Annotated in this window: 54 protein-coding genes (1 of these 54 running past the window's edge); 27 read left to right on the forward strand and 27 right to left on the reverse strand. The window is 34.7% G+C overall.

The window, feature by feature from the left end:
* From H0W64_10905 to H0W64_10915, 3 genes are all read right to left on the reverse strand, one after another.
* The coding region (locus H0W64_10905; protein ID MBA3662231.1) for an IS6 family transposase at positions 1 to 269 on the reverse strand (269 nt) is incomplete at its 3' end.
* Positions 270 to 300: 31 nt separating this feature from the next.
* Positions 301 to 1,878 carry a hypothetical protein gene (locus H0W64_10910; GenBank protein MBA3662232.1) on the reverse strand — a complete coding sequence of 526 codons (1,578 nt, stop codon included), beginning with the start codon at positions 1,876 to 1,878 and terminating at the stop codon, positions 301 to 303.
* Positions 1,875 to 4,289, reverse strand: coding sequence for a hypothetical protein (locus H0W64_10915; GenBank protein MBA3662233.1), 2,415 nt, complete (start codon positions 4,287 to 4,289; stop codon positions 1,875 to 1,877). The genes H0W64_10910 and H0W64_10915 overlap by 4 nt, the downstream gene beginning before the upstream one ends.
* Before the next feature lie 587 nt (positions 4,290 to 4,876).
* On the opposite strand from H0W64_10915, the gene H0W64_10920 reads away from it, so the two are divergent.
* The gene (locus tag H0W64_10920; GenBank protein ID MBA3662234.1) at positions 4,877 to 5,062 is read left to right on the forward strand and encodes a hypothetical protein; all 186 of its coding nucleotides are present in this window, start codon (positions 4,877 to 4,879) and stop codon (positions 5,060 to 5,062) included.
* Positions 5,063 to 5,185: 123 nt separating this feature from the next.
* A complete protein-coding gene (locus tag H0W64_10925) occupies positions 5,186 to 5,491 on the forward strand; it encodes a hypothetical protein (GenBank protein MBA3662235.1) in 306 nt (101 codons plus the stop codon).
* 208 nt (positions 5,492 to 5,699) lie between these two features.
* Here H0W64_10925 and H0W64_10930 read toward each other — a convergent pair whose 3' ends face one another.
* The 6 genes from H0W64_10930 to H0W64_10955 all read right to left on the reverse strand — a co-directional run bounded on the left by H0W64_10930 (position 5,700) and on the right by H0W64_10955 (position 10,389).
* Positions 5,700 to 5,963 carry a transposase gene (locus H0W64_10930; GenBank protein MBA3662236.1) on the reverse strand — a complete coding sequence of 88 codons (264 nt, stop codon included), beginning with the start codon at positions 5,961 to 5,963 and terminating at the stop codon, positions 5,700 to 5,702.
* 42 nt (positions 5,964 to 6,005) lie between these two features.
* Complete coding sequence (locus tag H0W64_10935; protein ID MBA3662237.1) at positions 6,006 to 6,308, reverse strand: hypothetical protein; 303 nt, start codon at positions 6,306 to 6,308, stop codon at positions 6,006 to 6,008.
* 1,086 nt (positions 6,309 to 7,394) lie between these two features.
* Positions 7,395 to 8,270 carry a hypothetical protein gene (locus tag H0W64_10940; protein ID MBA3662238.1) on the reverse strand — a complete coding sequence of 292 codons (876 nt, stop codon included), beginning with the start codon at positions 8,268 to 8,270 and terminating at the stop codon, positions 7,395 to 7,397.
* A 554-nt stretch (positions 8,271 to 8,824) separates the two neighbouring features.
* Positions 8,825 to 9,118, reverse strand: a complete 294-nt coding sequence (locus H0W64_10945) for a hypothetical protein (protein MBA3662239.1) — start codon at positions 9,116 to 9,118, stop codon at positions 8,825 to 8,827.
* Positions 9,119 to 9,333: 215 nt separating this feature from the next.
* Positions 9,334 to 9,492, reverse strand: coding sequence for a hypothetical protein (locus H0W64_10950; protein MBA3662240.1), 159 nt, complete (start codon positions 9,490 to 9,492; stop codon positions 9,334 to 9,336).
* Between the two features lie 81 nt (positions 9,493 to 9,573).
* Positions 9,574 to 10,389, reverse strand: coding sequence for a hypothetical protein (locus H0W64_10955; protein ID MBA3662241.1), 816 nt, complete (start codon positions 10,387 to 10,389; stop codon positions 9,574 to 9,576).
* A gap of 650 nt (positions 10,390 to 11,039) precedes the next feature.
* On the opposite strand from H0W64_10955, the gene H0W64_10960 reads away from it, so the two are divergent.
* From H0W64_10960 to H0W64_10970, 3 genes are all read left to right on the forward strand, one after another.
* Positions 11,040 to 11,429, forward strand: a complete 390-nt coding sequence (locus H0W64_10960) for a hypothetical protein (GenBank protein MBA3662242.1) — start codon at positions 11,040 to 11,042, stop codon at positions 11,427 to 11,429.
* Between the two features lie 2 nt (positions 11,430 to 11,431).
* The gene (locus tag H0W64_10965; GenBank protein ID MBA3662243.1) at positions 11,432 to 11,698 is read left to right on the forward strand and encodes a hypothetical protein; all 267 of its coding nucleotides are present in this window, start codon (positions 11,432 to 11,434) and stop codon (positions 11,696 to 11,698) included.
* A gap of 266 nt (positions 11,699 to 11,964) precedes the next feature.
* Positions 11,965 to 12,459 carry a hypothetical protein gene (locus tag H0W64_10970; GenBank protein MBA3662244.1) on the forward strand — a complete coding sequence of 165 codons (495 nt, stop codon included), beginning with the start codon at positions 11,965 to 11,967 and terminating at the stop codon, positions 12,457 to 12,459.
* A 76-nt stretch (positions 12,460 to 12,535) separates the two neighbouring features.
* On the opposite strand, the gene H0W64_10975 is transcribed toward H0W64_10970, so the two are convergent.
* The 4 genes from H0W64_10975 to H0W64_10990 all read right to left on the reverse strand — a co-directional run bounded on the left by H0W64_10975 (position 12,536) and on the right by H0W64_10990 (position 17,716).
* Positions 12,536 to 13,084, reverse strand: a complete 549-nt coding sequence (locus H0W64_10975) for a hypothetical protein (protein MBA3662245.1) — start codon at positions 13,082 to 13,084, stop codon at positions 12,536 to 12,538.
* Between the two features lie 350 nt (positions 13,085 to 13,434).
* The gene (locus tag H0W64_10980; GenBank protein ID MBA3662246.1) at positions 13,435 to 15,606 is read right to left on the reverse strand and encodes a Tn3 family transposase; all 2,172 of its coding nucleotides are present in this window, start codon (positions 15,604 to 15,606) and stop codon (positions 13,435 to 13,437) included.
* Complete coding sequence (locus tag H0W64_10985; GenBank protein MBA3662247.1) at positions 15,591 to 16,349, reverse strand: DUF4158 domain-containing protein; 759 nt, start codon at positions 16,347 to 16,349, stop codon at positions 15,591 to 15,593. Before H0W64_10985 ends, H0W64_10980 begins: the two co-directional genes overlap by 16 nt.
* Before the next feature lie 161 nt (positions 16,350 to 16,510).
* Complete coding sequence (locus tag H0W64_10990) at positions 16,511 to 17,716, reverse strand: tyrosine-type recombinase/integrase (GenBank protein ID MBA3662248.1); 1,206 nt, start codon at positions 17,714 to 17,716, stop codon at positions 16,511 to 16,513.
* A gap of 169 nt (positions 17,717 to 17,885) precedes the next feature.
* On the opposite strand from H0W64_10990, the gene H0W64_10995 reads away from it, so the two are divergent.
* Together H0W64_10995 and H0W64_11000 are read left to right on the forward strand one after the other, a co-directional pair.
* Positions 17,886 to 18,464, forward strand: a complete 579-nt coding sequence (locus H0W64_10995; protein ID MBA3662249.1) for a hypothetical protein — start codon at positions 17,886 to 17,888, stop codon at positions 18,462 to 18,464.
* A gap of 58 nt (positions 18,465 to 18,522) precedes the next feature.
* Positions 18,523 to 19,437, forward strand: a complete 915-nt coding sequence (locus tag H0W64_11000; protein ID MBA3662250.1) for a hypothetical protein — start codon at positions 18,523 to 18,525, stop codon at positions 19,435 to 19,437.
* A gap of 566 nt (positions 19,438 to 20,003) precedes the next feature.
* Here H0W64_11000 and H0W64_11005 read toward each other — a convergent pair.
* The 3 genes from H0W64_11005 to H0W64_11015 all read right to left on the reverse strand — a co-directional run bounded on the left by H0W64_11005 (position 20,004) and on the right by H0W64_11015 (position 21,453).
* The gene (locus tag H0W64_11005) at positions 20,004 to 20,351 is read right to left on the reverse strand and encodes a helix-turn-helix transcriptional regulator (GenBank protein MBA3662251.1); all 348 of its coding nucleotides are present in this window, start codon (positions 20,349 to 20,351) and stop codon (positions 20,004 to 20,006) included.
* The gene (locus tag H0W64_11010; protein ID MBA3662252.1) at positions 20,341 to 20,649 is read right to left on the reverse strand and encodes a type II toxin-antitoxin system RelE/ParE family toxin; all 309 of its coding nucleotides are present in this window, start codon (positions 20,647 to 20,649) and stop codon (positions 20,341 to 20,343) included. Before H0W64_11010 ends, H0W64_11005 begins: the two co-directional genes overlap by 11 nt.
* A gap of 468 nt (positions 20,650 to 21,117) precedes the next feature.
* Positions 21,118 to 21,453: a helix-turn-helix transcriptional regulator gene (locus H0W64_11015; GenBank protein ID MBA3662253.1), complete on the reverse strand. Its 336-nt coding sequence runs from the start codon at positions 21,451 to 21,453 to the stop codon at positions 21,118 to 21,120.
* Positions 21,454 to 21,502: 49 nt separating this feature from the next.
* Between H0W64_11015 and H0W64_11020 the strand changes: the two genes are divergently transcribed.
* Together H0W64_11020 and H0W64_11025 are read left to right on the forward strand one after the other, a co-directional pair.
* On the forward strand, positions 21,503 to 21,742 hold the full coding sequence (locus H0W64_11020; GenBank protein ID MBA3662254.1) for a hypothetical protein: 240 nt from the start codon (positions 21,503 to 21,505) through the stop codon (positions 21,740 to 21,742).
* A 123-nt stretch (positions 21,743 to 21,865) separates the two neighbouring features.
* Entirely contained in the window at positions 21,866 to 22,441 is a 576-nt protein-coding gene (locus H0W64_11025) for a nucleotidyl transferase AbiEii/AbiGii toxin family protein (protein ID MBA3662255.1), read from the forward strand.
* 239 nt (positions 22,442 to 22,680) lie between these two features.
* Here H0W64_11025 and H0W64_11030 read toward each other — a convergent pair whose 3' ends face one another.
* Complete coding sequence (locus H0W64_11030; GenBank protein MBA3662256.1) at positions 22,681 to 23,538, reverse strand: hypothetical protein; 858 nt, start codon at positions 23,536 to 23,538, stop codon at positions 22,681 to 22,683.
* A gap of 138 nt (positions 23,539 to 23,676) precedes the next feature.
* Between H0W64_11030 and H0W64_11035 the strand changes: the two genes are divergently transcribed.
* The 3 genes from H0W64_11035 to H0W64_11045 all read left to right on the forward strand — a co-directional run bounded on the left by H0W64_11035 (position 23,677) and on the right by H0W64_11045 (position 26,805).
* The gene (locus tag H0W64_11035) at positions 23,677 to 23,961 is read left to right on the forward strand and encodes a hypothetical protein (GenBank protein ID MBA3662257.1); all 285 of its coding nucleotides are present in this window, start codon (positions 23,677 to 23,679) and stop codon (positions 23,959 to 23,961) included.
* Between the two features lie 757 nt (positions 23,962 to 24,718).
* Positions 24,719 to 25,384, forward strand: a complete 666-nt coding sequence (locus H0W64_11040) for a hypothetical protein (GenBank protein ID MBA3662258.1) — start codon at positions 24,719 to 24,721, stop codon at positions 25,382 to 25,384.
* A gap of 185 nt (positions 25,385 to 25,569) precedes the next feature.
* Entirely contained in the window at positions 25,570 to 26,805 is a 1,236-nt protein-coding gene (locus tag H0W64_11045) for a hypothetical protein (protein MBA3662259.1), read from the forward strand.
* Between the two features lie 81 nt (positions 26,806 to 26,886).
* Here H0W64_11045 and H0W64_11050 read toward each other — a convergent pair whose 3' ends face one another.
* On the reverse strand, positions 26,887 to 27,528 hold the full coding sequence (locus H0W64_11050; GenBank protein MBA3662260.1) for a hypothetical protein: 642 nt from the start codon (positions 27,526 to 27,528) through the stop codon (positions 26,887 to 26,889).
* Between the two features lie 388 nt (positions 27,529 to 27,916).
* Here H0W64_11050 and H0W64_11055 point away from each other — a divergent pair, with 388 nt between their 5' ends.
* Complete coding sequence (locus H0W64_11055; GenBank protein MBA3662261.1) at positions 27,917 to 28,726, forward strand: hypothetical protein; 810 nt, start codon at positions 27,917 to 27,919, stop codon at positions 28,724 to 28,726.
* Positions 28,727 to 29,223: 497 nt separating this feature from the next.
* On the opposite strand, the gene H0W64_11060 is transcribed toward H0W64_11055, so the two are convergent.
* Positions 29,224 to 29,883, reverse strand: a complete 660-nt coding sequence (locus H0W64_11060; protein ID MBA3662262.1) for a hypothetical protein — start codon at positions 29,881 to 29,883, stop codon at positions 29,224 to 29,226.
* A gap of 368 nt (positions 29,884 to 30,251) precedes the next feature.
* Here H0W64_11060 and H0W64_11065 point away from each other — a divergent pair, with 368 nt between their 5' ends.
* The gene (locus H0W64_11065) at positions 30,252 to 31,247 is read left to right on the forward strand and encodes a hypothetical protein (GenBank protein MBA3662263.1); all 996 of its coding nucleotides are present in this window, start codon (positions 30,252 to 30,254) and stop codon (positions 31,245 to 31,247) included.
* Between the two features lie 27 nt (positions 31,248 to 31,274).
* Here H0W64_11065 and H0W64_11070 read toward each other — a convergent pair whose 3' ends face one another.
* Positions 31,275 to 31,850: a hypothetical protein gene (locus H0W64_11070; GenBank protein MBA3662264.1), complete on the reverse strand. Its 576-nt coding sequence runs from the start codon at positions 31,848 to 31,850 to the stop codon at positions 31,275 to 31,277.
* A gap of 404 nt (positions 31,851 to 32,254) precedes the next feature.
* Positions 32,255 to 34,660 (reverse strand): hypothetical protein, encoded by a 2,406-nt coding sequence (locus H0W64_11075; GenBank protein ID MBA3662265.1) that lies wholly within the window; start codon positions 34,658 to 34,660, stop codon positions 32,255 to 32,257.
* Positions 34,661 to 34,988: 328 nt separating this feature from the next.
* On the opposite strand from H0W64_11075, the gene H0W64_11080 reads away from it, so the two are divergent.
* Complete coding sequence (locus H0W64_11080; protein ID MBA3662266.1) at positions 34,989 to 36,434, forward strand: sel1 repeat family protein; 1,446 nt, start codon at positions 34,989 to 34,991, stop codon at positions 36,432 to 36,434.
* A gap of 215 nt (positions 36,435 to 36,649) precedes the next feature.
* On the opposite strand, the gene H0W64_11085 is transcribed toward H0W64_11080, so the two are convergent.
* A complete protein-coding gene (locus tag H0W64_11085) occupies positions 36,650 to 36,886 on the reverse strand; it encodes a hypothetical protein (protein MBA3662267.1) in 237 nt (78 codons plus the stop codon).
* A gap of 602 nt (positions 36,887 to 37,488) precedes the next feature.
* Here H0W64_11085 and H0W64_11090 point away from each other — a divergent pair.
* The gene (locus H0W64_11090) at positions 37,489 to 38,304 is read left to right on the forward strand and encodes a DnaJ domain-containing protein (GenBank protein MBA3662268.1); all 816 of its coding nucleotides are present in this window, start codon (positions 37,489 to 37,491) and stop codon (positions 38,302 to 38,304) included.
* A gap of 342 nt (positions 38,305 to 38,646) precedes the next feature.
* Here H0W64_11090 and H0W64_11095 read toward each other — a convergent pair whose 3' ends face one another.
* On the reverse strand, positions 38,647 to 39,570 hold the full coding sequence (locus tag H0W64_11095; protein ID MBA3662269.1) for a gamma-glutamyl-gamma-aminobutyrate hydrolase family protein: 924 nt from the start codon (positions 39,568 to 39,570) through the stop codon (positions 38,647 to 38,649).
* A 977-nt stretch (positions 39,571 to 40,547) separates the two neighbouring features.
* On the opposite strand from H0W64_11095, the gene H0W64_11100 reads away from it, so the two are divergent.
* The 4 genes from H0W64_11100 to H0W64_11115 all read left to right on the forward strand — a co-directional run bounded on the left by H0W64_11100 (position 40,548) and on the right by H0W64_11115 (position 42,800).
* A complete protein-coding gene (locus tag H0W64_11100; protein ID MBA3662270.1) occupies positions 40,548 to 41,072 on the forward strand; it encodes a hypothetical protein in 525 nt (174 codons plus the stop codon).
* A gap of 125 nt (positions 41,073 to 41,197) precedes the next feature.
* The gene (locus H0W64_11105) at positions 41,198 to 41,437 is read left to right on the forward strand and encodes a type II toxin-antitoxin system Phd/YefM family antitoxin (protein ID MBA3662271.1); all 240 of its coding nucleotides are present in this window, start codon (positions 41,198 to 41,200) and stop codon (positions 41,435 to 41,437) included.
* Positions 41,434 to 41,811, forward strand: a complete 378-nt coding sequence (locus H0W64_11110; protein MBA3662272.1) for a type II toxin-antitoxin system VapC family toxin — start codon at positions 41,434 to 41,436, stop codon at positions 41,809 to 41,811. The genes H0W64_11105 and H0W64_11110 overlap by 4 nt, the downstream gene beginning before the upstream one ends.
* 476 nt (positions 41,812 to 42,287) lie before the next feature.
* Positions 42,288 to 42,800, forward strand: a complete 513-nt coding sequence (locus H0W64_11115) for a hypothetical protein (GenBank protein MBA3662273.1) — start codon at positions 42,288 to 42,290, stop codon at positions 42,798 to 42,800.
* A gap of 126 nt (positions 42,801 to 42,926) precedes the next feature.
* Here the strand turns inward: H0W64_11115 and H0W64_11120 are convergent, their stop codons facing one another.
* Entirely contained in the window at positions 42,927 to 44,957 is a 2,031-nt protein-coding gene (locus tag H0W64_11120; GenBank protein MBA3662274.1) for a hypothetical protein, read from the reverse strand.
* Positions 44,958 to 45,448: 491 nt separating this feature from the next.
* Between H0W64_11120 and H0W64_11125 the strand changes: the two genes are divergently transcribed.
* A complete protein-coding gene (locus tag H0W64_11125) occupies positions 45,449 to 45,910 on the forward strand; it encodes a cupin domain-containing protein (protein ID MBA3662275.1) in 462 nt (153 codons plus the stop codon).
* A gap of 232 nt (positions 45,911 to 46,142) precedes the next feature.
* Here H0W64_11125 and H0W64_11130 read toward each other — a convergent pair whose 3' ends face one another.
* Positions 46,143 to 46,739 carry a DJ-1/PfpI family protein gene (locus H0W64_11130; GenBank protein ID MBA3662276.1) on the reverse strand — a complete coding sequence of 199 codons (597 nt, stop codon included), beginning with the start codon at positions 46,737 to 46,739 and terminating at the stop codon, positions 46,143 to 46,145.
* 510 nt (positions 46,740 to 47,249) lie between these two features.
* Between H0W64_11130 and H0W64_11135 the strand changes: the two genes are divergently transcribed.
* The 3 genes from H0W64_11135 to H0W64_11145 all read left to right on the forward strand — a co-directional run bounded on the left by H0W64_11135 (position 47,250) and on the right by H0W64_11145 (position 51,661).
* Positions 47,250 to 48,284, forward strand: coding sequence for an NAD-dependent epimerase/dehydratase family protein (locus H0W64_11135; protein MBA3662277.1), 1,035 nt, complete (start codon positions 47,250 to 47,252; stop codon positions 48,282 to 48,284).
* 431 nt (positions 48,285 to 48,715) lie between these two features.
* On the forward strand, positions 48,716 to 49,939 hold the full coding sequence (locus H0W64_11140) for a hypothetical protein (protein ID MBA3662278.1): 1,224 nt from the start codon (positions 48,716 to 48,718) through the stop codon (positions 49,937 to 49,939).
* Between the two features lie 573 nt (positions 49,940 to 50,512).
* Entirely contained in the window at positions 50,513 to 51,661 is a 1,149-nt protein-coding gene (locus H0W64_11145) for a hypothetical protein (protein ID MBA3662279.1), read from the forward strand.
* 317 nt (positions 51,662 to 51,978) lie between these two features.
* On the opposite strand, the gene H0W64_11150 is transcribed toward H0W64_11145, so the two are convergent.
* Both H0W64_11150 and H0W64_11155 read right to left on the reverse strand, forming a co-directional pair.
* Positions 51,979 to 52,998 carry a class I SAM-dependent methyltransferase gene (locus tag H0W64_11150; GenBank protein ID MBA3662280.1) on the reverse strand — a complete coding sequence of 340 codons (1,020 nt, stop codon included), beginning with the start codon at positions 52,996 to 52,998 and terminating at the stop codon, positions 51,979 to 51,981.
* A 212-nt stretch (positions 52,999 to 53,210) separates the two neighbouring features.
* Positions 53,211 to 54,125, reverse strand: a complete 915-nt coding sequence (locus tag H0W64_11155) for a diiron oxygenase (GenBank protein ID MBA3662281.1) — start codon at positions 54,123 to 54,125, stop codon at positions 53,211 to 53,213.
* A 554-nt stretch (positions 54,126 to 54,679) separates the two neighbouring features.
* Here H0W64_11155 and H0W64_11160 point away from each other — a divergent pair.
* From H0W64_11160 to H0W64_11170, 3 genes are all read left to right on the forward strand, one after another.
* Entirely contained in the window at positions 54,680 to 55,921 is a 1,242-nt protein-coding gene (locus tag H0W64_11160; GenBank protein ID MBA3662282.1) for an ATP-grasp domain-containing protein, read from the forward strand.
* A gap of 74 nt (positions 55,922 to 55,995) precedes the next feature.
* Positions 55,996 to 56,478 carry a DUF4385 domain-containing protein gene (locus tag H0W64_11165; protein ID MBA3662283.1) on the forward strand — a complete coding sequence of 161 codons (483 nt, stop codon included), beginning with the start codon at positions 55,996 to 55,998 and terminating at the stop codon, positions 56,476 to 56,478.
* Between the two features lie 393 nt (positions 56,479 to 56,871).
* Positions 56,872 to 57,671, forward strand: partial view of a hypothetical protein gene (locus tag H0W64_11170; protein MBA3662284.1) — the 5' portion only. The gene runs 5,788 nt beyond the window's last position; 800 of the gene's 6,588 nt are visible here — the first part of the coding sequence; the start codon lies at positions 56,872 to 56,874; its stop codon lies beyond the right edge, outside the window.

Consider the following 57,671-nt stretch of genomic DNA (forward strand, 5'->3'; position numbering starts at 1 on the left):
TCATCTATAGCGCGATACAAATATTTCCATTCACCTTTAACTCGAATGTATGTTTCATCAATATGCCAACGACTTGAATAACGCTTTTGATACCATTCAAGTTTATTTTTTAGTAAAGGAGCATAGTGTTGAACCCAGCGATATAAAGTAGTGTGATCAATTGACAACCTACGCTCACTCATCATTTCCTCTAAATCACGATAACTGATCCCATATTTGCAGTACCAACGTACACATTGCAGGATAATTTCGCTTTGAAATGACGCCATTTAAACTCTGCTGGTTGCTTTGATCTCATCGTTATGCCTTACTTATAAATTTTCCGCAGGATACACTTATCGTTTTTGCAACAGAACCAGGATGTTCGGGATGGCTCAACTGTAAATTTTTCTGGCCAAATAAGTGGCACCAGTTATTACGACTGATGATCATTTTTTCTGTTGGGATTCTTTGGGCTTGCGGTGGTTTTTCATTGGTCTGACTGTAACCATTGCGCGTCAGCATCCATATAGGATTTTGTTGATTACTTTTTGGTCGGACATCTAAGTGTTCATCTTTGACTTTATCATTAAAGAGCTTGAATGCTTCTGGGTTTGTGATGACACTGCCAAAAGGATGGAGATAGACATCGTGTTTCGTCATTGTTAGCCACCACCGCGCCATCATGCGTCCTGCATTTAGCCAATCATCAACGTTATTAAATGGACCCGAAAGCCATGCAACTGTCGCTGTGCCCGCCATACTATTCAAGTAGGACTTGTGCGCTAAATATGTAATGCCTGGAACGCGAAACATCCAATTCACATTTGCAAAAAGCCATAACGCTAAGGCTGATGAGTTCATTGCATAAGCTGCAAGCCCGTCAGCTTGTTTTTTGGCATCCGATTTGCTAAAGCGGAACCACCGTCTTAATTCATTACGAGTTTTGCCATGACTCATATCCGAATGCATGGCTTGTGCATTCAATTCGATAACCCAGTCCACCATACGGTAATCACTAGTATGTCCCATGGTATGACCGTACTGCTTGGCGACATGCGATAATTCATTGATCACTGTAGCTGCGACGGGTTTACCATTGTAAGGTAATCTTGACGTTCTGCGATCGATGATCAGTTGGGGATCCAATGTTTCAGCTTCGCTACTGTTACGGTTAACCATTTTTAGTGTGGCTAGTTTCTGCAAGCCATTCTTTTTTGGATCCAGCGCAATGTTTTCAACGAGTTCTACTTCGACATCTTTACCTAATTTGGAAGCCGCAATACTCATCGTTTCAAAGAGAATACCAAAGCCCACGAATACATAGCTACCGTTGGGATTCGTGTTGGGTAACAACCGTTGCGGGTCATACATTAGGGTTGCTTGTTTTTCTGATTGGAGGTCAAACACCCATGGTTGCATGTTGTGTGGCGAAGGAGCCCAGCGCGCAAATTCAATAATTTTATACCAATCTTGCTGATACAGTTTGGGATTGATCTGTAAATTATTCTGCTGCTTGAATGACGTATCATTGACTTCTGTTTTATTTTTTATAAAAGATAATCCACTATGTAAACCGTGATATATCCCACCAAACAACTGATCGGTTAAAAAAAAAGGAAGTTTTAGTAGGTCTATCGTCAATGACAAGCCAATTGCAACAGTTGTCGCAATGGTTGTGATGCCAGCTGTGCCACCCACTGAAATGAGTGCCAACAAGTTGTCTAAAAGATTAAAAGTAAAGTGCCGATTAAAACCATTGATAGCAAGATTTTTCCAAGCGCTTTCCAGGTTGCTAACTGCGGAAGTAAACTGATCTGCAAACCAATTTTGTGCATCCCAGATGATATCGTGGACTGCACAGCTCGCCTGATGTAATTGATTGAAGAAATAGCTCATGACGCATACCCTATTCTACGAGAGTAAGTTGGTTCATGTTGCGCTAAACTTACAGGTATTGTTTGGGGCAATTGAAATAATTGAGATGAATTTCTACGCGGTTGCTGTTGGTCTGTTTTATCGGCTGTCTTATGGTCGACATTGCCGTTTAACATTGCATTCAATAGGCTGCGAAACTCTTGCGTCATCTTAATGACAAATCGACAAGTTGCTTCTTGGTTTTTAGGAATTTGGGTCTCGTCAATGTTTTTTCCTTTCTTAAATACCAAGGCTTGTTTACGAAGACCATCGGCATCTTGGATAGGACTCATTTTTCTGGAAAAATATCTTAGACCAGGCAATTCAGTATCAGCAGGCATATTCCTAAGTTGATAAGCAAAATCTTGATTCGCCTTTGCCATTTGAATTAATATTTTTGCTAAAAATTCTTTTTGGGACTTTTTGTCGGGAATAGCAAGACCCTCTTTCAATTCAACCCAAATATCAAATTGCTCTTTTCCTTCGCCATCTTCGTAGCTATAAAATGCGTATTTCAAACACGCTTCATTTTTATCCTCAGCTGCAATAGCACGTTCTAAGTCAGTAAAGCCTACTTTTGCACCAGCATAATTCACTTCAGCATCTCGACCCCAAACAAACAATAAAGGTAGATTAGATTTGGGTTTGAGATGATGAATGCCATATTTAAGCAAGAGCGCTTCAATGTCACTCACTGCATAGACACGACCTTTATCACCCAAGTCATAGCGCACACGTGGGGATGAACGATCATTGCGGTTGCACGTCAGCGTAAGTTCATCGTTCTCAAGTACTTCGATATGGTAATTAAAAGGATCGTAATGAAAGACCATAGGTAAGCCTTTATTTCTTCCATACAATTCTCGAGCAAGTCCTGGGTTTTTTTCAATTGATTTTCGTAGACCCAATTCAAAGTCAGTTTCTACACCCAAGTTAATATCTAAGTCAGATGCACCATAGGAAGAATTCACGCACGCAAAGCCTCCTTGAAGGAGCTTGTCTCGCAACGCTTCTGAAATTGCCTGGCCACCCACAACTGCGCGAGCACAATATTTTTTAAAGTCGATTCCTTTATTTGCCGCGTAACTGATGAGGTCTTTTAAAAAAGGAGGATAACCCGCTACGAGGATTTGGGATCTTCGTGTACTGACTTCCAGAGCGAGCTTCTTTAGCGGAGAAAAGTATTTTTTAAAATCAGGAAAACGATCAAATGTGAAATTTCCAAAATTTCCAAATGAAAATGAATGATCGACCATAGTTGCAAGAAGTGTCTTTACTCCTTCACGCTTACTTTCCAACTCTTTATGGCCAGCTATAAATAATGTTGCAGCCCTCTCCACTTGAGCATTTTGGTAAGCGTAAATCAGCTCTAATTTATCGAGGATCTTTTCCATGTCCGGACCTGATGCAAAAACATTGCCATTGGATCGCATTAATTCATAAGTTGTCATACCCGTCGCCCACGGGCCGAATGCAAAAGCATTAATATATTCTAAAGGACGCGTTCCAACTTCAAATTCAGAGCTTCGTATTAAAGATTTTTTAACGACTTCAATCTCTTTATTACTGCGCACCCATGGCGTTGGTTTCCCGGTCGTTCCGGTTGAAGTGTCTGTTTTGTTTCGCTGCGGATAGCATCCGTTTTTATGGAGATCCCAATCATGAGTGGCATTTTTCTTAATGTAATTATCTTTTGAGGTAAGAGGGATATTCGCAAAAGTTGCATCTTTTTTAAGTGCTTGATGGGTTGCAAGATGCTGTTGATAGGCAGGGACTGTTGCTGCTGCTTGTTTAAAATGTCTTCGAGCCAAGAGCTCACTCGTTTCAAGTTGATCGGACTCTTTGCTTGCAAAGAAATAATAAAACACTTTTAAACGCGTTAGGCTGCTTATTGCATTTTGATAACACCAGCCAAGAAATTTACCAGTCAAAGAATCAGAGAGTGTACTTTTCCAGTTGAATAAAAAACTTTTATTGTGCGTTCCGACATGCCGCAAAGATTGCTGACCTGAAATACCTTGTAAGGTGGCATAAGCTTCACCAGGATTATTTGGATCATTCATTTTCCATAAGCTATTTGTTAAACCCTCAACCAATTGTTCATCGGTTTTGTCTTTAGTATCAAGCGCCGTGTTAAAAGCTTTTAGATATTTGATTAAGCTATTTCTATTAACATAAAATACATGTGGTGATTTTTTATTTTCGTCATTGATGACATCAAGATGTAATGCAATGGTTGTGCGAAAGAAACTTGAAAAACGGTTATGAAAATTAATACCAATTTTCCCCAATGCATCACGAGGGTTGATTGGTCCATTCATAAAAATGAAGCGCTTGCCATATTCAGCATTCGAATAAATTTTTACTGAAGTATTTATTTTATAAATAATCATTATTCAACCTCACGATCGGTAAGAATAGACATTGGAGGTCTGCAGCATTTTTTGATAGTCGGTCAATGGACACTTGTTCCAATGATCTATTGCAGTTGCAATCAGAGCGCTCAGCGTGGTTATTGAACTTTTAAAAGGGTTTTTGATCGCACAAAGTATGACATGATTTCGATAAATGTCCAGTATATATATTGATCATGTTTGAGGATATGTATCTTTAGTGGGCAAATATTAACGATTTGATGGTCACGTCATAAGAATCTTAGGGTCAAATCGCGTATTGGTCCAACGTGTTAAAACAGGCTGAGGTGGATGTAAAATTAAAGAATGAGTGAACTATTGATGACTATAGATGAATTCTATCAGGTTAGAGTTGGACCAAGGCGCGATCATATCATTACCCACAAGTAGGTTATCTTGATTGACGTAAGAAAGCTTTTAGTCAACTAAGATCTACTCATATTCGAAATTTAGATTAAAATCCCGTCCTTTAGGCTTTTAAAGGACGGGATTTTAATGGACTGGGTCATTCAAGAATTTGCTACACTATCGCTTGGAGATAAACGGTTAAAGGGGCGAGCTCAAAAGTGTTAATGCAATTAAGTAGAAACGCAACAGATAGCATTCCCGCTGCTTGTGGTGGAGCAGCTGAAACAAAAGCAGCATATAGATTCTTCGATAATGATCAAGTTACCCCAGAAAAAATACAAAAGACACATTTTCAGGCGACATTAGCTCGAATGTCGGAACACCCAGTCATATTAATACCTTAAGATACAACTGTACTTAATTTTAGCAACCAATATGAACGAAAAGATACAGGGCCTACAACAAGAGATTCTACCAAAGGAATGCATTTACATTGTGCAGTAGCCGTAACGCCTGCGAAGGTTTGTTTGGGTGCTACATCAATCAAACAATGGCATCGTGAAGAATTACAAAAGTTAACTAAAAATGAACGAAAGATAAAAAATTATTTAACTCCTATAGAAAATAAAGAAAGTTATCGTTGGTTAGAAAATTATAAATATGCCAATACGTATGCGGCTCAACTAACCAACACACTAATAGTTAGCATTGCCGATCGCGAAGGAGATATCTACGAAATTTATCAGGAAGCAAATAAAATATTTTCTGATGAAGGAGCAAAAGCGCATTATTTAATTAGAGCTAAAACAAATAGAAGAATTTGCAACCAATGAAAATTTTTTAAATCAATTTATCAACTGCGTTATACGATTATCTGCCACAGAATAAATGATTCGGAAAGCGCAGAAACGATTTCGAAATGGATAGGAACACATGATGCTGACCTGCCCCGGGATTTTCAAACCCTGACCTTATTTTATTTTTTGCAACGGAGCCCTTAAATTCATGTTTGAGCCAAGCATGAAAATCTTTAAGGATGGGCTAGGCACTTTTTTGCCTTAAATGTTTACGAGTATCAAAATTATAATTTGCTTCACGCATTCTCGCTTCCAATTCATAAAGCGGCTTTAATCTCTCAATTGCTTCGAACGCTACGCCTTCTTTATTTTTTGAGATTTTAAAAACATCACAGAATTTGCGGCGAGCATGAGTCAAACAACCTAATCCAACAATATCTTTGCGATCATGTAATTGTTTATACCCTTTATCAAAGCTTATAAGGGATATAAGTCGTAATAGCGGCACGGGGTGTAATTGCTTTGAATATTCTGCTGTCTATTGAATGCGCTAGTAATGGCATTTAGGACATGAAGTATGTCGCATTTGGTCATTATGCACAAAATATTTATGAAAAAAACCATGTCCATGTGATCTCTGAATAGGAAAACCAAAACCTGAATGACGTGCTAATCGATCCTTTTCATCTTCTTGATCTTTTAGATAAGAATGAGTAGCTGCACAAATTGCTAAAACGGGTATCGATACCGGTGCAGTTAAAATGGTAGCAGTCCACATTGCTACTACTCTAGGCTCAACTTCTTTCTCGTCTCGAGAGAGTTCCACTTCTGGCCACCATCCAGCAACGCTCATAATCAATTCTCCTTTATAAATAGTTATATTTATTTTACTTACACTTTAAAAAGTGATTTAAAGAGCTAAATTTCAGAAATCAGTTTAATTGATACTGATTCTTCCGAATTCAAACTAAAATTTAAACAGGATATTTTTTGAATAATTTGTCATAAATATTTATATGATCTTCGCCAAAGATAAAAATGGTGTCACTCTTATTGCTTTATGAAAAGAATTATAGCATAAGACATTATGCGTTACACGCGTATTACGTAAAATTACATTATCTTATGTAGATTAATTGATCAATTTACGGAAGAAAATTTATATCCATAAGCGGTATTATCGATAGTTACAACTCTTAGGGTGTTTATATTCGAACAAAAATTTTATAAGCACTTAACATCGAATTGTCTATTTAGGAGGCTTATTGGCTTTATAATAAGCCCGTATTAAGAGCGTGATTACAAGCAAGAGGTATTAAAAGGTCAAACGAAACAAGGCAAAATAGGTTTTATTTAAAAAAACAATCAGACATCAACAGCAGAAATGACGTTAAGAGAAGCACCCAATAAGGGAACCGCAATAATGAAAAGAAATTCTAAAAATTTACTTAACTAACTATCCTGCCATGGCACTCCTCAAATTTTCTAAGGGGGCCATAGTTAATATGAGGTGGGGCCAATTTAACAATGCCGGTAACATAGTTTTACTTCCCAAGATATCCATTGGGTGTTCCTAACCCAGCAACGAAATCATAGCCTTGTAAAGTTGAAACCCATTGTTGCCCTCTAAAATATCATGCCAATATGTATGAAAATTTTTTGCGCATTATTATAAATAAGAGCTAATTCTGCTTGGATTGGGCACGTCAATTTGCAGCATTAATGATACCCGCCATGAGGGGTGAAGCAAAACTTGTACCCGCATCTGCCAAGCATTGTAATTAGAATTAGTAGGGTAATCGGAGCAATATAGATAATAGGTATCGATATTTTTTTCGATTGTTGCAACGCCTGGTGAACCACGTTTCGCACCCACAATTTTATAGTATGTATCTCTTAAAAGATTTTAAAAGTGTTTTATGTGAACGAAATTTAAATATTACAAATGTAATTTCCTTATTTGTTGTTCAATTACTTCAACATATTTTTTATCTTTTTTATTTGTTGAATCAAAGAATTTATGCCATTCCTTTGCTAAAGTATTGTAAACCTCTTTTGGTGTCTCATCCTTCAAGCATAGGTTACCTAAGTCTTTAGCTCTTTTATCTTTATTAGTCTCATGCTTTTGGTAACGCATGTGGAGAAATCCGTTATCATAAGCCTTTTCTCTAATTAAAGTTTTATGATTCGAAAAGTCTTTTAAATTCGCAACAATCTCGCCATGCGTTTTAACTTGTTCATATGATTTTGGCTCTTCATAAACTTTTGGTATTGTATGATGGGAAAAAATATATTGCATTGCCTTTGCTTGGAGCAAAAGCTTAGACATATCTGGATAAATAAAGTTTACTCTCGGATGATATCTTCTTAACTCTGAATTCGCCTGATTTACAATAAAATTACGCAGGTTGTTGTCGCGGATATTTGCTAAAGTATGTAAGGATTTTTGCTCAGTTGCTAAATGACCACCGGCTATGAGACCCTCTAAAAATCCCGCTTTAGTTGCATTTTTATTAAAATATAGATGTGAAGAATTAATAAAATCTTCGCCTGCATGAATCATGTTGAGATAGCCAAATCCTTTTGCTTTTTCCAGTTTTATCATCATTGGAGTTGTAAATTTCCAAAATCCCTTCTTCTGTTGATAACCTATTTCCATTGTTGCACTGTCTACGATTTCATATAAATCAATAATGCTTTTTGCATTTTTTATTTTTTCATCGATTGTATTATAGAAAAATTTATCCCAAGACGCGCTGCCATCATAATTTGGCTTTTCTTCTTTTAAAGTTGAATTTATTTTCCTGGTGTCCATAATTATTCTCATTATTTTTATAGATTAAGTAAAAGTGGATTTTAGCTGAATATTTTTCATTTTACAAAACCAAACTGCAAGGTCATAGTCGGTGCTCCGAAGATGGATTTGGGCGTGATCAATCATCTAGCTCGAATGTTAATTGAAAAATATGGACGTATAGATCTGGAGTTTGCCAATTATACTAACCAAGAATCTTATCAAGATATGACTGTAACTATCCTTTAGTCAGTAAGTTAACTTTGCCGTTTTTGTCTGTTTTCGGTAAAGTTTTCTACGATTCGGTATCGATGCCAAACCCCATTTTCGGCAAAGTTTCACTATGAGGTGTAGCTACCGAAGTTTCGTCCTCCTGAAGATATTCCAGTTTTCCATCATATTAATTGTTACTTCTGACCAACCTCCTTGTTCAGTACTGTTTATCTTGGCGTTGTAACGACTTGTTTTATGACTCTTTTTACGGATCGTAATGTCGCTATCAGACTAGATATTTCTACGTGATCTGCACAGTAAGGTACGTTTCTAGGTGTAAAAGAATTTATTGGTTTATCTAATTAACGCTTAATGTCTTCCGTTCTAAGAAAACATTGGGTACGCGTTTGGCTTTCAATTTTATTTCGTTCTTTTCGTAATGTAACTTTATGTGTTTTTTCTTCTTGTTCAATACGTTCTAGTTCCTTTTGTTGAGCGTCAGTTAAAAAGAAACTCCGAACTTCCCCATTTTCAATACCCTGCTTTTGAGTGGCTCCTGCATGAAGGACAATTTGTACGTGCATGCCAACGAATTTTGAGTCAGGGCGTCTTTTTGGACTGGTAACAGCATGGACAACAATATTGTGAAAATTCAATTTGTCCAGTTCATCAGTAATTTTTTTCGCTAAACATTTGTCACCCTCTGTAAGAAGACCTGTTTCACAGCTAACAATGTACAGATGTTTAACTGCTAGTTTATCTTCCTTTGTAAATTTTTTAAGAAACTCATCTGAAAATTTGCTTGCAAATTCTTCAGGTTTATATTGACTTAAAGTTGCGGCATTAGAGTGGCCTACGCAAACGATCGTTTCTAACTCGCGCGCATTATTATCTCTTTAAAACAATTTTCACTTTCTTGAGCAAATACGATGGATGTATCTTCTTCACTAAGACCAAATTTTGTTTTGATGGCATTAGCGCAACCTTGCACTTGGTCAGTAGCTTCTAAGACTAATAATCGGAGTTTCATAGGAATATTTTCTCTTATATTTTTGTTCATTTTAAACGAGTTAGATTAAGCTAATCTGAAAAGAGGTTTATGCAAGCTACTCTAATAAGTATGATCAAGGCGGGATTTGACACCATGGTATTCTGGTTGTGTTGTGTTAAATGTTTTTTCGTTAGCAGGGGGAAAGAGCGTATGATTAAACGTCTTTTGGCTAGAAGAAAAGGGCACGGTAACGCCTGGTCCTTTTACAGTTGATTTTGGGTGGGCTAGAGCAAAAAATCGAGTAAGCAACGATGGTTGCGGCGTAGAATTATTTGGTACTTCAGTTTTCTTTGTATTTTTACTTTGACATTTGGTTTTGTATTCATAAATACGTGTTGCTATATGATCTATGCCATCATACAGCGTTGCCAAAGTATAAAGAACAGAAAATTTAACGCCAAAAGAAAATGCCTTCGCTGCTGCTACTGCTGCCATAAGAATTAAAGGACCAAAGATTGTGCCACCAATTAATCCGGCGAGAGCACCTACTATTGCCCCAAAAATAATACCAGCAGGCCCTGCGGCTATGCCGAGTATTGCGCCAACAACTATCCCACTGCCTACACCAACGATGAGACCTCCATATAATCCCACCATACGAGCCTTATATAAGGTCTCATTCGAGATAGAGAAGGATAGCTCGTTGACGCGGTCACGATTGGATTGGGATGAAGAGGGCCCATGTGCTTTTTTTAAGTTAGTAACAGCTTCTGCATCTAAATAGGGAGTAACCAAAGCTTCAAGGGTTTTGGGTTTGCCACCGTCCCCTGACCCTATAGGCATGTTTAATATACTTGGCCGTTGATCGGTGTCGTGGGGATGTAAATAAGCATATTTTCTTTTGGCTTTTTCCAGCCTAGGGAAAGAAAACCGCATAGGTTAAATTCTTTAAGATTAAATGGAATAAACTCAGTATATATAAAGTGCCTTAAGAAACTATTAGTTCTGCGCCCCTAAAATCGTGCCAAAAGATTATCTTAAGGTGGGTAAAAAGCTATCGTAGCTCAAAATGATCCTACCGCAAGGATTCATCAACTGCGGTTTTCAGCCATAGGTTCCAGCTGCGCCGCCCAGAAAAATAATTTTATCCCAGGATAGATCTGCAAAAATGCTTATGCCGCTTGAGCCACCCACTACATATGAATGGATTCTTTTATAAACCTATAGAATTCCACCGTGGCGAATACTGCCAGTGCATTAATTCAGATTTTAGGTTTATTAAAATGGCGTGATTATTCCTTTATAGAGGGAGCTTTTTAACGAAGGAAGCTTACTTTTTTCTTTACGCTCATGGAGGACTTGTTCAGCAAAGGTTTTAATAATTTCTTCCAAAGGTTTAACCTTGAATGCTGAATGGTGATTGACGAATCACATTTTTCCCATGTTTTTTTAATAATTTCCCTTAAATCATTTATTTTTTCTTTTTCTTCTGGATTTAATCATTTGTGTCCTTTCGGGTGAGCTGCGTGACACTCTCTACCAGTAACTAATATCCTAGGCCTTAATATTTCAATTGAGCCCAAATCATGGAGCAAAACGTATTATCCTTAGATGAAGTTAAATTACACTTTGAACACTGGCGAGCGACTCGTACAAAAAAGCGCGAAAGAATTCCAAAACATTTATGGGACGAGGTCAAGACACTGATTGATCGTTATTCGCTAGCTGATATTACTAAAGCGTTAAGCATCAATACCGGTCAAATGAAGGATAATCTTAAATCGACATTAGTTTCTACCCAGATTAATTTTGTCGAAGCGCAAACCGAATCCCCATCATCGTTAGCCAAGAAATCTTTTATACCGTTTCCCGATAGCAAACAAATGTGTTCTATTGAGTTACATCTAGAAACCAAGCAACGATTTGATTCCTGCTTAACACTTTACATGATTATTGCTTGGGTATTCTTTACTTAAGCATGCTAGCACGAGAATGTCCTGACGCATCATGCCATATTGTTTTTACCGAAGAAGAATGGAAAGTAGCGTATATGATGGCTCATCATAAAAAACCACCAAATAAACCTATTCCTCTATCAAAAATGCTAAATTTAATTGCACAATTTGGTGGATATCTTAATAGAAAAAATGATGGGGAACCTGGTCCTACTGCAATATGGATTGGACTACAAAGGTTGAGGAATTTTATTAAGGCTAAAAATGTTTATGACGGCATCAGTATCTAAACTCATGGGTAATGATGTGCTGAGATGGGGTAAGATCAAAAGCTTATACACTGGAAAAATAATATCTTTTTTTCCGAAAGAAAACATTGCCAATATTGGTTGATGTGTCCGTTTTATGAAATACATAATAATTCTCTTATTTTCAATCATTTGTTATCAGCCACCCAAACCCTGCATTTTCTCCTTCAAAAATGCAATGAACCAATTAATAAAGTCTTTGAACAAATGTTATAATTGTTTTATATAAAGAAACGAGGGAAATGACAATGGACTCACGAGACCCAAAGCGAGGAATTTTTAAATCCACGAATCTGGAAAACGTTCAAAAGATAATGAGTGAAGCTAATGCGCTAGAGAAACCCACAAAAGCAGCATGGTTGCTTAGAGATAGTACTACGCTACTAGGATCTTATACAGCAACTTTTTATAATAGCAAGGATAAAATTTTGAATCATATTCGTCTTGCAATAATAACTGAGGATGCTCCTTCTGAAGTAAATAATAATACTAGCAATAGACGATGGGTGAATTTCAATAATAATCCACAGACCTATAAAAACTCTCTTTATAAGGGAAAACTTTCACCAAAAGATTGGGAAACTTTGTTGAATTTTCTATATACAGCTTATCATCTAGACCCAGCAAATATGCTTACTCCTAATGATAGTGAAAAGTCTCTTATTCAAGATTATTATCCTATCAATGATTCAGATTTTTATGCTCAAAATAATAGGTCACCAGAAAATAATCCACGAGGATGATCTGACTTTCTATTCCAAGGGGTGCAGGTTGATTCACAGAACGCCATTTAGGCGTTCTGCAGAGCAACCCTAAAGATCAAAAGTCATCCGTTAATCCGTAACCACGCGGATTAATAATTTCAGTTGGTTCTGTAGGATTAGGAATGTTAATAGGTAGTTTGGCCTTTGCCCGGCTTATGCCAAAGATAATCCGAGTTAATGCTTGCATGCTTGGACCACGATAATATCCGTGATTACCATCGGTGAGATAACCATAAAAATTATAACCAGCTAACATCACATCTGAAACGTCTTTATAATTAGGTAAATCGTAAGGAGCTAATAAACTAATGAAGATAGTTTTTTTCCCCTGTTTTTTAGCATACTGTAACGCTTGATAAGCAAAATATGCATCGCTATAGTTACTTTTCTCGCGTACTAAGAAAGAATTACTGCTATCTTTGCTATCTCCGATTAGCATGCTAGAAGAAGCTGAAATGTTTTGTGGCTTGTAGGGGATTTTGTTAAAACCTAATCTTTTGAAATTTGTTAATGGCGATAGCGACTTTGTAGTACTATTCCCAACAATAACAATATCTGCATTATCTATGGCATGCTTTTCAGCATCTAAATCCGTATCAGCCATTTTAACAAAGCTTATTTGAAGATTTTGCGGTACTTTATGTTCTTCTTGCAATCTCGTAATTTCAACCGCAATACCTGCACCTTGTTCTAGCCCATCATTTACTCTAAAAAATTTTGGATCAATAGGTGCAACATCACCGCTTCGTCAATATGAAGAATCATTTCAAGAAGCTGGGGTTCCCTTCTTTGTACATGGTGTTCAAGGCGGCAGAATCGGAGGAAATCTTTTAGACCAAGTTATCTCCGATATAAATGATCCATTATTTCTTAAACGCTTTCAAGATGGCTTCGAAACCTCAGCAACATTGGGTTTCGTGACATATAGGGACGAATTGTTACGTTTGAGTTTGATTAAACCGCATCATGTTCAATTTTGAGTGACAAAATCTTGGCTATGTCGAACTTTGAACTGTTGGCTGCTTTTGTAAAATCATATTCTCCGCGCATATTAACATGCTGCCATGTCATAAGGGAGCCGTTTTTGATGGTGCCAAGTAGGTCAGATTGATCTTGAGCTTTTTTTGTATTAATCAATCGCTGCGATAAGTAGAGGTAATTCCAAAGAATAATGGCATTTTGTATGAGAGTTTTGCAGGCAGTTACTATTTCCTGCTCTTCACGGGTAGGAACCGGGAATTCGCCATTCTTATCAAAAAATACGGCCTTAGAAAACTTGTTAGACAACTCAACTCGGTTTAATTGCTTTTCAATGTGTTGGCGCAGTTCAACATCATCAATATAAGTTACAATAAATTGTGTTTTAATAATGCGACCAAACTCTTTTGTTGCTTTATATAATGGGTGATCTTTGGCGTACGAGCTTAATCGCTTAAATAAACGTGATGCGCTAGTTTCTTTTAATTTAATCGTGGTCATAAATCTAAGTACATCATCCCAATGTTCACGAAGTAAATTGGAATTGATGGTTCGACTCGGTAAAATCTTGTAACCCTTTTTAGCGTATGTTTGACGTGCTGAAAATGCGTAAATATATTGGTTGTTAAGGTTCTTAAAGCGAGGTGCAAAACTGGTGCCAATAAAGTGAGATGTTGCGAAAATAGATTCTGTAAAACCATGCATATCAGTTGAATGAATATTACTTTTAATTACATCATTATGGAGTAAACCATCAATAACATATGCAGCCTCTCTTTCCGATGCACTGATTACAGTTGAGTAGAAAAGGGAGTTTTTTTCATCAACAAATGTATACACACTAACACCTTTGTCTTTACCAAAATATTTGAAAGAATAATTAGCAAGCAGTGAATCTACCGACACTTGATATTTTTGTCCATCACTCGCCGTATGGGTAATCTCGGCATGATATTTAAATACATTTGATAAAGAAAGTTTATTAATGAAATCTATAATGGTGTTATTTGCAGAGTGAATATTTCCCAATGTAAAAAACCAATTCACTGTTTGACGTAAAGTATTTCCATTAATCCCGATCGAAATGTGACTAATTTTATCAATACCGATGTTGTGTCCTTTCGCCATCAAGCCAGCAATAATTGTTTCTGACGTAGGCTTAAGTTTCTGGTTCTTGACACTGTAGTGCTTAAAGTCATCGGCGAATTGAGTGACCTTGTTTATATCACTGAGTATCTGAATGATAGGTATAAAGCCAGATTCTAACAATAAATCAGCTATAGTCTCGGTGTTCTTTTTCTCTAAGCGTGGTGTACTCAAGGTGTAACTATTATTATCGTCAAAATAAATTTGTAAATTTTTATTTTTCTCAATACGTTGATTAATGCGATGATAGCGATCATCTAATATATCTTTAAATTGTGAAAGAACCTGTTCGATATCGGCAAAGTGCATTAATCCTGCGGATTCAAGAAGCGAATCCTTATTAGTTTTCCATAGCACTTCAGAAATTAAATAGTCCTGAATAGCTTTATATTGGTAGGAATATTTAAGATTTAGGCTGCCTGCCTTAATGCAGCTTGCCATATGAATAAATAACAAAACTTTGTATAAGGATTGACGTATTTTATTATCAGCATCATAAACAATTCTTTTTTGGTTATTATCCAAAAATTCTGTTGGAGCATGCTGATCAATATTGCCATCTTTTTGCTTAAAATATTGGATAGCTGAGATGATTTTTGGATCAGATGTATCGGAATTAAAATCAACTGACTTGACAATCCTTGAAACACGACGTTGCAATCGCATTGATAGCTTCTCTAACATATTATAATAAGTATCATCATTAAGAAATTGTCTTAATTGCTGGCTTTTAGTTATAGGCGCCTGTTGGTTAATTTTTTCCTGAATAACTTGGTTTTGTTGGATAAGATTTTTAATTTCACTAATTTTATTATGATCTGAAAGATGATCTTGATTAATAATTTCTGTTATCTCAATAATTAACTTTTCCAGGTACTCTTGTTCATCAATCAATTGCTTCATCAAAATAAGTCGATCACCACGTTGTGCATGTTCATTAGCAATTCGATTATTTTTGGCTTGATTTCGAATAGATTGAACTGATTTTAAAAAAATATCAATCGATGAATCTTGTCGTAGATAAAACTGATGCTGAACATAGCACTCAGATGTAAATACAACCTCGCCTTATCTGGCATTTGTTTAAGTTGGCTAAGTTTTGCTTTTTTTACCCATGTTGCATAGTAGTAACTACTATTAGCCGAAAGCTTTAGCTCTTGTAGAAGAGGAAGAACAATATAGAAAGTCATTTTGATTTGATTGAATACGTCCATTTCAGCATCAATTTGTTTCACTTGTGTTGATTGATTATGAGTCTTCCATTGTGTAATTAATGGAGATACAGATTCATGGTTTTCATCTAAGATTAAGAGTAATTTATTTATCTGTTCTGACACGATTTTTTGTTTAATAATGGTTACCAAATCATTTTCAATCGAATTATAAATTTTAGTTATGTTATCAGAAAAATAATGATAGCTGGGTATCTCAATTTGTCGTTGATGACATTGCGATGCTAAATAATAAATAATTTCCCTAGGTTGCATGTGTTTTGAAATTAGATTTTCTAACTGCGATTTCATCCATTCTTTTTCATCTGTATCGAAATAACGAAAATTCATTGCCTTTAAAATAGCTATTTGATGCTCTCCGCAAATTTTTCGTTTTTCCTGGTAATCATTTAAATCAATACTAGAGTAGGGGATATCTAATTGCTGAGAAATATAACGAATATCAGGTAAACAAAAATCAGTGACAAGGAAAAATCGACCGCTTGCGCGAAAATAACCCCATTGCAATACCATGCAGACTTTATTGGTAGGTGTTCTCAAATTCTTTAATAAAGAAGTAGTTTGTCATTAAGATGGAAGTATTTTTGTCGTTGCTCTACTGAAAAACGAGGTGGCTTATCAAATAGCATTATTTCCTCCGGTGAAAGAATGCTTAGGCGTGGCATTATGCTTCCTTAATTTTTTGAAGAAGACTTTATCTTTCGAAGTGATAAATGTCGAGTTGCCTCAAAACGATCTGTCTGTGCCACATGTCGGTAAAGCATGGTTGTACCAATGTCGCTATGCCCAGCGTTTTCTTGCGCGACCTTAAGAGGTGCACCAGAGTCTAAGAGATAGGTGACGTAACTATGTCGTAACCAATGGGCTGAAGCTTGGCGTAGTTTTGATGCTTTTTGTGGATGATCAGGTTCAAACTGATTAGCACCCAGATTAAATGCCCATTTTAATATTTGGTCAATTCTCCGTGGTCGAATGGATTGTTTTAAGTTCTGCATGGGGATAAGTGGTGTATTTTTTCGAAATTTCGGTTGCGGAGTAGGTAAGCTTACTTTTTCCCTGAAATTAGCTAATGCTTCTCTTAATTCATCTGGCACAGGAATTTCGCGTAATTTTTTCCCTTTACCAATTACCCGTAAAAACCAATTTCCTTCTCGCTGCATAAAATTGCCCATACTATGATTAGCAGCTTCCGCAATGCGAAGCCCGGAATAAAATAGCAATAATATAATGTAGCGCGCACGTATAGCTTGAAATGCTTTCGTATCATCGTCAGTTGGGTACTCAGACAATGCATTCAGCGTCGCATGAATTTCATCCAATTCTAAATAACGATCAATAATACGTGGTTTAGCTTGATTCCGCCGCTTACGACGTCTATTAACTGCAAGTGGATTTCCGACGAGGTAATTTGTTTGTACTAAATAGTTAAAAAATGAATCTAAAATTTTAATCGACTTTTTAATTGAATTAGCGCCTAAACCCCTTACAAAAGGGCGCCAATCTGAATTTAGCGTACCATCTTTTTTTAACCGCCCAATACTAGGACCACACCATAGCTTTTTTGGAGAGGGATTTTTCAAAAAATCTTGATAATTGGTTAAGTGATCACGGCGCAGGCTGGATATATTTACTTTAGCCACATGAATACACCACAACAATAATCTTTCAACTTCCTTAGCATATGAACGCAGGGTTTCTACTGAATCCTTGTACTCACTAAGAAATATTGAAATAGCATCGGCATCATTCTTGGCATCAATGAGTGCTGCCCCAAGTTCTTTGTTATAATCATCATGCGCAAATTTAACAATATTTTTGCCTATATTGTCAGTGCCTTCAGCCATGATAAATAATGGTGTAATTGTGTTTAGATTTACCATAAAAATGCCCTATTCCATATATGCAGATAATAAGGGTACTCGGTAATCATTGTTGTGTCCAGAACATCTACACTGTATAATTCGCCACATTATTTACGTATTATGATTCAATTTAGATCTGGATTGATCTAGGCCAAATAACTTCTACTTTCGTACAGGTAAAAATATTATGAAAATGTTCGTTAATCTAAAGTTCTTTCTTTATGTCGGATCAATCATTTTATGTATGTTAGCATTCAACATTGTATTCGCTGCTTCAAATGATTTTCATCGCGTTTCGTTGTATGGTGGAAACCTAACAATTAATATACCGAGTAGTTTTAATTCACCTCCAGAAGATGATTCTATATCTAGATTTGCAGAACTAGATACTAAACAAAAATTTTCTGGCTGGAATAAACCTAAGTATGTATTTGTTGACAAAAATCATAATAACATTATCGTCGATTTAATTAAGAGCCGATCAACACTTGATGATTATCTAAATAATTTAGAACAATTTGTGAAACAACAAAATCCCTATGCTACTGTTTATGAGAAAAGGAAATTGATTATTAATGGGCACAATTTTGTAATGGTTAAAGTTAAATCCCCCATGCCCGATTCTTCCACACTTTATAATTGCACCATCGCAACTATTGTACATAACAAGCGATTGGAGTTCCTAATATTTTTAAATGACAGTAACTATAAAAATTGGAATGATATTATTCAGAAAATTGTTGCGTCTATAAAAATTAATGAATAAAAAAAATAACATATAAATTTATAGCATAATGCATTCTACATCAGGTGGCTTGTCAGTAATGAAACGATTTATTAGCAAAAATAGTATGCCAGAAACATTGGATATCAATACAGCTAAATCTTTAGTTTACATTGGCCTAATTATTCTCACAGCTTATCTAATTTATTTTTATGTTCCTGCTGCATCTTTTGTTTTGATTTTAGTTTTATTTCTTCAGAAAAAAAGGAAGATTGAAAACCATTTAATTAAATTGGCAGTAATTGCAACATTACTTCCATTATTTATGAATTTATTTTTCGGATCTTTACAACAGTTACTTATTATCATTTTTAGCGGCTTTGCATCATTAAGATCTGGTATTCATGTCGATTTTTCAAATCCAGCCTATAATTTTTTATTTAAATCTTTATCTTTCTTCAATGTTTTTTTATCATGCATTGCTATTGCAACGCTATTTGCAACTTTATTGTTACTTAATATTTTATTTCCCATCTGGAAAAAAAATATTAGAATTCTTTCTTGTTTTTTAATTTCAATTCCTTTAATCATTTCCGTTTTTTTTGTTCTCATGCTAGGTATTGCAAATATTTTTAATTACTTTGAATTTACGAGTTATCTGGATTCGGGAGTTAACCAGGAGACTCGTAAATTAATAACAAATAAAAAAATTGATGATTTTTATATTCGTGCTTATCGTACTGATTATCAAGGTGCATTAGGTGCTTTTGGAGTAGAAGTTGAACAAGAAAAGGATTTACCATTTTATTTAAAGTTTGTGAGAGATATCAGTAGTTATTATCATTGTGATACAGCGCAAATTGATGTTTTAAATAACCATACTATTCGTATCAAACCAAATTTTGATGGACATGAAACGAACGACGATTTGAAATCGCCAAAGATATTTTATCTAAAACAATTTTACACAACTAAGTTTTTAAAATTTCTAAATTCAAAATTTAAGATTAATTAGATATTGAGAATTACTCATGCTTAAGAATATACTGATCACAGTCGCAATCACATTTGGATTATGCTTTTTAGCTTTTCACATCGTGTATGTTTATCATCTCTTTCGATCTGATAACCTAGTTACTCTAAATGTATCTTTTTGGCGGATATTTTTAGCTTTCTTTGTATTAACTGTCTTATATTCATTTTATTATTTAATGGCAATTTTATTCAATCGGGTTGTTCCTAGCTTAACAGGTTTCTACCCTTTTTTAATAAATTTAACAGTATTCATTTTAATCTGTATGATTTCTTTATTACAAGGTTAGCAATTATTAAACAGCGTAACAATTCGTCCCTATATGTCATAGAACCCTATTATTAATCCTAAGTTCATTATTTAAAATCAGCATATCCTGAGTGAGTCATTACCATTTTAATTTCTTATGAAAAGAGGCGACATCTTATCAACAGTTCTTAATTTTTCAACTACTTGTCATAATAACTGGCCATCATACACGCATGTGCCTGCCACTGTTTCTTAGGATAATTTAAAACTAAAAAGTATGGGGGTAACGCCAGGAAATTTTATTTTTCTCGGTGGTTTTCTAATTTAAATTTTTTAAGATTCTTAATAGGAGTTAAGCCAAATTTCAATTCATACCCAATTGCAGATGCAAATTTAATAAGCGTAAGCAATGATGGAAAATGATGTACATTATCATTGATTGCTTCTAAGCGTGATATCGCTGGTTTTTTAGTATGCATAATTTCAGCAACATCATCTTGTGTCAGATTCCGTTTCAGACGCGCTTTCTTTAATTTCATGGCAAGGTCAATTTGCAATTTTGTCGCTTCGTATATTGCGCGAGTTTCTGGATTAGCTAATATTTCTTTCCGTGATTTATTATCACGATGTACTGGTTTATAGGTCATGACTTTTCACCTCTTTCATTCGTTTTATAGCCAGTTCCAATGCTTTTTTAGGGGTACTTTCCGTCTTCTTAACAAAGACGTGAAGTATTACCAGAGTATTATTAGAAAGGGTACAGAAAAATCCCCTGGAAATTCCTGCATGACCTTTGGCGCGAATTTCAAAAAGTCCTTTTCCCATCGCTCTTGTAAATGGAAGACCAAGATCAGGGCCATGCTCCAATATTTTATCCAGAATAGCTTCATATTTTGCTTTGATAGATTTATGAAGTGCGCGAGCATCTTCTTTAACAGGATTTATTGTAATAAGTAATTTTCCACTTCATAAATATAACTTATCCCATCCAGCCATAATGTTAACAAATTTGTTAACAAAATTCAAGGGTTATATTAAGTATTTTGCACGATCTAATTCAGGACAATTCAATATAACAAAATATTTTTTGAAATTAATGAAGAAGTTATTAGCGGTATGCTTAATAACCAATCATATTTTCTGATATGAAATCGAAAAATTCCTATTTAGTTAAATTCAATATTTTTAGTAATCTACTTTCGTCTTACTTTTCGATAAATTCCAATTATCGATAGTTACAACATCTTAGATTTCACATGCAAGGCCCTTTTAACCAGTAATAAAGGGACACCGCACTAATCTGGCACATTCAAGATTTGATTTATAACTAAAATTGATTTGGTACGCGAATAGTAGACCTTTGATAATAATCTCATAACTAAGAAGTATGAGAAGTTCATTTGAATTCTCATTCTACTCAAGAAAGTAACGATAATTCGTACCAAAAACTTTCTCAATTCTCTTTGCAATAATCTTTCCTATCGATCTTTGGCCATTTTCCATATTAGATAAGTTAGCCTGAGTTACCTTAATTCTCTTAGCAAATGCAACTTGCGACAAACCTTCACGCAATCTTAAACCCTTTAATAAGGCTCCTGCCCTAGTGTATTGCTTATCAAGCTTCTCAAATATGGTTTGAATAGATAACGATTTTTTTGGCTTTCTTGATTTATCATCTTCCACAACATATTTATTAGCAATTTTTGTAGGGATAACGTAAGTGGTATGGTGATGCGTTATATACAACATCGAACCATGGCTATGAAAATTAGATGTTGATAAGCTAATTAACTACGCGTTGCTATTAAAAAATGCCACTACCATTGCCAAGACAGGATTTTTTTTAGAACAACGTCCTAGCCATTTTGCAGTTGACGAAAACCAATTAAAAAAGCTGGTACCTTACATTCCTAAACAACCTCACTATATGAATCGAGATCAACAAGGGAAGGGCAAGCTCTTTGAAAAATGGCAACTCATTGTACCGCTAGCAATTGTTAACCGAACATGGGAAGAACCTGATGTTCCGAATATCTGAACAAGAATTAAGACAACAAGCAAGAAGTAGGGGCTATCGGCCAAAAATGATAGAAAAAGTTTACCATTTATTGGAACTTTTAGAAGAATTTATAGCAATGAGTTATTTATCCGATAGGTTGGTATTAAAAGGTGGTACAGCATAAATTTATTTTGTACTGATCAGTTTCCCAGACTATCAGTTGATTTAGATTTTAATTACATTGGCGCAGTTGATAAAAACATAATGCAACAGGAAAAACCGGAACTTGAAACTATTTTGTTAGATATTTGTAAGAGGCTTCAATATGAATTGCATCGTAACCCTAGAGGCCATGCGGGAGGTAAAACCGTTATCGTATATAAGAGTGGGATGGGTACAAAAGGTGGGCTTGAAATCGATCTAAATTATATATATCGCATACCTCTTTGGAAAGTATCATGGCGCTCATCACCAGCTTGGCCAAAAGCAACAAAGGCAAAGATACTAGATATCCACGAACTTGCAGCTGGCAAACTAAATGCTTTACTGGAAAGAGAAGTAAGTCGCGATTTATTTGATAGCCACCAATTATTGACAAAGTGGTCTTTTAATACTGAAAAGTTACGGCTTGCTTTTACAGTATATGCTGCAATGAGGAAGCAAAATTGGCAAAATATTTCTGTAGATAATCAAGCTTCCGCAATTCTTACAGAGAAGCACAGATGTACCCTGCATTAGCTTTATAGACTGGAGTAAGTTCGGCTGGTGTTAAAAAAGATTTTCTATTATGATCCTTGGCTTCCTAATACTGGCGGTTAGATGTTAAGTTAAAAACTTGTTGAGTTTTGTGACGGGCAGATAAAAATTAATTTTACGCCAGGAATGAGTTCAATCCAAATAAGAGGTGCAGGGCCGACTGATTAATTGCTTATATTTCCCTGCTTAATAAGAAGAAGAAATCAAATTACTGTTTTTATTTATTTTAAACAGCCAGGCAGGACATCCACCGTTACACGGCCATTGCTGTTCCCTTTCTGTAATTCAGATAAATAAAGTTGAGAATTTTTTTTGACATCATAAACCATCATGCCTGCTAGTTGATTTTGAGCAGTGAATTTTCCTATCTCAAAGGCATCGGGATAACGTTTTCCAGTTTGTGCACCGATCATGAGCTTGGATGTTGACATACCCGACTGAATATAAGTTTTTAATCTACCCATCAAATCCGAGTTGGAATAGGTCATCTCCCACCCAAAGTCTAGATATTCACTTAACTTATGGCCTTGATAATTTGATTTGAAATGGCTGTAATCAGCAAATAAAGCTTTTGTTAATAATTTGCCTTTAAATCCAGGATGGGTTTTGATGGCTTGTGCCATCATGATCATAGAATAATTGTTGGTCGCGCATTTAGAATATTCATCATCGATATCAATACCATCAAGTTTATACTGATTCACAAAATTTACGACATCACTCGCAAATTTTTTCGCAGCGGATGCATTTGTCATGCAGGCCCATCCGGCGTTTTGATGATTTCCTAATAATGTGACGAGCACTTTAATGCCTTTCTCATGTAGACGTTGCACTTGGGATGAAGACAAAGTAGCTGTTACTTGAGGGTTCAAATAAATAACAGGTTTGTTTGGATCGTTGCCATTAATATTTGCCGCAAAAATCGAAGCGATTTGAAAAAACGGCTGCTTTTTGTCTGAGTCAACATAGCATCCAACATTTTCAAAACGATTGGAATTGACTTCAATATAAGCCATATTCGCCGCATGAGCGCTTGCCGTAAAAAATCCTAACAATATGGCTACCATTGTTATTTTCATATTTCAGCAACTCCAACTTGTTGGTAATTGATCTATCTAATAATAAAAGTAATAAGAGATCAAGTTATTCATTGTTATTTACATATCTTATCGGTAATATGCACCTCATTCTTCATTCATCTAACATGGAGTTTAAAAATGAAAGTTAAAACAATGGTCGCGATAGCAGTATTGAGTATGACGAGCGGTATCACCAATGCTGCTTCTACTCCTTCTTGTGCAAATGATGTTGATCAAATGCGTTTTCAAATTGAAAGATATCAATCTATTACTTCATACGATGGACATCGCTTCAACGATCTTCAGGATACATCTGATCAGTCGCGAAATGCATGCTCTGCGCAAGGTTATTATTTTGGTAAATATATATGTACCCTCAAATGGCAGTTAGACAATTGGGGCGATACATTTCATTGTGGATAAGCTTTAAAGTTAGGCTGTGCGTTTAGGCATAACATTTTCTGAAGCAATGGGGTCAAGTATTGCACTTGTCCCCATTTATTCTAAGGCTTTTAAAATTTTATTGTTGATAGGTGCGAGCTCGCAGCGCTTCCTGTTTTCAACGATACTTGGATATTTACCTCAGCGCATAATTACCAATTCTAAACAGATATTCTCGAGCTTATTACTGCACTTTATTACCTTTCCAACCCATGAACAGCATTCGTATCCATCGGCACGTCCCTACCAGTAACGGGGTGTGACCTATTTTAGCAGTCTGAACTTGATCAAAAGCCCCTGCTTAAATTTAATCAGTAAGTTAGCTGAGCCCGTTCCGTCTAGGCGGCTTTGATTTACGTCAACTATTATGAATTTATCGTGTAATTATGTGTTAATTATGAACATATCATGCTAAAATCACACGCAATAAGATCAACAATAATAGTTTATATTTAGATTTAAAGAAAAAGCTGAAGAAAAAATACGAAAACAAAGTCTTAAATTTTTTAAAGCTGCCAGCACTGATAATCTCGATGGTATTAAAAAATATTCTTGAAGAGAAACTTCGAAAAGAGTAAGCGTTTCCGCACGTACATGCTAAAACGCGCTTACGTCCGATTAAATCGCGGAGGTCGAGACTTACAAGTTTGTAACTGTTTGCGTTTAAATTATTTTTAATTAAATACATTATTTTTTATCTCATTATTAATAATATAGATTATTCGAGGTATCTATTACGATGTCAAAATCGCGAATTAACATCGCAGATATAGGAAGCGTTGAAATTGTTTGTCTTGATAATATGCAAAAAGATTTAGTTTGGTTATTACAAAAAATTATCACAAATCCATCTTCTAAATCTTTATTAAAACAGCTGATAACACAGCATCCTAATTTACTTCTGGATTTCTCAAAAAACAATTTATTTTCATTGGGATGTTGGTTACCTGAAAAAAATACGATCTTTATAAGGAATAATTTAAGTCAAGTTGAACTTTTACAAACTTTTATATTCGAATCATGTAATGCTGTAAATGAATCTTTTAAGGATAAAAAACTAAACTTAAAAAACTTCGAAACGGCGGAGCAATATGCTGAGTACGTAGAAGGAAATGAATATAACTCTTTTATAATGGCCTTTTCTATATATTATATGGGAATAAAAAATGCTAACTGGCCAGAACCTGAAAATATGGATAAATACATCCAATCCTTAGATAAAAATACTTGGATAAAAAAATCAAAGGAAAAAATAGGTGTTTATCAAGGGGGTTTTTCTCATTTTGAGGGTTACATAAATAATTTTAAAAAGGAACAAGCTAAGGGTACACAGGCGGAGAAATTCTATGAAGAGGAAAAAGAAGTAAGGGCGACAGAGAAACTAAAAACGCGACAGAGACGCTAAAAGCGATCGCACACCACTTTACTAGAAACAATTAAAATACTTTGTAGGTTTTAAAAATATTTTGTAAATAAAGAGTTAACAGACATTCTACATATACGTTCAATATTGCAAACTTCGTTTAATGGGAAATTTTTAGTGTATAATCCGTAGCTTTAAAATAGTTACATACTCGTAAAAGGATATTTATGTTAAAAAATACTGTTGCTTTACTTTTAACATTTGCTACAACCATAGTATATGGTCACCCAAATCTGCAGCCGTCTTGTCTTGATCACTTAGAAGCGCATTATGATCGATGTGGTTCGAGGGGAAGTTGTTTTAAATTATCAAATTGCAATCTTACAGATGCTGATATGCCAATTTTAATCAAAAAAATGCAAACGTTTCCCCCTCACATCGGTGCAATTGATTTATCGCATAACCAATTAACTTCACGTGGTATTGAAATATTATTTGCAAAAAGTACTGCTTACCTTAAAGAATTGGATATTAGCTACAACTTTGTTAATAATAAGGGGGCAATAGTATTAGCAAAAGCGACCTATTCATTAGAAAATCTGATTGCAAATCATAATAAAATTGGTAATGAGGGCGCTGCGGTATTATTCAATACAAATAATCTTAAAAGTTTAGATCTTGCTTACAATGCATTTGATGGCACTGGTATACCAGATTTCTCTGGGTATCACCTTAATCGTATTGATGTATCAGGAAACAATTTGACTGCGGATGACCTTTTAAAGGTAGCAAATGACCTACAAGGGGCTAATTATAAAGATGCGATCACCCTCATTGCACGTGATATGAATTTGGGAGATGGAGCGGCAAGCGCACTAGGTGATTATTATGCTACAAAGAATATCGATATACTAACGATCGATCTCTCTAATAACAATATAATGGATTATGGTGCAGCAAAACTTTCTCAAGTCAATGCAGAATATATATATTTAGTATTAAATAATAATAATATTTCTAATAAGGGTGTATATAATTTATTAAAAAATAAATATATTGTTGGACTTAATTTAGCAAATAATAAAATTGATGATCAAGCCGCAATTGCTATAGGCAAAGCGCAATTTTTCTTTCAACTAGACTTATCTAATAATAATCTCACGCTAGATGGTATGAAATCAATGTTCAAATATTTAAGTGTCAAAAAATTATTACTAAATGATATAAATTTTGGTGATGGTATTGCCAAAGTAATCTATGATTTTAAACAAAGCAACGATAATAATTTAATCGCTTTGGGATTACGCAATACTAATCTTCATGATGCAGCTGCTTATCATTTAGCAAAAGCAGATTGGGATTATTTAGATATTAGCTACAACCACATAAGTGATGAGGCGTTATCAGTATTTGGAAATCGTAGTGGAACAATCATAACTGAAGGCAACACTCCGTCCACTTAATATTTGCATTCGATGTGGCTGCTCCACGGTTGTTGAAGCAGCCACATATTTATCAAACAACACTTATTACAGGTAAAAAGTTTAGACTCTAAACCTTTTACTAATATTCTCGCCAAGTTCTCGATTTTCAAGAAACTCATTAGAATTGACATCCATTTTTTTCAAGGAGCTAAGAGCATCAGACATCTGTTCTAATTCATTTTTCGTGTTACTTAAACGATTCTTAGATTCTGTGATTTCGTACCTAGCTTTATTTTCATGTTGTTTTATTGAACTTTCCTTATTATTTATATAGGATTTACTTTGCTCGACATCGTCTTTTAATTGATTTGATTTGGATTCTAACCGTTTTATAAGAAGATTCTGCTCTTCTATGCGATGAGACTTATGCTCTTTCAAATGGTTTTTAATCAGTTCAATTTTATTATCAGGTAAATCTTGCTTGCTGTTTCTGAAAAGAAATGACAAAAGACTGCGCGACTCACATAATTTTTTTTCTAATTGTCTATTGTGGGACGCCAATTCCTCAACTTTATTAGAATAATGCTTACGTTCAGCGGCATGTTCACTTTGTATTCGGGAAAATGTTTCATCAGTAGATTCATAAATACAAGGAGAACGAGAAGGCCCTGAAGTATGAAAGGATTGTTTTGGGATGGCCCGTGCTAAATTTTTTCTCGTTAGTAATTTCATGAGTGCAGTAGTAGATGCTCTTGCTAACATAAATATTTCCTTATTATTTTTTTATTTTAAAAAGAATTAAATTGTATATAAATTTTTGTCGTAACAATTACATACAATAATCTGATTTAACATTTTTCTCAATTCAGTGCAATCATTTATCCTATCGGAGTTATCTCGAGATGCTGAGGCCTCTTAAATGACATCTTACTAATAGGGTTAAGATTTTTTTTGGGCGGACAAAATGACTTTCTATAAAAAAGCTTTGCCCAAAAAAACACTTCTACCGCCCATATAGGGCTGAGACATCCATTTATGAAAATACAGGGTTCCACGAACACTTACGAAAGATCTGCTTAATACACCCCTAGATAGGAACTAATAAAAATGATATTTTGACACACATTGATTTAATAATAGGGAGAGAAAAATGCTAAGCGGAAATATTCACAAATATATGGAACACACATATCCTGAAAATCACTGGGCTCTTGATTCAACAAAAGAGGGTACCTGCGTCGCTTTCATCAAGGCCAATGACAAATATAATTATGCTTTAAAACTTAATCCTACTGACAAAAGAGGGTATCGGGCATTAGTTACCTATGTTGGTATGGATGACGCTGACATTCAATCTACTTTCAACCGCCAATACACGCTGAGAGAACAAAAAGGTTTATCTTCGGTAACTACATTAATGGTGGAAATATATAAGAAGCTAGGATTGCCTATTGTGCAAACTGCTCAAGCTGGCAACAATGCTCACTCCTTAGATGAATTTGGCATTACGCAAATAGGTAATACAAAGGAACCGAGCATGCTTCATACACATATTTGGGGAAGAGGAAATCCTAAGCAAGAGTACATTCCAGGTATTCCGCTAGAAGGGCCCAAGCCAGGTGAAATGTTTGATATGATGGCAAAAACGCCAACAGTTCCTGGTAATGAAAGAAAAATGCCATGGGATCCTAAACAACTTGAAAAAGGTTTGGAAATATTTAAAAAAACATTGCATGAATATGCTAATTCTTCTGAATTCCGACAAGAATTTGGCAAAGCATTAAAAGTCAATATTTGGAAACCTGGGAATTTATTTGAAAAAGCTAATCAATTAAATTTTTCGCGTAAGGATAAATTTATCCTGGGATTATCGGCCAGCGTAGGGTTGTTCGCACTGACAAATAATCTTTTGAGTACAAGTACTTCAATCGCCTCTCCATTTACACCGCCAAAACCATAGCTATTACGAGGCTCAAGTGAAAATTTTTTTACTTGAGCCTCGGGCTTATTACTATTTGAGTAAGACTTTACAATTTAACTATAAAAAAATATTTTTAATAAAGTAAAGATAAACTAGTTTCCACTTGTACTCTGCATAAAAGCCAGATTACTAGTTGGCTACTAACAAGTTGCTAACCGATTACTAATTCATCTTCAAGAGATTTCACTGGACATTAGCAAAATCCAACGATGGACTTTAATGTAGCATCTTTTCATTATTATGAATTCATTTTTCGAAGCAACTTAATTCCTTTTAATTTTCTTATTTGATATTGAAACTGGTGCTTCCAGCTCATCTTCGGTCTTAATGTTGTTCATATATGGATGTTGAGCACTAGCGTTTTGTATAAAATTTACAATTTTATTATTAGTGTCATCTTCATTATATGATTGTTCATTGCGACCATTTAATGTGAATCAAATCCACTGATTGGGACAAATTCTTGTATATGCGTACTAAATGGTTAAAGCGAGTTCAAAGCAATCTACCTTTTCTTTACTGTTTGAACCGATAGAAGATTTTTTGTAGAGGAAAGGACTGCTACAATTTTGAGTTTCAATATCTTCACTTTTAGAAATATCGCTACTAATTAATGCAATTTGTTCCAAAAGTTCCAATTTAGCCTTATCAAGAAAAGCTATTTTAAGTTTTTTTAATGAATCACAATTAACGTCGAATGTTTTATTTTTAGTTAAACAATCTGTTAGATAACCCATAAACGAAGCATAAATAGCAAGGGTTAGCTTATGCGGAGAGAGCCAAAGTTTAATAGTTTCTTCTAAATTATTTACCGAAGGATAAGTAGTATTAAATGCCTGAGCAAGTAAACTAAATCCGGAATTTATTTGGATCTCGTAACATTCAATCAAACCAGGCCACTCAAATTTTACTGAATAGCAGCTACAAGTTTCAACATGATCTCTAAATTTACTTAATTGTCCTGCTTCGAAAGAAGCTGCACCTTTTAAATCAAACCAACGCAATAATTCTTCTTTATTTACTATCTGAAGCTGAACAAATTCATCGATTTCTTTTTTCCAGACATTGAGAGGAATTGTACAGATTTTATCAATTTTTTTTAGATAATCATGAGTATAAGTAGGCAAATTTTTCATCCAGTAATCCTAAATTTTACTGTATTAAATTTAAAGTAAATGTGTCGGCTATTTCTAGCTTAAAAAGTTAATATGCAGACAATCAATTTTTGCATTCCTCGGGTTTTAAGTATGTTGTCTCATTAAATTTGTTGATTGTGTCTGGAAAAAGCTGCACAACTGGACTTTGTTCCCTTGCAATAACTTTTAGAAATTTTACTACTAAATCATGCAGAAGCAAATTTGCGGAACTTGCACCATATTTTATCCTTGTGATGCGCAATCGCTAGTTTATAATCCATATTTATTAGAGCATTATTATTCATTATGAATTTGCTCGATGAAATATTGGTCATTTTTAAATCTATAGCATAGGATATTAAAAATTTATGAATAACAGAATTGCTGATTATCCATTAATTGCATTACATAAAGATTCAACAGGCAAATATCCATTTCCGAACATGCCATGCGGCGTTCTGCCTTTTTATATTGAAGATAATAAAATTATTTGGGGATGTGTTGAATCGAATCGTGTAGGGGTGATCGCTGTTGCGCCACCCGCGGGTACACAAGATATTATTGTATTCAAAGACCACCGTTCTTTTGTTTTTGAAGTAGCGAAGCCATTTCCAATGACTGAATTCGAGTGTCTGCAAGCTTTTACAGGTAAAGCATTTAGCGGACAAACATACCAAGATATCATTGAGACTTTGCAAAAAAATAATTTTGAAACTTACTTAGAAAATCCTATCGCGACTGCTATTCACGAAACCCGTGAAGAACATGGAACTGATTTAAGAAAAAATGTAGGTAAAAATGTCAATTTGACCCATGATCTTTTTGAATTTGAGCCGCAAACGATTTTAGCTAAAAGAGGTACAACTACTCAGAAAGTTATTGTGGCTTTTCTAAATAGTAAAGAGGGAATTGAGTTAAAAGAAACAAATAAAGTTGAAGAAAAAATTCCAGTTAACAAAGGTCGAATATTTTATGAGCGCGGTGCCTGGAAAACATTAGATGCAATTAAATTAAATTTTATTGCAGAAAAGGAAAAATTTTCCGATATAAATATTCAAAATGACTCGCTGAATAAAGATCAATTAGAACTCATTCGTGCTGAATTAAGAGCCTTCGAAAGTCGTATTCAACTTTTAGAAAAAATAGAAAGATCCATTGTTAATCAACTGTTGCAAACAAATCCAAATTTACTCTCTAATACTGGAGCAGAATTTTTAAGGTTTACATCTATAAATACAGCGAAAAAGAAAGAACCATCGTTTTCCAGCTTAAGACTTTTGTCCGCTATAAGTAACCCTCCCCCTATTGAGCAAACAAAAGAGGATGAGAGATTAGAAGCTATACCTATTTCACCACGATTGTAGTAACTAAGTTACGGTTGGACGGGGACTCTACAGGGTCTCCGTATGAGCCAACTGTTTGTTAATCAGCAGATTATGTATTTTAATTTGTAAGAATGAATTCAGCTTATTGCGATAAATTTCTAATCCAAATTGCTCAAAAAACATATCTGTATAGGAGAGGTTACTTTTCATATTGGTATCATTAAATTTTCCCCAATGAGAATTATAATTAGGAAAAAGTTTAATAATTTTAGAATCTTTATCTCCTTCTCCTTCAGAATTTTTAAAATGAATGGAAGGAATAGAGTATGTTAGTTTGGACGTAGCAGGAAAAGTATAATCTCGAAGTTCACTACACATATCACCATTAATTTGGTCTGTATGGTCCTTTAATTTTATTTCTTCATAATTTAAAACTTCACTATTCTGATCATTGTTATATTCACGATCACTTATAATAAAATGGTTCGATGAGTAAGATTGAAGGTCTGCTGGGGTCAAATTCGTTATGGGTATCGCTCCATATATATCAATGATATCTTTCGGCGTCATATTTTTCTTGTTTGATTGAAAATCAATAACCGTGGTGGGAGTCAAAAATCTTAAATTGTTTTTACTAAACATATTTAACACCTAAAGGTGAACTTTTTTATATTTTACACATAGAAGCTTAAATAAGTATTAAATTTGTATTTTCAAAAAAATCAAATATTTATAATTAAAAGAAAGCTTCAGGAAAAGTTGTAAATAGTTTATATTTTGTTTAAAAAATATGGCTTGATGATATCCCTTCCAATTCAACCAAGTATTGGGATTGGGTTACTATAATTTCTTTTACTGCTTAATAGTTTAAAAGCTTTCATAAATCAAAACTCCAATTTTTGATTAATATTATCTACCCATTTTCTTGACTCTCAACATTGCTATAACTCGGAATACCTATTACACAGCTGCAGTAAGGATAAAGCACTACAATTTCTATAGGAAAAAGTCCTACTCTGTTACATCCTTAATGAGCAGTCTACGATTTATTTTTTTGATAATTTGTTAAATTTTTGTTTTGCTAATTCTACATAGTATTCCATATTTTCAGGGAATTCAGTGTTATCAAAAAATGAATAGCCTGCTAAAGGTTTACGTACAACAATATCCGTTTCATCATCTGAATTTTCAAAGCCACAGCGATATAAGCGTTGCAAGGTTTTACCTTTAGTAAAACCTACAACTGAAACGCGCGAATATCCATTAGGATTAAGCATGGTATCTATTGCTATCTCTTTATTGGGCACCAACTCGGTATTGCAATGCCATGTCTTATCAAAGTTCGCAAATAATAAATCACCTTCTTCTAAATCAAACGCAATTTGATATTCAGGGAAGTAAGTATAGCCACCTTTATAATTTTTATTGCCATTTGGATAAACCACAGATAAGGCGCGTAATTCAAAACCAGGGAAATTATTTTCATCTTTATGCAGATAAGTTTGTTTATCGAAATTAACATCAATTGTGGTGTAAATATCGCAATAAGGCAATGCGATAGCTTTATGTTTTTTCATTTGTTGTTTAACGCTTCGATATTCAATGGGTGATATTGTCTCATACCATTTTTCAATTTCTGACATGAGCTGACCAGCTGGTAAAAGTGTTTCCTGGGTTTTATTTTTGTGAGTGAATTTTGTTAAGCATACGGATCTAGCATGTTTTGCGCTAGTTATACCAATAACAGCTGATTGGCTAGTATAACCCTGATGATCGGATTTAATATTCGTATTATTTTTACCTTTATCATCTGCTCGTCTAGCACCGTAAGCTTTAATTTTTTCGGCATCCATTTTGCAAACAGAAGAACGGAAACGCTCAAGATTATTTTTGCTAATCGCATTGCGCCGGTAGGCGATTATTAGCTTACCTGATTCATCATAAATATTGATTGCATCATCGCTTATTTGTGATGGGCTTTCAGAGGGACCACTTTTTACCAATAGTGCATTATCATCCAATTCAGATTTGATATCGTTTTTGTTACTATCTATTTCAATTTTTTTTATCTTTAATATTTTTATATTTGCTTGATTTAGAGCAGTCACGTGATCTTTATGAATGGATCCATCAGCTGAATCAGTCGATGGTTTGCAGCTTATTGCATTTGTGTTGAGGTATAATTCCTCTTCTTTACCTACAGAATGCATTTTAGTTAAGTTAATTGATATTGAATTATTATTATTATTCTCGTCTATATTGGGAGATAGGGATGTGCTAATAGAATCGAATAAGTAAGGATTTTGAATGCTAGCTGTAAAATTACCTCTAAGAGTGTCTAACTGTTGTCTAAAAATTACCATGGTTTTTTTTGTATCCATCATGGGTAAATCAAGTTTTAATAATTCATAATTAATAAAGTTAATTAGTTGCGATGCATTCGGTGCATCGATATGTAGGTAATGCTCTACAGTATGAGCAAAAAATGCAAGTAAGAATTGAGCTGCGTGCAAATAACCTCTATCTTTAGGTAGTGACTTTGCATTTTGCATAGCAACATAATACGTTTCTAATAACTCTTTACGCTTTGTTTTATCATTATATTCTAATGAGCGTTTAAATAAATAATCATCCCTAGAAGCAGGTTGTACAGTGAGAGGTAATGAAGAAAGCGCGCCGTACTGTCCTAATGGAATTGATTCAGGCAATACGTGCTCACGATATGTACCATATATATCACTTTGACTTGGAAATGTTGGTCCATATAAAAAATATTTACTTGTTCTCTTGATGGATTTAACTAATTTCACCGGTTTTAATATCGAAGCATCTTGTGCAATCTTCTGCAATGCTGTTAATTGGTCGAGCTTATCATCGGGTAATGATTGAGTATTAATATCATTTAAATACTCTTGGAAGTTAGCAAAACGTTTATTAATTTTGTTTATTAATTTTTCTTGATTACCATCAGGCTTAACAAATATTGGCTTAATTTTAATCGCAGTTGATTTTGCATCATGTTTATGAACAACATTATTATTATTTGGGTCATCATGGTTCGGTTCGGCTGATTCTATTTTATCGGCTTTGCGCTTTTTCTCTTGTGAATCTTGTTGATCGATGGAAGGTATTATGTCTGGTTTTGGCTTGCCTGATTCTAATATATAAAGACCGCGTTTGATATTTGTTATATTCCTGTGGTTAACAAAATGTCGGACGATACTTGATATTTTTATTATTGTTTTTTTTCTAAAATCTTTATAACTAAATGGAATATTTTCAGCTTCACTAAAGCGTTCAAAATCATACCCTAGGTTTTTTAAAATAACCTCAGCTAAACCCTTGGGGGAAAATTCTTTATCAACATAATGAGCGTACAGAAGGTCGATGACCGTATTATGATTGATATTTTTAAGGGTTGGGTTAAATTGGTTATCATTTCGTGATTGCACTGTGAATACTCTTAAAATTGAGTTATGAAAAGTATACAGCGGTAGAATTAACAGACAATTAACTTAATAAATTCAAAAAGATAGACTTTTTATGTGGGATTATACCGGATTCAATCTCTTATATTTAAATTGATATGATTAATTACTAATCGGCTGGGAACATTTCTTAAATCCTAATACAATCGTAATGCACGTCAACTCAGGTCAAGTGTATTCACCTCTAAATAATAATAATTAGTAGATTCAACCAGATATTTTTTAAAAACTAATTAATTCTTAACTATACTTTACTAAGAAGCTATTTTTATTCTAAATACAGGATTTCTATATGCAAAGTTATAGCTCACAAATACAAGAACGCGAAAATCAAAAACGTGAAACTGTCGTCGTTAATTTTCTAAAAAATAATATAGATTTTTTTATGGCCCCTTTTGCAAACTATAGGGAATTTAATATGTGGGCAAAAAACAATAACCAGATGAGGGAATTAACACATGACATGCGTAGGGTGTTAGAACCAAATTATCTTAACGAAGAAAAAGGGGTAACGCGGCCACTAACTCAATTTATTTCTGCCTTAATGGTAGAGACTCTAGAAAGCAATTCTCTGTTAGGTGGTGATGAAACTAGTATGCGGAATTTGTTATCTCAGCACCCCGGTATGGTCGAGATGTTTATCAATCACCTGCGGAATCCTGTAATTGATGAGTGGTATCGTACTCAAGCATCGCCAGAAGCTATTGAGCGCAGAAATAACTTTAAGGATGAGAAATGTGGAGAAGTGATAAAAATAGCACATAAATTTGTAAGCGACCAAGATATCCAAAATAAATTCAGCAAATTTTTGCAAAATTTAATCGATGCCAGAAACTTAAATGCTAATCTTAAATATCTCTCTGACCCAACTAACCATAATTTTACTTATATTACGCTAAAATTTAGACAAGGTAGCGATCAAGCAGTTGCGAATTTGGTTGCGTCATTAAAAAATAATTATTCTATTCCTGCCAGCTTTGATTCAGATCCAAATGATAATTCCGCTGCACCTATGCTGATAATTCAATATAAATATGCTGTCGCTTTTGCGTTAACGCAAATAGGCATTCATGCGGGTAAACAAAAAAAATATGATAAGTCTGCTGAATATTTTCAATTGGGCAGTCAATTAAGCTATGTTAGAGCCAAAACTTATTTAGCTAAGATGCATATTAATAATCGTTTAGGTGAGGCGAGTGATAAACGAATTGGACTTCGATTATTACAACATGCTGCGAAAAGTGGGCATGCAAAAGCACAACTTACTATGGCAAAAATGCTTAAAAATGGGACCTCGCCTTTTAGAGAGCCTAATATCATTCAAGCCCGAGAATGGTATAAACAAGCAGAGAAAAATGGTATCCCTACAGCACAAATATACATACAAGAGTTGGATAAAAAACTTGTCGCTTATGATCAATTAAAAAAACGTTACGGTAATTCAATTAAAGAGGCTTGGGTCAAAGATGACAAATTAATAATAACCTGGGCTTCAGATAGTGCTACTATTGCAAAAGAGTTAATAAAATTTCAATTTCCAGGCACGAGGGTTAAGTCAGGTACTATTACCCTACAAATATCACCGAGCCTAATTTCAATGTTAGAAGAACGGCAAGAAGTGAAACATCATAGTCGAAGTTCTGCAACTTTCAGCGATAAACTCGGAAAAATTGGTCAAGAATTACTTTCATCTGATGAAAAAAAGGATACTCCGCTTAAACCAACCCAAAAACCTTAATCCATTATTGCTATAGACATAGTTTATTTTTAATTTATCGTACTGAATACTCAGATAAATAAGCAAGATAAGTTATCTTACGATGACTCGCGTTCTAAGTTCAGCCCTTAAACTTAAGTGATAGAATAACAGGCTCGATCACTGTACAAGGGGAGCCTCTATTTTTTCATTTTTTAGGATTCATCGAGATTTTTGTAATCAAAAAGTCCAAGTTTTTAAATTTTACTAAAAACTGGCGGTCCTAATTTCTCACTTAACCATTTTTCACAATCATTCTTAGTTTCCCTATACCTTAACCAATTAGATATATTAGGAAGTATATTTGCTGTCGCAAGTGATAATGGTGCTAGAAACACAGCCATCATAAATTGATCTTGCAGTGCTTTTACTTCTAGCGATCTCACTTTGTAATCTAAATTTTTTTCATATAAATAAGTTAATATAAAAAACAAACTCGCGCTTCCCCAAAGGGTAAGCTCAAATAGTGTAACGCTTTTGCCTCTTTGATTTTATAAATTTAGGTATCTACATCTCCAATTTTAATTTGCTGTATATTATCCACAGTTTGATTGCTTATTGTCGCAGCTTTTACTTCACAAAGCATTGAACGTAGGATTAACGATTTCGTCGGTTCAACTTTATTAATACCGCAGATATTATTATCTAAATTTTTTAAAAAGTTCGTGTAGTGTTCATGAGCTGACCTCCTTTCTATTTCATACTGATCTCATTTGGATTTATAAAAGTCATTCAAATGATATTGCTTTATGTGAAATTAATTATTATTTTCGCTACCTACCCATATCGGATTGCAAAACATACGCAAGCGTTATGGTTTAGATTATTGGTTATCTGACAAAAAACATATGAGAATTTAAAGTAAGATTCGGGATGATTAAATAAATCTATGGACGCCCGGGGGATGCCCGCAAAAATTTTAAGTCCAGCGCGTACTTTGAATTGTATTAAGGTTAATTCTGAATTAAATTAGGGCATAAAAATAATAACGATATGTGTAATATTTCACCCAAATAACTAAAAAAGAGGTTCATATATGCGCAGTCAATATGCCGATCAGGATTATTACCAAACTTTTGCCGTAGGTCGAAATGCGAGTATTTCTGAGATCAAATCATCTTATAAAAAACTGGCGTTTTTGCATCATCCGGATAAAAACCCGGATAATCGCGAACAGGCTACAGAAGATTTCCAATTCATTAGCAATGCATATGAAACGCTTTCTCATCCCGAACAAAGACAGCTGTATGATCTTACCTTGCCAAAATATCCCACGTACGCAACAAAACCATCCCCCTCAACAAATTATTCAATGCCTTATGTCAATGAGATGCCCCCTCATATTGAACCATTTGCAAAGTATGTTGGCCTAGATCCAGTGTATGTCAATAAGTGCTTTCAAGATGAATCGAACGACAAATCTCTTTTTGAGGGCCTTTATACCCGTATTTTTAGTATGCGCGAATACCTACACAACTATACGGTTGGTAAAAAGCCAGCTTTTAATTTAACGGAAGTTTTAGCGCTTGAGCATCAAGAATGGTTAAATTTAACTTCTTTTTATGATTTAGTTAAAAAAGAACAAATGTCCATTTCCCAAGCAAAACAAGTTCCTGAAGGGCAACGCCGAGGGGCAGTAAATATATGGAATTTAAACTTTGAGAATCCTAATCGAAATAAAATGATTTTAGAATATTTAGGCTTTGCTCCAAAACGATCACAAGAACAATCACATCCTAACCCAGGATATTCGTATTTTTTTGCTACTTTCTTTGGCGCTACCAAGTCTTCGCCAATGAATGAATCCAATCACACACAAAACAATAAATACACATCACGACCCAGAATTTAATTAAGTTCAAAAATTTCTTCCCGATAAACCATAACCGGGCGTTATTTTAGTAATTAACTTTGTGAGTAAACTTACGCACAATGCTTTGGTTTCAAAATAATTTTGGTGTGGTTTCGGCGAATATTTTTAGCATGTATTTTAGTTTAATTAATGTAAATAGAAGTGACATAATCAATGGCATTTTCATAAAGCAATTTTATCTTAAAGTGTATGATTGCCGGATATTGATCCACGATAGAAGAATCACGATATGCAATGCTCAGATAGACGTTCCTCGCGCGCGAAGCCGACGCTTTTTATGAAAAAAAAAATGATAACCCATTTAAAATATTTTCTAAAAATTTATTTTAAAGTCATTGATTTTGCAATAGGATCGTTTTCCATTTCTTTAATTTTAAGTAAACTTTGATGGGTTGGTTTAATTTGATTGCTCGATTTCTGAAAAAACAAGTTATTTACTTTATTTCTTTTAATGTCTTGCTTAACTTGACGTGAAAAATGAAATTGAGTGCTTGAAGTTTTAAATGCATGAAGAATGCGATTTTGTTGATGGAATTCAGTCGGAGTCATTTCTTTTTGTAAATATTCTGGATGGAATTGAATTCCAAAACAATTTAAATTTCCTGGGTATTTTTCTTCAACCGCTTCTATGACATCATCTGTTGCTAAAGCACTACTAATTAAACAATTTGCTAAATTGCTATTAACTGCATGATGCCAACTATTTACTTTCATGGGAAAGTCACGACTATCCTCGTTATTTTTTCCCTGAAGAATATCATGTAAATGGGTACCTTTTTTTATCATTACTTCATGTGCAAGCTGACCTTTGCGGGGATCGATATCATGATTAACATTTCCGTTAACAGGGAGATATTGTTCTAACTTTCTTCCAAGTACGATGTTGATAACATTCGATCCTGCGCAAATTCCAAGGATCGGCATTCCCAATTTTTCAGCTGCGATAAAGATTGCTTTTTGGTAATTAAATAGCCGGTCATCAGGTGCAATTTTTAAATCATGCGAAATAATTTTTTCATTATAAAATTTTGGATCAATATCATATGGATTTCCAGGAAGTAACAGCCCATCCATTATGGTCATATTTTCCTTTATTAGTGAAGCCAGATGTTCATCATCATAATAACGACAATCTAGCAATAAGGTATTAAATTGACACTCTTGTAGTCTTCCAATGCTTTGAAAGAAAGCAGCATTGGTATAGGCAGGATGAAAGGGTATCCCAATAGTTGGTCTATAAGGCACTTAACAGTCCTTATGTTTTTTATAAGTGAATAAAGTTAACAACGAACCCACCTTTCTAATTATTATAAATTAGACAGCAATTTTTGCTGTCTAAGATTCTTAACTAAATGGTATTTAAACAATTTTGATCTATAGGATATCTAAACATTTATTGTTACGATCTATTTTTATTTAACTTGAAGGTATTGTACTCATCTCAATATAAAAATCAAAACTTTAAAGTTTTTGTCTTCCATATTTATCAACGACAACGCTTTCAATCATTCATGCAACTTAAGATCTGAATTTATGCACGAGATGACTTATGATTGTCGAAATGTAGACGTTATCTTATGAAGTACTGATCCCGCCGAAAGACATTCTGGCTTTTTAACTGGATGAGGAGAAGGGAATTAATTGGCGTTCCTTAAATACTTTGTTATGTTGGGCCAAAAACATTTACCCTGCAGGACTATAATCGGTTCTTCTTTTGAAAATTGGCTTTTAACTCGAAGAAAAGGAGGGGTTATCGACAGTTTAAAATCGCTTAGTTAACAAAGCCAAAGATTACAAGATAATAACAAACCGACCCAAGATTCCAAAAAATAATCTTATATCCAAAAGTAAATTTTTATTTAAGTTTATATTTTGATACTGGCGCTGAGAAAATAATTTAAGAAGTTTTTTAAAAGATAAAATAAGATTCAATTTCTATGCTTAATCAGATGTCTTAGGTTTTAACATTAAAAGGAGATATCAAAACGCAAATATTCGTTTAGTTTTGACAAATATTTGAACAGTTAGTCACCAATATATTGTAATTAGTTACTTTTTTGTCTATTAAATCTTAATAATATGTAAAATAATACCTGAATGTGATCGGGATGAATTCGGGAGCTAATATTCTTATAAGTTTAATTCAGCCAGACATATTTATTTGATATTTAACTCACATATATTTTTTTCCATAATTATTTTTTGGGCGAGGACTTAATCGAATGCATGCTAGAAATTATACGCTTGATCAGCTACACGCTGAAGTCAATGAACTTGCTCAATTGCTTTTAAAAAAAAGAATCAGCAGTAAGTCGGCACGGCAATCGAATTTTGATGAGGTCTATGGTAAAAATCTTAAGAAGCCCGCTTTTAACTTTTATTCTGATACAAATCCACTAGAAACTATCAAGGAAATCGATAAGTGTTTTGCGCGATCCAAAGGTCATCGTAAAATTACCGAAGCAATCATGAACATCGCTTATAATACTTATTTCTACATCGATGAAAATCGCGCTCAGACCCTGTTAACGATGGCTATTCACAGTCCAATAGCTCGAGAAAAGTACGACCATATACCGCATGGCCATAAACATCATGGTTTTTATCATCAAGATATGCTGCGTATTGCGACGTGTAAAGAAAAATTTAAAGCATTAAAAATTAATTTTGATTCATTTAAAAAGCATGAACTAGCGGCAGAAGAAGATGAACCATCCAATCTCTGTTGGTACCTCGTCAGGCCTTGATCGACATTAAGCCGGGACTGAGGATAATCTGCCGATAACCAGATTATTGTGTAGTCGCTTGCAGCCATGTCTTGCTTTTTATCGGTTAATTGACTAGACTAAGCTTAGTCCATTGGAGATTAAGTATGACTACCGTTAATATACATCAAGCTAAAACTAACTTCTCTAAACTCGTGGATGCCGTCATGCAGGGGGAAGAGATTATTATTGCAAAAGCTGGGAAACCAGCTGCAAAACTGGTTCCCATTAATATTATTAAGCCAGCACGCAAGCCAGGAGCGCTAAAAAACAAAATCAAAATTGCCGCAGATTTTGATTCGCCCCTATCAGATGAATTTTTAAATTCCTTCGAGGGTAAGCAATGAATTTGTTGCTGGATACTCATATTTTCATTTGGTGGCTTAAAGATGATAAACGCTTATCTAAAAAAGCACGCTCTCTTATTAAAGCAGCCCAAAGCATATACATAAGTAGCGCATCGATTTGGGAAGCTGGCATAAAAATCAAAATTGGTAAGCTTGATGCTGACATTGACGAAGTAGCGGCTGCTATTGAAAAGGAAGGCTTTCTTGAACTACCCATCACAGCAATGCATGCTGCATTCGTGAATCAACTACCCCACTATCACCGCGATCCGTTTGATAGAATGCTCATCGCGCAAGCAATATCTGAACCACTTCGTCTCTTAACAGTAGATGAGCAATTAGAGCCATATTCAGAACTAGTTGAATTAGTATAATAAAAAATTACACTCAACAATTTAATGTATGATTTGGACTTTACCAAACCTTATGTAAGCTTTTTGATTCTTCTAAACCTTTGGATAATATATTAATAATATTTTTAATTTTCCAAAATTAAATCCTCGCGCCCTTTTTACGCTAATGAATTATGCCTAGATCTGCATAGATGTTATTTGAATTTTGTAATGCCTAACTTCGAGTGATCACTTTTTCTTTTATAATTCTTTCAATATGTTATAGGCGTTTATTTAAAGCATAGCTGTATGTGAATGGGCAACCTAAAATAATTTCAAAGAGTTATCCTGAGTCGTAACTTTTTCAGCCAAACCTACCTCATGATTTTATTAATTTTTTGGGTACTTCATTTGAACAAATTGCAGAGGAATGGAGACTTTCTTTTAAATCAATTAGAGAAAATCTTGAGTTGCTGTTAAAATACTGCTCTTACTCAGCCTTGGGCTAAATAGTACTCATGCATAATAAAAAACAAGCTTTAGAAGATATCGAACTAGGGTTCATTACCTTGGGATTAGGCGCGATTTGTGGTGGGTTAGGTTTTTTAACATTACCTCTTTTTCCTGCAGCAGGTTCAATGCTTCTCATTTTTGGCGGGGTTGCAGGGATTTCCTCCTTGGGTTTAATGGGAATGGGATTGTATCAATTAGGTGCGCTGGGTATAGAGAAAATTGTACGCAAAAAAAAGGACAGTGGTGTGCTTTCGGATAATGAAGAGTCCGCAACTCAGCACATTAGCTCCAATGCAAACCTTTTAGTTCTATCCAATCCACCGAGTAACAAGCCTAATAAAAAACCCACTAGCGTGGGCAATCAATCGGCTTCTTGTGGCTGGGTTAAACATATTTCTCATGCCTGGCAGAAGGTACACTTTTCTCATTTTTGGAAGGATAATGGAATTAGTAATCCTGCTGCACTAGATCAAGCTCAAAGTAATCAGAAAAGTAATTTGGGTAGAAAGACTCCATAGAGCCGTTTTGACGATTCTGGTGAAAAATTATGCCGGAGTGTAATCGACTAGCTGGGTGCTATTTTATTATTTAACCCCTAAGAAACATTTCATCCCTGATGTGATGATTACAAATCTTTTTAAAACTTAGCTTCTACTTATATTTTCTTTCACTTTTGGGTTCACATCTTCAGTAAGATTATTTCCTGGCTTGGTCGGGGTCTTAAAGAGACCTAAGTTCTCATACCCTTGAACATTGTTTAAAAGTGTCGTATTCCTTTCTAGGTAATGAATAAATATCATGCCAACTTCAAAATCTTCCGGATTTTTGTAAAAAATCTTCATCATGCATTCTACCGCTTCTTTAATCAAAGCAACTCCTTCACGGGCGGATCCATCTGATATTTTTTCTGTCCCATAGTGACTACAACATGCAGCAAGGTTGCGTAAGATGTCATCTTTAAGCTTATTGATATTGGGGTACAGGCTTGCATCGATTTCTTCCAAAAAGTTAATTGCATGTTTGTGATAAGCAATAGCTACACCACTATGATTTTGCTGATACAATTGACGTGCAAATTTCGAGTAAACGATAGCTAAAGCAAATTTAAATGCGGATATTTGACTCTTATCGTTAATCATAAAATTGGGATCCATAAGCACTTCTAAACCTAAATCTCCAATTTTAATGGCTTGCTCACAATCAATCATGCTTTTGAATTGTATTTGCTTGCTACAAATTAGTAGAAATTTATCAAAGAACAAACTTTTTTCCGCACTGCCTTCTTGGCCGTTAAACGGATGATCGATTAAGAATTGATAGCATTCACAACCTAGCTCATAAGCTTTATCATATTCCTTTGCACTCAGTAATTTATCTAACTCAAAAGTGTAAGCTTTGATGAAGTTAGAAGTATAAATTGGATTTGCAATCACTAGCTCTTTAGCAAAACTAAATTTAGTTGCAAATTCTTTGAATTTTTCGGCTAAACTAAGCATCCGAGCGTAATTTTGCGCTTTCTCGGCACTGGTAAGACACTTATTATTAAGATCAAAAAACAAACCTATGATGAGCAATTTTTCGCGTTTTGCAAGATTTTCTATAGAACAAGACGTGTCCATCCAGAGCATACATTCAACCATGTTCACGTAAGCGTGATGAAATTCTCTCTTTTGCATCAATCCTTTTATTTTTTCATAATATGAATTAAGTAAATCAATACTCATAACCTCTAAAAAGTTATGATTATTTTTTTTCTGATCTACATCTTCAGTTAGCGCATTTTGATTGCTTAAGATTTGATAAGCTTGTTTCAAATATTTGATCGCTTCATCAAAATTAGCTTGAACGAATAAATCGCTACCCAAATATGACATAGAACATGCTAAGATTTTTTGGTAAAAATAAGAGGAATAATTATTGTTTTGAAATGCGTTATAAATCTTTTCAAAGTAAATTTTAGTTTCGCTTAAAGGGTTGCCCGCTAAAAGTAAAACATTAGCATATTCATAATACGCATTAATGAGGTATAATTTTGTTTCCACACATTTTGGACCACTATCTTTGATTTTCTCAAAATGCTCTACCGCTTGTTCAAATGAAACTATAGCCGCATGAAAATTATTGTTTCGATACTCACGTATACCTTGCTGATAAAAACTTTCCGCAGAAATTACAGACCGCTGATGTGGGCTAACATCCACAATAGAAGTATCAGTTAATTGCTTGGATAACGAATTAATTTCAGAAAATATTGAAATACGTGACCCAGCACGCAATACTTGCGGAGAATGATTGGGTGACTTAACACTATCACGAACATCTGACAAACGTGTGATTAAGTCTTGGATACTTTCTTCGGACTTAATAGTGATATCTTTTAAAACCCTGCCATCATTGTTAACATCTTGGATAATTGCATTCATAATCTCTGGATTCACCAAATTCAATTTGGCAAACATGGAAAGCCGAGTCGTTAAAATACTTTTCGCGCGGCACTTAACTCCTCTTTTAATTGCATTAAGATAATCGATATAATCAGTAGGTAGGCTTTTAAGATAAGATTCCGACGTCGACTTGATTTTTTCGTCATTTAAGGTCTTATAAAACATTACAATCATGTCTGTCGTTAAGTCGACAGGCGTATTAGCATTAACATTTGAAGTTCTTGGTTGCATGATCGTCGTGTCCTATTGTAACTACAACGATTATACCCAGCCATTTTTAAATAAGATTAACCAGACCTTAAATCTAATATGATTCATTTTTGCTTAACGTTAGCCTAAGTAATCATGATCTCCTCTATACCAAACACTGATACAAAAAAATTATTACCTGGGGCATTTTAGGGGATAAGTACGCGCTATTGACTGAAAGATAGATACCTATAAAGTTTGCTAAGCCCATAGCATAAATTTTGGAATAATGAAATCTTAACGATTAATTAAAGGCTATACATCTTATTCCCAGTGGTAAAAATGATTCAGTTAATTAATTCTTAATAAATCGAAAGAAAATGGATTTTTGAATATAGTATTTATTTATGATTTATAGCATGATGAACACACTTACTTGAGATATTTAAACTAAGCGGATCCACGAATAAGATGACTTTTAAGTCTTTTACCGCTTACTCATACCAAAACCCCTTTAAAACGACAGGCTTAAAATGAAAACAATATCGAAAAAATTTCTTACGTTAGTACTTATTGTCACAAATTTAATATTCACCTCAGCCCTCGCATCATCTGAACAATCATCCGCAGTTTACAATTTCAATACCATGCCTGCTTATCAATTAATTGATACTATCAATATGCGTTTTGTTACAAGTGACTCATTTACAATCATTCAATGGAATATGAAGGCAGGTGCAAAGCTGATGCCACAGCATAAGCATCCCAATGAGCAAGTGATCAGAGTGCTTGAAGGTATGCTGCAGGTTCACTCAGGTTTGTCAATCACGACGCTACGTAAAGGTGACGTCATGATATTTGCATCGAATGTCCCGCATGGTTTTATAGCTGTTACGGATACCGTGATGTATGAACAGCAAACGCCGTTTCGCAAGGATTTTCTGGAAGAAGGTTTTATACAAAAATTGAGCGCGATCTTAAAGCAGAACCAGTGAAAAAAGAGTAAGACTTATAAGTGAGAATGAGAAATGCCGATCAGTTCAGCTTTAGTTTTTCATTCTTTATAAAGCGATTTAGTAATTTGGTTAAGCATACATTCTCACTTTATGATCTTTACTTGATTTGCCAATGACATCGAAATTTATAAAGATAAATGGAAAAAATACTTAATTCTTTAAATTATATACGGCAAGCCAAACGATTAATTTCGATACACGACTCTACAAGTTAAGCAAACACATCATTGTTAGGATTATTATTCCAGATATATTCTGTATTTTTTATAACTTCATTACTTATTTTTTCACCATACAATTTTTTAATCACGTATAAAGACATATCCATGCCTGCAGCCACGCCGGATGAGGTAATAATTTTACCGTCTTCTACCCACCGTGCTTTCCTTATCCATTGAACATTCGGGCCTTGCAATTTAACCCAATCAAAAGCAAGTTTGTTTGAAGTCGCATGATGATAATCAAGGATATGAGCCTTTGCTAATAACGCCGATCCTGTACAAACAGATAAGATTAATTTTGTTTTATTGCTCGTGGCATTAATCCATTTTAATAGATTTTTATTCCGAACTTCCTTGCGTGTACCGATTCCGCCTGGGATTAGAAGTATATCTAAGCGTGGAGTGTTTTTGAATGCAAAGTCCGCTTTAACTAAAACATTCTGTGCTGATTTAACTAACCCTTTTTTTTCTGCAATAAAGATTATCTTGAAACGTTCAGGCAAACTACCAAACATTTCAACGGGACCAAAAACATCAAGCGATTCAAAATTTGAAAAAAGTAAGACACCCATTATAAAAGCTTTCATCTTTCAACCATTATTTCTGATATGTGTCATGTTTACTGATGTAAGTTTTTAATATTACTACCGATGAATCAAAGAATATCATCTCTATCCAGATTGCTTTTTCTTTTAAATATAAAATTAGCAACGCGGTATTAGAGACTTGGCTTTTTTCGCCCTTATGGATGAATCAATTCGATCAAACATCGACAAAGATAAATGCCTCCTATTAAGATCGGGATGTTATGGACATGATATGTAGGCCTGTTTCTAATGGGTGAATCGAGACATGGTCATGTCCTCCCATACCGTTAACTTAATCTGTGACGCTGCGTAAAATATTACGCATGCAATGTTAACAATTTAATGAAAAGTTTAACAGTTTAAATCAGTAAATTTCTCAAATTTAAAAGATGAGCACATCATGCCTCTAATTTTATTATTGTTGATATACTTTTATTTAAATGATTATACTTCCGAAATTTGTAGGTAAAATTTGCTTTCCGTCATTTAATATTTAGGACAGATTTACTCATGCGCGTACTTATCATTGGTGGTAATAAATTTATCGGTCCTTACGTGGTCCAAACTTTACACAAAACAGGTCATGAAATTATTTTATTTAATCGTGGACAAACAAAACACACATTCCCATTTCCAGTTGCTTCAATTCAAGGTGATCGAAACGATCTTACTTTATTTCAAAATCAACTTTTAGCGTTTCATCCTGATATTGTCATTGATATGATTCCCTATACAGAGCGCAATGCCGAGCAAGTCGGTAATATTTTTCATGGAAAAGTAAAACGCGTTGTAATTATCAGTAGTTGTGATGTTTATCAAGCTTACGATCGATTGTGGAATGTAACTACCGATCAATTGATATCGACACCTTTAAAAGAACAGTCGGCATTAAGAGACAATTTTTATCCCTACAGAAAAATTTTGAGCGCTAAATCTGGCGACTGGGGTTACGATTATGAAAAAATTTTGGTTGAAAATACGATTCGCTCCTATGTAGATCTAAATAGCACTATATTACGTTTACCGATGGTGTATGGTCCAGGCGATCATTCCCGTATTTATCCCTATTTAAAAAGAATAGATGATGCAAGACCCATCTTGCTGGATGAAAACAAAGCCAATTGGCGCAGCTCCAGGGGATATGTCGAAGACATGGCCAATGCTGTCGTGCTTGCTGCCTTAGACACACGTACAGGTAATCGCATATATAATGTTGCAGAAAAAGAAATGTATAGTGAATTAGAATGGATTAATCGCATTGCTGAAATTACTGGAAAACGTTATGAAATAAAAGAACTTCCACATGAAAAATTACCTGAACATTTACAAGAACCACTAGCATGGGAACAAGATTTAACTTTAGACACGCAGAGCATACGAGACGAATTAAATTATAAAGAATTATATTCGTCAGAAATTGCCTTGCAAAAATCCATTGATTGGTTACGGACTCAAAAACCCGACAATATAGATGATCGCTCATTTAATTATGATGCGGAAGATATAGCTTTAGCCGAAGCCTGCACAAGAACGCTACGCCTATGATTGACTGCTATATGAAGAGCGTTGCATCGAAGCGATTCTAAAAATATTTCCAAAATCATAATATTTTTCTTTGCAAGATAAGCTCAAATGGATATCAGATAAAAAGCGATAAAACAAAATAAGAATTCGCACTGAAATTTTTTAGAAAATATCCAATTTAGCTGACGAGCAATACACAAAGCTATATATAATTTGATTCAAAAAAGTTATAAAACTAGGTACCGTATTGCTCTTTAGCCATAAACAGACTGATTCATTAAATCTTTAAATTGTGAGGGTAGTAGGCAAAAAAAAAAGATCACGGTATAGTGGAGATTATTCCACCTAAGATATAACCCTAACCACTTTGATCTATCCATTAATCTATCAATTAATTTAACATTCTCTTAAGTATATTCCGATAGAATAAGGAAAAAGAGACTATCAAACTCATGCAATCCCATTCAAATTTTTTAAGTGATATCGCTAATCTCAATTTCGACGAAGTGGATTGGCCTGTTATCTATGGTGATAAATATATCTTTCAATCTGTCCGGTCAACACAAGCTGATGATAATTATTCTTTGCGAATCTATGTCACCCGTCCTAAGGAACAATCAGCTCGACTTAGTCAATATTTAGCAAATTGTTTGAAACTAGATATAGGCCGTACACCTTTTGTATTACTTTGGTGCTTAGTTGACTTGAAATTAACTAACAATGAATTGGTTATGGCTTGCCATAAAAATAACCAACTTTCAGCCGAATTATTTTATAAGTTAATGATCAATTTAAGTCAGTATAAACTTAGGACAAGCAACACTAACACTGTGCAGAAACGTGAAATAGCCAAAAAATCACTAGATTGGAATCAAATTACCTATAAATTAAGCCAACAAAATTGTCCGACTGGGTATGGTGCAATGCTTATATTTGAAGTTCCTCATTATTTTACGAATGAAACAAGACTCTCACTCATTAAAAAAATCCGGGAAAAGATCAGATTTAAAACTCAACATATAAAAATACCTAAAAGGACTGCAGCAGAGATTACTCGCGCAGGTCAGGTTGTACTTTTGATTTCTAACCAACTTCATATTAATTATATAAACTTACTGGTTACGGAATTTTTGGAAAAAAACCGCTCTAGTGGAAATACCAGATTAACAAATCCAATGCAACTGCCTATCACTTCTCATACGACAACATCAATTTCATCTTCCCCAAATCACTCTACTCCCGGTTCAGACTCATGTTTAGTGACTAATAATACAAATACATTGTCGCTATCGCCTACGGAGCATAAGGATCTGCGAGAGGATAAGATCCTGTCATCTAAAGATCCTTTTGATATATCTTTGTTCCCAATTAACTTCATGGATCAGAGTGCGCCTGATTATGATTTATCAATAACCCAAGAAACCACCCCGGAATTATTAAATCAAAATTTAGAGGTTGATGGTGATCCCTTCGCCCTTCAAACTTACTCTGATCAGGGAACGCATGCCGCGCCTGTTACAAATCAATCAACTATACAATTAGATTCTGGTTACCACTTATTTGGTACATTTAAAGTAATAGTAAAAAATCAACAAGCTAAAAAAGATAATGAACCTGAACTTTCTGTTGAAATTATTCAAAAATTTAATAGCAATTCTAATAGTCAACAGTGTTAACACTATTAATAACTTTAATTAACAGGTATGAAATTTGAAACGTTATAAGTCACGGTTTTAATATAACGCAGAAAATTTTTTGTGCAGCTGGAATAGAAATCATCGTCACCGAGCAATTTCTTAGGAATCTAGCCCTTTTCTGAAAAGCAATCTAAACGAGTGCATATCACGTAAAACTGTTATTAGATGATTTACATCGGTACTTAACAAAGAGCTTCACTCAAATTCCACCTCAAAATTTGCTATGACTAGCGATAAACTGTCCTCTGAATCAATACCCCGAATAATAGCCGTTCAAATAAGAACTTAACTATAATCTAAATGAACTACCTTCAATTAGACGACCCTTCCCTGCCCATCATTGCTTATGCTAGTATGCCCGGCAATATAATACATCATAGTTTGTCATTATTTTATAATAAAAACGAGAAAGCAATGAACAGCCATCACTATATTTGTAACACACTCTCCACTGAACCCAAATTAACTTTTGATCAAAAAAAAGCATTGCATAGTTTGACTCAACTTCAACCCTATGGGTATACCGCTTTGCAACTAAGCGCTTGGCAAGGAATGTTTTATGAAGAACATGAGGAGGCACTCATATATTTGAGTAAAAAAGGTCTTTCTTCTGAGCAGGCTATTGAGATAGTTAGTAATTTAAGTATTGACGAAGCTCAGGGAATTGCTGAGGGACTTGCCCGAAATGATGTTTTACAACTAAACGCTAATCAAATAAAGTCATTGAGCGCGCTTCAAGATTATGGCTTAACAGTAGAACACCTACGAAACTGCCAACTGCCAAAAGGCTTGCAATTTGGCCCGGCTCATCAACAAGCTTTATGTTTTTTGATCAAAGAAAAACAAATGAATCCTGAAGTTGCAATTGCAGAAATAAATCAACTGGGCTCTGATGGAGCTTATGCAATCGCAACCGGTTTATGTCGCAGTCAAGTGCTGGGACTTAATCGGTATCAACATAAAACTCTACTAAAGTTACAACAATACGGACTTACTGCAGAACATTTGCGAAGTTGGCAGCTTCCTTCGGACGAAAAGGAATTTTATAATGGTCATAAGGATGCGCTAATTTATCTTCTTCAAGTACGAAATCTTAGTCCTGAAAATGCCATTAAAGAAATAAATGCAGTCACTTCAGGTCAGGCAGCAGGAATCGCCAAAGGTCTGATGCGCACTGAGGTCATAGGATTACAGGAAGAACAAGTTAATTCACTGATTGATTTACGTGAAAAAGGCTTCTCTGAATTCCCTGCTGAACATCTTAAACAGTGGCAAGGAGCCTATTTTTCAACTTCTCATAAAAACGCTCTGATCAATTTAGTTGAAAAACGTCATTACAAATCAGCTGCTGCTGTCGCTGAAATTAATAATCTTAATGAATTTGAGGCGAGATCAATTGCAGAAAATAATCTTACTAGGGATGAAGTACTTGGATTTAATGGATGGCAAATAAGGTTATTAGCACGACTAAAAAATAAGGGATTTACTTATTCCCATATGCGTAGTTGGCAAGCACCCAATGAAAGCGAACATTTTCTAGCTGGCTTAAATGATGCTGTAATTTATTTAATTAAAAAAGGCATGAAGGCAGAAGACGTTATTTCAGAGATAAATGGATTAACTAATAACCAGGCAGCAAGACTTGTTAAAGGGGAAACTCGTGAACAGATATTAAATTGCGCATCATCTCTTAGACCTTAGGTGAACTACAATTAGATGGATTTATTAAAAATACCGATAAGAAGACATTCAAGATATTTTTAACAAGAAAATAAAAATGGGATTCACAGAGAATCTATACTGAATTAATTGACGACGCACTTAAACAGCAGAAATGAAACGTGAGATCGTACGGGTCAAATTATTGCTATTAAAAATAAATAAAAGAAATATTTTTAGCGCGACGCTCGGTGATTATTTTTAACGAATTAATTTGATTTGTTATTTCAATGATCATTTTTGCTGTTTTCTGTCTTATTAAAGAATAATCGAACTGGCTTTGGAGATAAGCATCATCCTTACTTTTTTTTAGCTAGTAAACCGACAGCAGCAATGCGCTCAACGTTTCTGTAATCTGGTTGGGTTAGTTCTTCTCCAAAAATATCGCAATCGATTTCTTCGTATTCATAATGTGTAACATCCTTATCAAGTAGGGACTTTATTTGTTGAAAGAAAATATCTTTTCCTTGAACAATACAAGTTCCTGTATATAAAGCCAGAACTCCACCAGGCTCAAGGTAAGTGAGCGCTGACTGAACCATATGCACCGACAATTGCGATCCATATTGCGCTCCACCATGTCGGTAGCTCCGTTGATTTGGATCGATTATAAAGGGGGGATTAGCCACAATAAGATCGGCTCCTTTAGGAATATCATCAAGCAAATGACTTAATATTACTTCTACATGATCTAGTTGATTGAGGGCGGTATTAATCAAAGCATAATTTAAAGCTGTTGGATTAATGTCCCCCAAGTATAGCTTCTTTACTTGATTCTGAATATTTTGATTAAGTAAATTAGTTAAAACTATTCCACCGGTACCAGGTCCACAGCCTAAATCAACAATGATCTTTGCCGCATTAATTTTGTTTTTTAAAAATCTTATGAAGCGGTAAGTATCCGGCCCAAAAAAGACAGCATCACTTTCAGATGTCGGATAGGAAGAATGTAGAAATAAATTATCATCGACAGTTGAAAATCGTATCTTACTTTGGAGATAAAGACCCATTTCGATTGCAACTTTTGCTTTTGAAATAAGTGATAGAAGAGAGAGAGGAATATTTTCTTTGAGTACAGGTAAATTCCACCCAAAAAAGTCTTTTAAAATTTGATCGGTAGAATTACTACCCTTTTCGTTGTGATTACTTTTTCGCGCCAGCACGATGCGATGTGATTCAGGGGTTATTGTCGTAAATTGATAATGAATACCTTTAAGATAATGACCTATTTCTAATAGCGCATTTTGGACTGCAACGTTTTTTTCGTCACGACATGGGTTATATGTTTTATTTTCTTTTTCGATTGAATCATGTTCCATCACATTTCCTATCTTAATAAAGTGGAGATAACAGTCTTTCCATAACCTTTGTTTACCGATTCTGAAATGAAGCGTTTCTACTTGCCCATCAATTTATAATAAAAATTAAGTTACTTGCCTTTAGTAAGATTAATTATTAAAGGACGACTGAACATTCAACCATACCGCCTTCAGCTAACCTTATAATAATCGTTGTTATCTTAAAATTAAATTTAGATGATCTTTTCTGAATGAAAAGCATCTTTTCCTACTTGTGATTCTAAAATACCAATTTCTTCAGCTAAAGAAATAATTTGGGTATAATCTCGGGCTGGCTCCAGCATTGATTTCGCGTCAAAAATCAGTTTCTTAAAATCTTTACATTTAATTTGTAGCAAAGCACTTTCCCAAGCTTCCATTTCCCTATCAAAAAACCATTTTAATGGAAGAGGAAATATTTTGGAGAAATAATTTTTTTGTTTTAAATTTAATTTATTAAATATGTTTTTGGCAATCTCTTTAAAAATCTTTCTGTGCGCCAATTCATCCTTTCGATGAAGCATCGTGACCATTTGATTAAAAGGTTGTATCTGGTTTGAATGACTAAGTACATCCAAATAGTCGCCGATATAAACTTCTGACACAATGGCGAACACTAAATTAATAAGAATTTTTTGCCATGATTCAGTAGCGTTATTTTGTAATTTGTTTTTTTCTAAAATAAGATTAAAAAGAGGGGGATTAATTTTAAAACCTCTTTTTTGTTCAGTAAATTGATTAGCTTTTATTATTAAATAAATATGATAGGCTTCATCCGTCAATGTTTCTGTCGCAAGAAGTAAAATCGCTTCATTATCCGTAACCGATGACCCCTCTTTAATAATATCTAAACAACTTCCCATTACTATTTTAGATTCTATTTGGATGGTTTTAAAATTATAAAGCAACCACCCACACGTTAATATTTTTGATTTTACAGAAGGCGATAAAGCTTGATAATGGGCGCTATGCGAAAAAGGTAATAGTGCACTGATAAAATCTTCATGCTTTTCTTCCCAAAAAGGAAGAAGCTCTTCTTTTTTAACTTGTGCGCGTTTCGACCATGACGCTGTTAATTTCTTTAATAAAAGTGAATGATTGGAATCCATATAAAACTCTCAGCTTATCCTTTCTTGACTGGAAATATTGTAACATATATTTTAAGCATTTTATGACGCCTGATATTAATTAGAGTGTAGTTGAACACGGCGACACGTTAACCATTGGGCAACTTATTAATCCAATCATTACTCCTACCTCATTTTCCTTATCATGGCTTTAATGAAAATGCATAATCAAATATTTGAGTTTAAATTCGCGCGCAATAATGTTTATAGAAACGATAGGATGATTTTTATTTTACCGATTGATAGAATTATTACGCAGAGTCTTTCTCAAAAAATTTAAATTTCACGCCATCACCACAAGCCTGTTTAAAGCACGCATGTTTTTGGATTTTAAATAATGGTTCCTTCGTCTTATCGGTAAAAATGCTCCTCGCGTTAAATCTTTGAATGAAATTAATTTTTGTCAAATCAGGCATCATTTGAGTGCTTAACTACGGCAAAACTTGGCATATTTTTTAATTCTCCTCGCTAGTTTTGCGTGGCCCCAGCTACGCAGTTCGTTATAATAAAATGAATAGCTAAGGAGAGCGCGAAACATGCCTCACCCAGTGATTATTGTGGATCCTGTTTCCTCAGGATCTGACCTAGCCCCGGCGTTTGCTGCTAGGGGCGTTCCTGTTATAGCAATCCGTTCATCTAAATATGTGGACTCAGGCGATGTGGGATACGCGGAAGGTATTCGGGCTGCAAACTTTTTGGCGATTTATGATGATGGACCAGAATTAGTAGATGATCTACGTGCACTTGAGCCATGCGCGGTTATTGCCGGTTCTGAGGCGGGAGTTGAGCTTGCAGATAAACTGAGCTTTGCACTTACGCCGAAGTTTGCCAATGTACCCTCCTTCGCGCGCGCCAGACGACATAAGGGTGAAATGCAAAGAGCACTTCAAAAGGCTGGTCTTCCTGTCATTCGCACGCTTAACACAGCAAGCATGGCGGAGGTTTCTGATTGGTTAATTAAAGAGAATTTAACCCATGCTGCGCTCGTGCTCAAACCGCCTGCCTCTGCAGGCTCTGATAAAGTATTTCATATCCGGGCGGGTGAAGATTGGAAGCGACCTTTTGATCATATTCTATCTACGCCCACTTCGCTTTTAGGGAAAATAAGTGAAACGGTCATTATTCAAGAACAAATAACTGGAATTGAATATGCTGTAGATACCGTAAGTGCATCTGGAAAACATGTGCTCACAGACTTAATTCGCTATAAGAAAACTTCCGCACAAGAACGAATGACAGTCTATGATTATACGGAATTCGTGAATTTCGATCCCTCTCAGCATACTGAATTATTAAACTATGCAAAGCAGGCATTAGATGCGCTAGGCATCCGGTGGGGAGCAGCCCATAGTGAAATTATGCTGACCCAAGCTGGCCCCCGGCTAATTGAAACAGGGGCGCGTATGTGTGGAGGACCGGTTTTAGAATTAGCCCGTGCCGCCACGGGTAGTAACCAACTTGAAAGAGTTGTTGAAGCCTACTTAGATGGCGAAATACGCACACAACGTTTCACGTTTAGGCAAACCGTTCTTAATGTATTTTTAATCTCGCCCCTATCAGGCACGCTTCGAAATACTGAAGTATTAGATACGCTCCATAAACTACCTACACATTTGTCGACTCTGATGTGGCTAAGGAATGGTGATCATGTTGAGCGCACCGTTGATTTTGACACGACACTCGGTATTGTCTCACTTGCAGGGAATCGCGATGCAGTTTTTACGGATTATCCTAAGGTTCGGGAAGTTGAGAAAAAACTTATTATTGAACCAGCATAACCATGATGAACCCTACGATCATCATTGCCAGAAATTTTCTCCTTACTGTTGTCTACTTAAGATGAAAGATGATGATGAAAAAATTACCAAGTTATTTAACCTTTAATAAGAAAATTTATCCGTGGAAATCAACAATCGATTATCGGATACATCCACACGCTTATCGGGTCGGTAAAGGTGAGCAAGGGGTTTTGTTATGTGAACCCTATAAAAGTGAAATAGGTCCCCACTGGCGATTTAAAACCCCTGAAATTGCTTTAAAAAGTAGTAAAAAAATTTTAGCCTTATTTAGAGCTTACCTTAAGAAAAAAGAATTTGTGGGGGCGGACATGGCCAGAAAATATTTACAAATGGGTTATACGCGGGCTCGCCGATATGCAAATTATGCAGGAGGCGTAAAGTATAACAAAAAAAAGAATTATAAATTATTAAAAAAAGGAACGGGGGATCCGCTTAAAATTGAATCTGCGCAAATATTTTATACAGCTTGGCAAGTAGCTGAGCAAACCGCTCTGTATAAAAAAATGAAGCGTGAATGGCGCCATCAATTTGGCTAAAAATTAAGCTCATGTCGTGCGGCGTATTTTTTTTGCGTTTCGGTTCTCTCCCCCTCTGAAGTTTTAATTTATATTCTTTCAACCGTGTCTGTCGCTAAGATTAATTTTAAGTTGGCATAACAATAGGAGAAAATCCGTAAGCTTAAAATGTAATCAATTTACCAGCATAAATAATAGCCATCCAATTTTCATTAGATAAAATGCTTAATTTTTTTGCGAGTCATGAAAGTTTTCGAAACCTATTACATCAAATAAAAAATTGTCTCCAAAGGTTTCCATGAAATGTAGGATTTGTTTTTTACTTTTTATATAAAATAAATCCAAATAAAATTATAATGCTGAAAATTGTGTATTAGAAACTTCCAAATAATAAAAATAACTGAGTGAGTTGCAATGAGAGCCGATCTTCAGAAAAAACTAGTAGCGCTTGGATTAATAAGTGATGAAAAAACAAATACCGTCGATGTCTATTCTTGGCAAAATACCCATGCTAGCCGCTTAGATGTACCACGCTTTATCCATCAACAACCCCATTGGCGCACGACCCAACCAAGTGGGGCCACAAATTACAAAAAAATCATACTCAATTCATATTATTTCTTGCCGCCTATGCACCAAGGAGATTGGAACTTACTCAGCTTTTTATATAACGAAGGATTTGAAGTGTATGTGCGACTTGCACCTGGTGAATTTGCGCAAATTAAAAAAGAGGATGCAAAAGCAGTAAATTTCAAACCTTGTCTTAATTATGATTTGCAAAATGAATTACTAAGCCAAGGTGAAGATATTAAGCAATATGTGATCATAGATGAATTAAAACGCCAAAATTTATGGAATGAATTAAAGCATTTTATTATTTTGATTAGCTACAATGGATCGAGTGCGCCTGATCAATTAACCCTCCAAAGAGAAGGATATGGATGTGAACTTAATTTGAGTGATGAAAATATTAACACAATTTTACAAATTTCTGAAAAATTCAATACTATTTTGTGTAGAACAGCACGCTATCATTTCACATGGGTTAATCATTTTTCAGAGGAGGATTTAAAAGAATTATTAGAAACTGTACGCGATAAAAAAGATAACGCAGGCTTACTTGCAGAAAAATTTGCAACAAACTTAAAATCATTACGGGTCAATGATTATTACCCTACAGTTGTAGACGTTTCATTATTCAAGAATTTGGAACA

This window comes from Gammaproteobacteria bacterium (genome assembly GCA_013816845.1).
Taxonomy (GTDB): Bacteria; Pseudomonadota; Gammaproteobacteria; order DSM-16500; family DSM-16500; genus Aquicella.

Coding starts and splice junctions, on each gene's coding strand:
- H0W64_11145 (MBA3662279.1), top strand. CDS start 50,513: ATGTTTTATGAAGAACATGAGGAGGCACTCATATATTTGAGTAAAAAA.
- H0W64_11065 (MBA3662263.1), top strand. CDS start 30,252: ATGAATAACAGAATTGCTGATTATCCATTAATTGCATTACATAAAGAT.
- H0W64_10975 (MBA3662245.1), bottom strand. CDS start 13,084: ATGGCTGATACGGATTTAGATGCTGAAAAGCATGCCATAGATAATGCA.
- H0W64_11050 (MBA3662260.1), bottom strand. CDS start 27,528: ATGTTAGCAAGAGCATCTACTACTGCACTCATGAAATTACTAACGAGA.
- H0W64_11155 (MBA3662281.1), bottom strand. CDS start 54,125: ATGGATTCCAATCATTCACTTTTATTAAAGAAATTAACAGCGTCATGG.
- H0W64_11030 (MBA3662256.1), bottom strand. CDS start 23,538: ATGAAAATAACAATGGTAGCCATATTGTTAGGATTTTTTACGGCAAGC.
- H0W64_11135 (MBA3662277.1), top strand. CDS start 47,250: ATGCGCGTACTTATCATTGGTGGTAATAAATTTATCGGTCCTTACGTG.
- H0W64_11165 (MBA3662283.1), top strand. CDS start 55,996: ATGAAAAAATTACCAAGTTATTTAACCTTTAATAAGAAAATTTATCCG.
- H0W64_11130 (MBA3662276.1), bottom strand. CDS start 46,739: ATGAAAGCTTTTATAATGGGTGTCTTACTTTTTTCAAATTTTGAATCG.
- H0W64_10985 (MBA3662247.1), bottom strand. CDS start 16,349: ATGGTATTGCAATGGGGTTATTTTCGCGCAAGCGGTCGATTTTTCCTT.
- H0W64_11120 (MBA3662274.1), bottom strand. CDS start 44,957: ATGCAACCAAGAACTTCAAATGTTAATGCTAATACGCCTGTCGACTTA.
- H0W64_10990 (MBA3662248.1), bottom strand. CDS start 17,716: ATGGTAAATCTAAACACAATTACACCATTATTTATCATGGCTGAAGGC.
- H0W64_11000 (MBA3662250.1), top strand. CDS start 18,523: ATGAAACGATTTATTAGCAAAAATAGTATGCCAGAAACATTGGATATC.
- H0W64_11035 (MBA3662257.1), top strand. CDS start 23,677: ATGAAAGTTAAAACAATGGTCGCGATAGCAGTATTGAGTATGACGAGC.
- H0W64_11110 (MBA3662272.1), top strand. CDS start 41,434: ATGAATTTGTTGCTGGATACTCATATTTTCATTTGGTGGCTTAAAGAT.
- H0W64_11160 (MBA3662282.1), top strand. CDS start 54,680: ATGCCTCACCCAGTGATTATTGTGGATCCTGTTTCCTCAGGATCTGAC.
- H0W64_11100 (MBA3662270.1), top strand. CDS start 40,548: ATGCATGCTAGAAATTATACGCTTGATCAGCTACACGCTGAAGTCAAT.
- H0W64_11125 (MBA3662275.1), top strand. CDS start 45,449: ATGAAAACAATATCGAAAAAATTTCTTACGTTAGTACTTATTGTCACA.
- H0W64_11015 (MBA3662253.1), bottom strand. CDS start 21,453: ATGTTGTATATAACGCATCACCATACCACTTACGTTATCCCTACAAAA.
- H0W64_11070 (MBA3662264.1), bottom strand. CDS start 31,850: ATGTTTAGTAAAAACAATTTAAGATTTTTGACTCCCACCACGGTTATT.
- H0W64_10940 (MBA3662238.1), bottom strand. CDS start 8,270: ATGGACACCAGGAAAATAAATTCAACTTTAAAAGAAGAAAAGCCAAAT.
- H0W64_11105 (MBA3662271.1), top strand. CDS start 41,198: ATGACTACCGTTAATATACATCAAGCTAAAACTAACTTCTCTAAACTC.
- H0W64_10995 (MBA3662249.1), top strand. CDS start 17,886: ATGAAAATGTTCGTTAATCTAAAGTTCTTTCTTTATGTCGGATCAATC.
- H0W64_10970 (MBA3662244.1), top strand. CDS start 11,965: ATGGACTCACGAGACCCAAAGCGAGGAATTTTTAAATCCACGAATCTG.
- H0W64_11140 (MBA3662278.1), top strand. CDS start 48,716: ATGCAATCCCATTCAAATTTTTTAAGTGATATCGCTAATCTCAATTTC.
- H0W64_11055 (MBA3662261.1), top strand. CDS start 27,917: ATGCTAAGCGGAAATATTCACAAATATATGGAACACACATATCCTGAA.
- H0W64_10965 (MBA3662243.1), top strand. CDS start 11,432: ATGCTAGCACGAGAATGTCCTGACGCATCATGCCATATTGTTTTTACC.
- H0W64_10915 (MBA3662233.1), bottom strand. CDS start 4,289: ATGATTATTTATAAAATAAATACTTCAGTAAAAATTTATTCGAATGCT.
- H0W64_10955 (MBA3662241.1), bottom strand. CDS start 10,389: ATGCGGTTTTCTTTCCCTAGGCTGGAAAAAGCCAAAAGAAAATATGCT.
- H0W64_11045 (MBA3662259.1), top strand. CDS start 25,570: ATGTTAAAAAATACTGTTGCTTTACTTTTAACATTTGCTACAACCATA.
- H0W64_11090 (MBA3662268.1), top strand. CDS start 37,489: ATGCGCAGTCAATATGCCGATCAGGATTATTACCAAACTTTTGCCGTA.
- H0W64_10935 (MBA3662237.1), bottom strand. CDS start 6,308: ATGAGCGTTGCTGGATGGTGGCCAGAAGTGGAACTCTCTCGAGACGAG.
- H0W64_10910 (MBA3662232.1), bottom strand. CDS start 1,878: ATGAGCTATTTCTTCAATCAATTACATCAGGCGAGCTGTGCAGTCCAC.
- H0W64_10950 (MBA3662240.1), bottom strand. CDS start 9,492: ATGAAACTCCGATTATTAGTCTTAGAAGCTACTGACCAAGTGCAAGGT.
- H0W64_11080 (MBA3662266.1), top strand. CDS start 34,989: ATGCAAAGTTATAGCTCACAAATACAAGAACGCGAAAATCAAAAACGT.
- H0W64_11060 (MBA3662262.1), bottom strand. CDS start 29,883: ATGAAAAATTTGCCTACTTATACTCATGATTATCTAAAAAAAATTGAT.
- H0W64_11040 (MBA3662258.1), top strand. CDS start 24,719: ATGTCAAAATCGCGAATTAACATCGCAGATATAGGAAGCGTTGAAATT.
- H0W64_11115 (MBA3662273.1), top strand. CDS start 42,288: ATGCATAATAAAAAACAAGCTTTAGAAGATATCGAACTAGGGTTCATT.
- H0W64_10960 (MBA3662242.1), top strand. CDS start 11,040: ATGGAGCAAAACGTATTATCCTTAGATGAAGTTAAATTACACTTTGAA.
- H0W64_11150 (MBA3662280.1), bottom strand. CDS start 52,998: ATGGAACATGATTCAATCGAAAAAGAAAATAAAACATATAACCCATGT.
- H0W64_11005 (MBA3662251.1), bottom strand. CDS start 20,351: ATGACCTATAAACCAGTACATCGTGATAATAAATCACGGAAAGAAATA.